The organism is Methylobacterium isbiliense (genome assembly GCF_022179325.1).
GTDB lineage: Bacteria > Pseudomonadota > Alphaproteobacteria > Rhizobiales > Beijerinckiaceae > Methylobacterium > Methylobacterium isbiliense.
Map to the genome: position 1 here is coordinate 1 of NZ_BPQQ01000016.1, position 55,525 is coordinate 55,525.

Below are 55,525 nucleotides of genomic sequence, written 5' to 3' on the forward strand. Positions count from 1 at the left end.
CGATCATCGCGAAGGCGATGATCGACCTGACGAACCTGTACGGCGACCTGAACTTCGGCTTCTTCGTCTGGTCGCGCATCTACATCGGCATCGGCCTTCCGATGATCTTCCTGTCGATCACCGCCGCCTCCTACGAGGGCATCCCCAAGGAGCAGACCGACCAAGCCTCGGCCTTGATCAACGTGGCGCGCAATGTCGGCGGCTCGATGGGGGTCTCCCTCGCACAGAACGTACTGGCCTACCGCCAGCAGTTCCACCAGAGCCGGCTCGTCGAGCACGTGGTGCCCTCCGGGCCCGCCTACCAGCAGACCCTTCGGGCCGCCACCGAGTACTTCGCCACCCACGGCGCCAGCACCGCGGACGCCCGGAAGCAAGCCATCGCCTGGATCGGGCAGCAGGTGCTGACCCAGGCGTCCTTCCTCGCCTACGTCGACGTGTTCTGGACGCTCGCCCTGGTCTCGGCCTCGGCCGTGCCGCTGGCGATGATCCTCAAGCCCGTCCGCCGCGGGGGCGACCGGCCCCCGGAGTATTGACGCCAACGGCCCGGGATGCCGACGCATCGATCTCGATCCCGGGCAAGCCCGGGATCGACGGGGCCGTTGGCATGAGGCGGGCCGCCCCGCTCAGAGCTTGGCGCAGATGCCGACCATGCCGGCGCTCTCGGACGGGCACGCCACCGTGTCGCCGCCCTCGCCGCTGCGGTAGCTCGGGGCGCCGCCGCGCAGGCAATAGGCCGAGACGATCGTCTCCCCGGTCTCGCAGGCAAGTTCGCAGGATGCGCCCGAACAGGCGTCGCGGCGCAGAACGCGCAGGGCCGGGGCTGCGGCGGGCGCCGCGACGGGACCCGGTGCGCCCTGGGGGCCGCGCGGCCCGGCGGGACCGGCCGGCCCCGCCTCGCCCTTCGGGCCGGCCTCTCCCCTCGCCCCCGGATCTCCTTTGGGACCCGGCTCACCCTTGAGCCCGGCCTCCCCTCTCGGGCCAGGCTCTCCCTTGGGTCCCGGTTCTCCCTTGGCTCCCGGTTCTCCTTTGGCACCCGGATCGCCCTTGGGCCCGGCCGGTCCGGCCATTCCCTGCGGGCCGGTCGGGCCGGGCTCGCCCTTGGGGCCGGGCGCGCCGGTGGCACCGCAATTCGCCACCACGATCTCGCGGGATTGCTCGCCCGCCTTGAGGGTCGCCACGCAGTTCGGCGGCAGGTAGGGCACGCGCAGCGTGAAGCGGCCGCGGCGGTCGGTCTGGACCGGGATGTCGTCGTCCAGGGTGACGACCACGCCGGCCCGGCCGACGCTGCCGGAGACGCGCAGATCGCCCGCCTCGATCCGGGCGTCCCAGACCTGAATGCCCGGCGCCGACGCGGGCGCCGCGGCACCGCGGCCCGGGCCGGCCGGCCGCTCGGAACCGGGCGGCGGCTGGGCCGGCTCCCGCTGCGGCTGAGCAAGCGCCGCACCGGTGGACAGGAGGCAAGCGGACAGAACCAGCGCGGCGCGGTGTAGGCGCATCGGATACCCCGGATCCTCGAAAGAAGCCCGCACGGGACCGCCGGGCCGCCGCCACCTAAGCAGGTTCGCGCGACCGAGGCCATGCCCCCGGCCGGTCGGTACGGCTCAGGCGTCGTACTCGATCACGTCCTCCAGCGCGTAGTGCTTCACCGTCCGGCGGTTGGCGATCAGGTCGTCGATGGTCGGCTCGCCCCTGATCGCGCGGGAGATGGCGAGCTTCGTCGCCTCGTAGTTGGTGCGGTAGAGGTCCCGGCGGTCGAGGTTCGGATCCTCGGCGCAGCGCGGATCGAGCCAGATCATGATGATCATGCACAGGTCGTCGAGGCCCTCGCGCGGCAGGATGCCCTCGATCACGCAATCCACGATCGCGTCGCCGGTGGCGGCCTGAACCACCCCGCCGAGCAGCTCGACGTATTCCGCGGTGTGGATCGTCGCCTTGGTGGTCATCATGGTGGCCGGGCGCACGAGCTGGTTGAGGTCGCGCACCACGAACATCCGGGTGTGGCCCTGGACCTGCCCCATCATCGACGCGAAGGCCGCGCCGACCGGGCCGCGGACGGAGCCGATCAGCACCTCGGGCATGGCGTCGGTGTACTGGCCCTCGGCCGCCAGCACCGTGGCCTCGCCGGTGCGGAAGACAATCTCGCTCATCGCTCGTTCCCGTTGCGGCCGAGGCAGCCGGCGGCCTCGCGCCTTGTCCGCGGCGCACCCATCACGCAGGACCCGGCGGGTCAACCGCGGCTGCGCAGCACGAGCGGATCGCCCGCCACGGAAAATGGTCTATAGGGCAGGGTTCCGGCGCTCAGGCGCCCACGAGACCCCGATGCCGCCATGAGCGATCGCGACTGGACCCTGCGGGTCGCCCCGACCGAGGCGGGCGTTGAGATCCAACTGGCGCTCGCCGATCTCGGCGGGCAGCCGGTGACGGCGGTCATCGCCCTCGACCGGGCGGAGGCGCGCCACCTCGCCCGGGCGCTCCTCGCCGCGGCCGGAGACGCGGCCGAGCGCACCTTCCCGCATCCCGCCCCGCCGGCCGGCGGTCAGTAGCGGCCCGGCAGGCGCTGCACCCTGGTGCCCGGCCGCTCCACCGGCTCGGCGCAGGCATAGGCGAACTCGGTGCGCAGATCGGTGAAAACGGTCTCGCCGGTGATCCGGCAGGTCTCGCGGCCGGTCTCGGCCAGGTAGGTCACCGCCGCCTCCGTGAAGCGGCTGCGCCGCGTGAGCGCCGGATCGGCCCCGTTCAGGCCGCAGCCCGCCACCTCGCGCAGGCCGTTCGAGACGATCAGCATCCGGCGCTGCTGGCGCTCGTCGAACACCTCGTAGGGATCGTTGCAGCCGATCGTGACCACCTGCGCCCGCAGGCTCGCATAGGTCTTCGAGGTGTACGCGAAGTCCGTGCAGCCCGCCGCCGCGAGCCCGACGAGGGGCATGATCCCCCACAGACCTGTCCGCATGGCGCTCGTCCTGGCTCCTTGCCGGTGATTCCCGGCCGGTGTCTCTCGGCCCGGCCGCCGGCCGCACGGCCCTGCCGCCAAGCTTTGGGCGCCCGGAGGCCGCGGGTCAACCCCGCCGGCGGACGCCGATCCTGCCGGTCACGGGGCGAGCGAGCGGCCGAGCCGGCCGCCCTCCAGATCGAGCGCGGCCGCGAGGGCCGCCCGGGCGCGGTTCACCCGGCTCTTCACGGTGCCGACCTGACAGCCCATCAGGCGCGCGGCGGCCTCGTAGGTGAGGCCCTGGGTGGCGATGAGGAGAAGCGCCTCGCGCTGCAGGGGCGGCAGGCGGCCGAGCCGGTCCCAGACGTCCCGGAGTTCGATGCCGTCCTCCTGATCCGGCAGGGCGACGAGGCGCTGCGCGGCGGCCCCATCGACGTCCTCCACCTCGCGCCGGCGCTTGCGGCAGGTCGTGTAGAACTGGTTGCGCAGGATGGTGAACAGCCACGCGTTCAGGTTGGTGCCCGGCTCGAAGCGGTCCTGCTTCTGCCACGCGCGCAGCAGCGTCTCCTGCACGAGATCGTCGGCCTGGGCGACGTTGCCGGTGAGCGACACCGCGAAGGCCCGCAAGGCCGGCAGCGCCGCCAGCAGGTCGTCGCGGAAGCGCGGATCGGCGGCCGGCCGCTCGGCCAGCACCCTCTCCAGCTTGGCGGTCAGGTCGAGCAGCGCGGCGGGCTGCGATTCGGCCACGAGCGCAGCGTAGAACGCACGCAGCTGCTTGCCGAGATGCTCGCGCAGGTAGCCGGGCAGCGGCGGGCGCAGGTCAGCCGGTGGTACTGGTGCCAGCACGGCGCTCTCATCCGGCGTGGTGAGAGATGCTTGGTCGAGAGACATGACACTCTTCGCGGGCTTGTTCATGCGAGCTGAGCAAGATCTGATACGGACGGATGGCCGTCGGTGTGGCAACATAAGTCTGAACGCAGCCTAAACATGTGCTTGAGCGCCCCGCAACCACTTGCGCTCAAGTTGACACCGTCAGATCGATACCGTTGAAGGAGAGATATGGAGAGCAATTTCTTTCGTGGAGCAAACAATATCTTTTTCGTTCAGAAGGACGGAGAGGCAAGTACACGCACAGTGAAATTGATGATGTTCGAAATTTCTGAGGCAATTCCACTCGTCGGAGCCATCAACGCTGTCGTTGCAACGACTATCGGGACGGCGCGCAGCGTCCATCCTGCGCGGCGCGACCGATCCGCTGCCACAGCATCCCGTATTCCGCACTTTGGAAAAATTCTGCACAGCGCGCGCGGCCGATAGCCACTGACCTGAGCTTGCTGCACTCTCAATCCCGTAGCCGCTACGGGCCAGCCGGGAGCATGAACGGTACGATGACGGATGAGCTGACGATTGGCACGCTGGCGGCCACCACCGGGGTGCACCTCGAAACCGTGCGGTATTACGAGCGGATCGGGCTGCTGCCCCCGCCCACGCGCTCGCCGTCCGGGCACCGGCGCTACGACGCCGAGGCCGTGCGCCGCCTGACCTTTGTGCGCCGCTGCCGCGACCTCGGCTTCCCGATCGACAGCATCCGCGCCATGCTGACCCTGGTCGACCGCCGTCAGGTCACCTGCCGCGAGATGCAGGGCATCGCCGCCCGCCACCTCGCCGAGGTGCGCGAGAAGCTCGCCGACCTGCGCCAGCTCGAACAGGACCTCGACCGGCTGATCGGCACGTGCTCGGGCACCGACACGCCCGATTGCCCGATCATCGATGCGCTGATGGCCGAGCCCGGATGAGCGGAGGACGGCCGGCGCAGCGCAACGGCGCGCCGGCCGCCGGGATCACTCCGCCGCCGCGAGGTAGCGCGCCGGGTCGTAGTTGAGGATAGGCCCGAGCCAGCGCTCGACCTCCGCCACGTCCATGCCTTTGCGGGCGGCGTAATCCTCGACTTGGTCGCGCTCGACCTTGGCGACGCCGAAATAGTGCGCCTGCGGATGGGCGATGTAGAGGCCCGACACCGACGAGCCCGGCCACATGGCGTAGGACTCGGTGAGCTTCACGCCGATGCGCCGCTCCGCCTTGAGCAGATCGAACAGCGTGACCTTTTCGGTGTGGTCGGGCTGGGCCGGGTAGCCGGGAGCCGGGCGGATGCCGTCGTACTCCTCCTTCATCAGGTCCTCGGTCGCGATGGACTCGTGGGCGGCATAGCCCCAGAACTCCCTGCGGACGCGCTCGTGCATGCGCTCGGCGAAGGCTTCGGCGATGCGGTCGGCGAGGGCCTTGACCAAGATCGAGCGGTAATCGTCGTTCATGCGCTCGAACCGCTCGGCGATGCGCACTTCCTCCAGCCCCGCGGTGACCACGAAGCCACCCACGTAATCCGCAAGGCCGCTGCCCTCGGGTGCCACGAAGTCGGACAGGCAGGTATTCGCGCGCCCGTCGCGCTTCGACAATTGCTGGCGCAGGCCGTGGAAGGTGGCGAGCGTCTCCTGCCGGCTCTCGCCGGTGTAGAGCCGGATGTCGTCGCCGACGCTGTTGGCCGGCCAGAAGCCGATCACCGCCTTCGGGTTGAACCAGCGCTCCTCGACGATCTGCCTGAGCATCGTCTGCGCGTCGTCGAACAGGGCTTTGGCGGCCGGACCCTGGACCGGATCCTCCAGGATGGCGGGGAAGCGGCCCTTGAACTCGTAGGTCTGCAGGAACGGCGTCCAGTCGATGTAGGGGACGAGGTCGGCGACCTCGTAGGAGCCGTACACGCGGGTGCCGGTGAAGCTCGGCTTCGTCGGCGTGTAGGCCGACCAGTCGATCCTGAACGGATTGGCCCGGGCCTTCGCGAGCGGCAGCCGCTGCTTGTCGGCCTCGGAGCGGGCATGCGCGTCGGCGACCTTCGCGTACTCGGCCCGGACGGTGTCGATGACCTCGGTGCGCGTCTCCTTCGAGAGCAGGCTCGACACCACGCCGACCGCGCGGCTCGCGTCGGTGACGTAGACCGCTTGGCCCTTGGCGTAGGCCGGGTGGATCTTCACGGCGGTGTGGACGCGGCTCGTCGTGGCGCCGCCGATCAGCAGCGGCATGTCCATGCCCTCGCGCTCCATCTCGGCGGCGACATGGACCATCTCGTCGAGGGAGGGGGTGATGAGGCCGGACAGACCGATGATGTCGACCTGCTCCTTCTTGGCGGTCTCGAGGATCTTGGTGGCCGGCACCATCACGCCGAGATCGATGATCTCGTAGTTGTTGCAGGCGAGCACGACGCCGACGATGTTCTTGCCGATGTCGTGGACGTCGCCCTTGACGGTGGCCATCAGCACCTTGCCGGCGGCCTGCCGCTTGCCTCCGCCGTTCGCCGCCTTCTCGGCCTCCATGAAGGGTTCGAGATAGGCGACCGCCTGCTTCATGACGCGGGCCGATTTCACCACCTGGGGCAGGAACATCTTGCCCGACCCGAACAGGTCGCCGACCACGTTCATGCCGGCCATGAGCGGGCCTTCGATGACGTGGAGCGGACGCTCGGCCCCCTGCCTCGCCTCCTCGGTGTCGGCGACGATGTACTCGGTGATGCCGTTGACCAGCGCGTGCTCGATGCGCTTCTCGACCGGCCCCTCGCGCCAGGACAGGTCGGCGGTCTTGGCCTTGGCCTCGCCGCCGCTCTTGAAGCGCTCGGCAGCCTCCAGCAGCCGCTCGGTCGCATCGGGGCGGCGATTGAGCACGACGTCCTCGCAGAGGTCGCGCAGCTCCGGCGGCAGCTCGTCGTAGACAGCGAGCTGGGCCGCGTTGACGATGCCCATGTCCATGCCCGCCTTGATGCAGTGGAACAGGAACACCGCGTGCATCGCCTCGCGCACCGGCTCGTTGCCGCGGAACGAGAACGACAGGTTCGAGACGCCGCCGGAGATGTGGGCGTGGGGCAACGTCTCGTGGATCGTGCGCGCCGCCTCGATGAAGGCGACGCCGTAATCGTTGTGCTCCTCGATGCCGGTGGCGACCGCGAAGATGTTGGGATCGAAGATGATGTCCTCGGGCGGGAAGCCGACCTCCTCGGTGAGGACCTTGTAGGCCCGCGTGCAGATCTCGACCTTCCGCTCGTAGGTATCGGCCTGACCCGCCTCGTCGAAGGCCATCACGACGACCGCCGCGCCGTAGGAGCGGCAGATCCTGGCTTCCTTGACGAACTTCTCGACCCCCTCCTTCATGGAGATGGAGTTCACGATCGGCTTGCCCTGCACGCATTTGAGGCCGGCCTCGATCACCTCGAACTTCGAGGAATCGACCATCACCGGCACCCGGGCGATGTCGGGCTCGGCGGCCACGAGGTTGAGGAACTCGACCATCGCCTTCTCGGAATCGAGCAGGCCCTCGTCCATGTTGATGTCGATGATCTGGGCACCGGCGGCGACCTGGTCGCGGGCCACGTCGAGGGCCGCCGCGTAGTCGCCGTTCTTGATGAGCTTGCGGAATTTGGCCGAGCCGGTGACGTTGGTGCGCTCGCCGATGTTCACGAAGGGGATGTCCTTCGTCAGCACGAACGGCTCCAGACCGGAGAGGCGCATCAGGCGCGGGATCTCGGGGATCGCGCGCGGCGTCTTGTCGGCCACGGCCTGGGCGATGGCGCGGATGTGGTCGGGCGTGGTGCCGCAGCAGCCGCCGACCATGTTGACGAGGCCCGACTCGGCGAACTCGCCGACGAGCTTGGCCATGGCTTCCGGGCTCTCGTCGTAGAGGCCGAACTCGTTGGGCAATCCGGCATTCGGATAGGCGCAGACCAGCGTGTCGCTGATCCGGGAGAGATCGGCGATGTGCTCGCGCATCTCGCGCGCGCCGAGCGCGCAGTTGAGGCCGATGGTGAGCGGGTCGGCGTGGCGCAGGGAGTTCCAGAAGGCGCCGGTGGTCTGGCCCGAGAGCGTGCGGCCGGACAGGTCGGTGATGGTGCCCGAGATCATGATGGGCAGCTTGACGCCGGTCTCCTCGAACACCTGCCACGCGGCGGCGACCGCCGCCTTGGCGTTCAGCGTGTCGAAGATCGTCTCGATCAGGATGAGTTCGGCGCCGCCGTCGATGAGGCCGCGCACCTGCTCGACATAGGCCTGCTTCACTTGGTCGAAGCTGACCGCGCGGTAGCCGGGATTGTTCACGTCCGGCGAGATCGAGAGCGTGCGGTTGGTCGGGCCGATGGCCCCGGCAACGAACCGGCGCCTGCCGTCCCGTTCCTCCGCGAGCTTGGCGGCCTCCCGGGCGAGCCGGGCGCCCTGCGCGTTCAGCTCGTGGATGATCGATTCCATGCCGTAATCGGCCTGGGCGATCGTGGTGCCGGAAAAGGTGTTCGTCTCGCAGACGTCGGCGCCCGCGAGGAAGTAGTCGAGGTGGATCTGCCGGATCGCGTCGGGCTGGGTCAGGATCAGCAGGTCGTTGTTGCCCTTCTGGTCGTGGGCGTGGTCCATGAAGCGGGCGCCGCGGAAATCCGCCTCGCCGAATCCGAGCCGCTGGATCACCGTGCCCATCGCCCCATCGAGGACGAGAATCCTTTCGGACGCGCGCTGGCGCAACGCGCGCTCGATCTCGGTGCCGTCGACGGGGCGGAAGTCGGTCATGTGGGCAAGTTCCGGGATTCGGGCCGGGCGAAGGCCGGCCCTGGGATAGGATGGGGACCAGTCGGAGAAGCGTCAGGACTGCGTCTCAAGTGACGCGAGGCGCTTCACCGGCCGTTCGAAGCGAACGTCATGCGCTTCGAGCGCGGTCGATCGTGTCGAGGCGCTCATCCAACGAGCGCCTCATTTCCGGCGGCAAGGGGCGGATCGTGTCCTGCGGTTCGGCCTCGACCGGGCTCCCGACACTGCCGGCCGTTACGCCGCGGCCTTCTCCGGCAGCGGCGCGGCCGGAACGGCGCGCAGGCCGAGCAGATGGCAGATCGCATAGACGAGGTCGGCGCGGTTCATGGTGTAGAAGTGAAAGTCGGTCACGCCGCGGTCGAGGAGGTCGAGCACCTGCTCGGCCGCCACCGCCGCCGCGACCAGCTTGCGGGTGGCGACGTCGTCCTCCAGGCCGTCGAAGCGGGCGGCCAGCCAGTCCGGCACCGAGGCGCCGGTGCGGCGCGCGAAGTTCGCCGCCTGCTTGAAGTTCTGCACCGGCAGGATGCCCGGGATGATCGGGATGTTGATGCCGCGCGACTGCACCCGGTCGAGGTAGCGGAAGAACAGGTCGTTGTCGAAGAAGAACTGGGTGATGGCGCGGTCGGCGCCGCAATCGACCTTGGCCTTGAGCGCGTCGAGATCCTGGTCGAGGGAAGGCGCCTCCGGGTGGCGCTCCGGATAGGCCGAGACCGAGACCTGGAAGTCGCCGATGCGCTTGATGCCGGCCACGAGGTCGCAGGAGCGGGCGTAGCCGCCCGGATGCGGCTGGTAGGCGGTGCCGACGCCCTCGGCCGGGTCGCCCCGCAGGGCCACGATGTGGCGCACGCCCGCATCCCAGTAGGAGCGCACCACGTCGTCCACCTCGCCCTGCGTGGCCGCCACGCAGGTCAGGTGGGCGGCCGGCTTCAGGCTCGTCTCGCGCACGAGGCGCGCGACGGTGTTGTGGGTGCGCTCGCGGGTCGAGCCGCCCGCCCCGTAGGTCACCGAGACGAAGCTCGGCTGCAACGGCGCCAGCCGCTCGATCGAGGACCAGAGCGTCTCCTCCATCTCCGCGGTCTTGGGCGGGAAGAACTCGAAGGAGACCCGGATCGGGCGGCGGCTCTCGCGGCTCGGGCGGAAGGCGGTGGAGACCATCGGGGACCTCGGTTCTCTTCTTCAGATACGTTGGGGGACGCACACCGTGTCACGCACGGGCAGCGTATGGGCGGGATTTGCGGCGGCCATCAGGCAACCTCGCGGGCGGGTACGGCGGCGGCGCTGCGCTCATGGGCGAGCCAGAGCGTGACCGTCAGGCGGTGCCCGGCCTCGCCGCTCGGAGCCAGTTCGCGCACGCGCACGTCGCTCAGGGCCGCGTCGCCGAGCCAGCCGGCGACCTGCTCCGGGGCGAAGCCGAGCCGGCGATGGGCCTGCGCCTCGCGCAGGAACTCGAGATCGTGGGGTGCGAAATCGACCACCAGCAGGCGCCCGCCCGGCGCGACCAGACGGGCCGCCTCGCGCAGCGCCCGGGCCGGGTCGTCGAGGTAGTGCAGCACTTGGTGCACCAGCACGAGGTCGAAGCTGCCGCGGCCGAAGGGCGGGGCATGGATGTCGCCCTGCCGCAGATCGACCCGGGAGAGCCCCAGCCGTTCGAGGTTGGCGCGCGCCACCGACAGCATGGCGTGGCTGGCATCGAGCCCCGTGGCGCGCGTGGCCCGCGGGGCGAGCAGGCCGAGCATCCGGCCCGTGCCGGTGCCGAGATCAATCAGGCTGCCGATCGGGCCGGGGCCGAGCACGTCGAGGATCGCCGCCTCGACGGTCGCCTCCGGCACGTGCAGGGAGCGCACCCGGTCCCATTGCGGGGCGATGCGGGCGAAGAAGCTCTGGGCGGCCTCGGCGCGCTGCGCCCGCACCGCCTGGAGCCGGGCGCGGTCCTCGGAGAGCGGCGGCGCGGCGCGGTCCATTGCGGCGACCAGCGGCTCGAGCAGCCCCGACACGCCCTCGACGAGGCGGAAGAACGCCCAGGCGCCCTCGCGATGCCGCTCCACAAGGCCCGCCTCCACCAGCAGCTTGAGGTGGCGCGAGATGCGCGGCTGCGACTGGCCGAGGATGTCGGTGAGGTCGGAGACCGAGAGCTCGCCCTCGCGCAGCAGCGCGAGGATGCGCAGGCGCGTCTCCTCCGCCGCCGCGCGCAGCACGCTCAGGGCATCGGCGAAGGGAAGCGGGCGGGTCATTGACGGCGACTCGGGGTCGGTGCGAAACATAAAGATATATTTATGTGCGTTTCGGACCCGGTGCAAGCGGAATTCTTGCCTGCTCGCGGACCTCGCATGGCGGGACGCGCCGAAGGAGTAGCCACCGCGGCGGCGATCGACGGTCTTCGCGACGATGGCTTCCGGCACGAGGGACCCGCCCCGGCCCACCTGATCATCGAGATTCTCGAACGGCACGGCGAACGGTTAGGCGCACATCATGGCGGCGATGCCGTCAATATCGGGCGGCGGGACCGTCGTCAGGCCGATCCGCCGCAGGTCATGCGTCAAGGAGATGTTGCAGGCTTCAAGAACATCTCCGCTCCTCCGACGTGGCCGGCGAGCCGCCCGCATCGACATCGGCCGCGAGGCGGAGATCGTTCGTCGGACACACCCTGTTGTCCAGGCCGGCGGAGGGCGGAAGTGGCGGTTCGCAGGACCGCCGCATCCGCGGGCCGCGTCCGGAACTCTGGGTCAGAGGCGGCCGAGATCGGACGGAATGCGCGCGTCGAGGAGCGCGACGCTCTTCACCGCGGCGAAGACCCGGAGCCCCGGCGCCAGACCCATCTCGGTGAGCGAGCGGCGCGTCAGCCGCACGATCAGCGAGGCCCCGCCGCAATCGAGCCGCACCGCGACCGCCGGATCCGAGAGGTCCACCGGACCGATCTCCGCCACAAGGCCGTCCAGCACGTTGAGCGCGCTCGTGCCATCCGGCCGGCGCAGGCTCAGCGTCACGTCGCGCGCCGCGACCAGCACCCGCACGCCCGCCCCGACCGGCCGGGGCAGCAGCGGCACGTAGAGGGGGCCGGCTTCCGTGGCGAGCCGCGTCAGCGCGAAGGCCGGATCATGCGCCTCCACGCGCGCCGCCAGCACGGCGCCGGCCTCGCGCTCGCTGCGCAGCGGCACGACGTCGAGGCGCGCCGTCACCTCGGCGACCGGGCCGGCGGCCACGACCTGTCCGGCCTCCAGCACCACGATCCGGTCGGCGAGCCGCCCCACCTCGGCGAGCGCGTGCGACACGTAGACGATCGGCACCCGCGCCGCGTCGCGCAGGCGCTCCAGGAAGGGCAGGATCTCGGCCTTGCGGGCCTCGTCGAGGGCGGCCAGGGGCTCGTCCATCAGGAGGAGCCGCGGGCGCGCGAGCAGCGCCCGGCCGATCGCCACCCGCTGCCGCTCGCCGCCCGACAGCCCGTTCGGGCGCCGGCCGAGCAGAGGCTCGATCCCGAGAAGCCCCACCACGTCGTCGAAGCCGATCCCGTCCTTGGCCCGCACCAGACGGCGGCCGAACAGGAGGTTGCTGCGCACGCTGAGATGCGGAAACAGCCGGCTCTCCTGGAAGACGTAGCCGACCCGCCTGCGGTGCGGGGGCACGAAGCGGCCGGTCGCCGTATCCACCAGCACCTCGCCCGCGAGTTCGACGCGGCCGGCTTGCGGACGCACGAGGCCGCCGATGATGTTGACGAGCGTGGTCTTGCCCGAGCCCGACGGCCCGAACAGGGCGGTCACGCCCCCCGGCGCCTCGAAGGCGGCCACGAGCCGGAACGTGCCCTGCCGGTGCTCCACCGCGACCGTGAGCGCGCTCATGCGGCGAGCCGGCGGGCCACCCCGCGGGCCAGGACCTCGGACAGGACGAGCGCCGCCATCGAGACCGCGATCGAGATCAGCGTCAGCCGCAGCGCCCCGGCCTCGCCGCCCGGCACCTGGGTCAGGGTGTAGATGGCGGAGGGCAGGGTCTGGGTCTCGCCGGGGATGTTCGACACGAAGGTGATGGTCGCGCCGAACTCCCCCATCGCCTTGGCGAAGCACAGCACCGTGCCGGCGAGGATGCCGGGCAGGATCAGCGGCAGCGTCACGAGGCCGAACACCTGCAGGCGGTTGGCCCCGAGCGTCGCCGCCGCCTGTTCCAGCCTCCCGTCCACGGCCTCGATCGACAGCCGCATCGCCCGCACCAGCAGGGGAAACCCCATCACCGCGCAGGCGAGCGCCGCGCCGGTCCAGCGGAAGGCGAAGACGATGCCGAACTCGGCCAGCAGCGCGCCCACCGGCCCCCGCCGGCCGAAGGCGAGCAGCAGCAGGTAGCCGGTGACCACCGGCGGGAGCACCAGCGGCAGGTGGACCAGCATGTCGAGGACGGTCTTGCCCCAGAACCGGCCGCGCGCCAGCAGATAGGCGATCCCGAGGCCCGGCAGCAGGCTCGCCAGCGTGCCGGTGGTGGCGACGAGCAGGCTGAGGCGCAGCGCCGTCCATTCCTGCGGGGTCAGCCAGTCACTCACGGCCCGCGGTGGTCGCGCGGTTGAGCACCGTGAAGCCCTGCCGCTCGAAGGCGGCCTTCGCCACGGGGCCGCGCAGATAGGCCAGGAAGGCCGCCGCGTCGGGGTTGGTCGATTCCCGGGTGATCGCCACCGGGTAGACGATCGGCGGGTGGCTGTCCGGCGGGAAGGCGGCGACGATGGTCACGTTCGGGTCGGCGGCCGCATCGGTGGCGTAGACGATGCCGAGCGGCGCCTCGCCGCGCGAGACCAGCAGCAGCGCCGCCCGCACGCTCTCGGCCTGGGCGATCCGGTCCTTCACCCCGGCCCAGGCCCCGAGTTTTTCCAGCGCGGCCTTGCCGTACTTGCCGGCCGGCACCGCCTCGACGTTGCCCATCGCGAGCCGGCCGGAGCCGAGCGCCGTGCCGAGGTCGGGCCCCAGGGTGACGCGGGTGGCCGATCCCTTGGGGGCGATCAGCACGATGCTGTTGGCCAGCAGGCTCACCCGCGTGTCCGGGCGGATGAGATCCTTCCGGGCGAGGTACTCCATCCAGTCGAGATCGGCCGAGAAGAACAGGTCGGCCGGCGCGCCCTGCTCGATCTGCTTGGCCAGCGTGTTCGAGGCCGCGTAGGAGATCCGCGGCGCGGGCTTGCCGGCTTCCTGACCCTCTTGGGCGTAGCGGCCGGCGATGTCGTCCAGCGCGTTCTTCAGGCTCGCGGCCGCGAACACCGTCGGCGGCGCGGCGGCGCGGACCGGGTCGGCCCCGATGAAGGCCGCGAGCGCGATCAGGAAGCCGGTGCGCGTGAGCGTGGTCATGTCACCTCGATCCTCAGCTGCCTCGGACGGCGGGACGGGCAGGAGGGGCCGTGCGTTGCGGAACGGCGGGGATCCCGCGCCCGGAGACGGCCCGTCCGCCGGGTTTGGCAGCGGCCGGGCCGAGGGGCAAGCCTGCAGGCGACCCTGAGCCGGGGGAGCTGCGTCCGGGCTCAGTCGCCGAGGATGAGGAAGGGACCGCCCCGCCCGGCGGTCGCGCTACCGCGTGATCTGGTGGGGGGAGATGGGATCGCTGCTCGGGAAGGTCTCTTCGAGAGCCTCGTCGAGAAGCCGGTCCTGGCGGCGCCGGAGGTCCTCTCCGGGCACCCGGTTGCCGGGCGCCGAGGCCGCCGCGAGGTCGGCCCGCGGCTTGCCCCTGCCGATGCCCTCCGGCCTGTCGCTGCGCCCGCGCGGCGAGCCCCCGCCCGCCCCGCCGCGCAGCAGCCCGGAGCGCCAGACGATCGCCGCCACGGCCGCCGCCGCGAGCCCCACCGCCACGGCCCCGAACACGCCGCCCGACGCGGCCGGCCAGGACGGTGCGTGCGAGCCCGCCTGCAGGGCACGCATCTTCGTCCGCACGAACGTCCGGGTGGCCGCCTGCACCTCGTCCGGCGACAGGACTTGGCGCGCCAGCGGAAACAGCTCGTTGCCGTGCCGATGGAGGTGCTGGTCGAGCAGATAGGTCACGTCCTCGAAGGTGTTGAGCCAGCCTTCGCTGCTTCTGCCGCGCCACGCCGCCAGTTCATCGAGCTGCTGCGCGATCTGTCGATGCTCGCGGTGCAGCGTATCCAGCAGGGCCTGCCCCTGAGCGTGGGCGCCGAGCGGCTCCGACAGGCTCGCCTCGACGGCCGCCGCATGCGCGTGCAGCTCGTCGATGAGGTCGGCCAGCAGGCGTTCGCGGCTTCGGATCACGCCCGGCCCGTTCAGCGCGTAGGGGATTTCGCGAACGAGGGCGGTGATGTTGGCGTGGTCGCGCGTCGTGAGCTGCCAGATGTCCATACGCATGCTCCTCAGGTGGCGCCTTCCAAACTCACGCCGAATTGAAGGTGTTCCGCGCAGGACGGCTTGGCGGTCCCCGGCGAGTCATCGGGATCGGGCGGCTCGCCCGCCGCGAAACGGTCCGGCCTCCGCGACGCTCACCCGGCTTCCCCCGGTCTCATTGCGCTTCGGCCCGGCTGCCATGCTTGGAAGGCCGGGGGGCGGAGAAGGGGGCCTCCGCACGCAGCCAGTCGGCGGCCGTCTCCTATCCCGCCGACCCCATCGCGGAAGTCGGAGCGCTCTACGATCCCGGGGCCATGATCGCGATCGAAGCCGCCGCGGCCGTCGGCGCCCGAGGCGCCTGAGGGCATCCGGGCGGCTCACGACAGAGGACCGCCCTCCAGCACGGACTGGAGCGACCGGACCATGACGTCGCCCCCGAAGGGCTTTTCGAGGACGGCGCAGGCGCCGCTCGCGAGGGCGCGCTGGCGCATGGCCTCACTGGGAAAGGCGGTGACGACGATGACCGGGAGCGTGCTGCCTTCGGCCCGCAGGCGCTCCTGCAGCTCGACGCCCGTCATGCCGGGCATCTGCACGTCGGTGATGAGGCAATCCGGGCAGGCGCCCTGGCCATCCTGCAGGAAATCCAGCGCGGAGGCGTAGGTCCGCGCCGCATAGCCCAGCGAGCGCACCAGGCTCGCGGTGGCGGTGCGGACGGCCTCGTCGTCGTCCACGATAGCGATGGTCGGGGTGTCGGACATCGTGTGCCTTGCGCCGCTCGCGGCCAGCTGACCGAGCGTGAGGAAGCCGGACTCCGATATGCACCCCATGACGATCCGGCGGAATCATACTCAGGTTTGCTTGATCGACAGCGCTTCCGCCATCCGGACGAGATCAGCCAGCGATCGTGCGCCCATCTTCCGCATGACATGGCCGCGGTGGATCTTGACCGTGATCTCGCTCAGATCGAGGAGGCCGGCGATCTGCTTGTTCATCAATCCCGCCGTGACGTGCGCAAGGACTTGCCGTTCGCGGGCCGTGAGGGTGTCGTAGGCCGTCCGCAGCGCCTGCAGGCCCGAGTCGCGGCTGCGGCGCTCGGCGTCGCGGGCGAGCGCGGCCGTGACGGCGTCGAGCATGTCCTGGTCCCGGAAGGGCTTGGCCAGGAAATCGATGGCACCGGCCTTCATCGCCCGCACCGACATCGGGATGTCCCCGTGGCCGGTCATCAGGATGATGGGGAGGTGGATGCCCAGATCGGCGAGCTGCGCCTGGAAGTCGAGCCCGCTGAGGCCCGGCATCCGCACGTCCACGACGAGGCAGCCGGGTCCGTCCGGCCGCCTCGCGTTCAGGAACTCCGCCGCGGAGGCGTAGGTGGCGGTGGCGAGGTCGACGGAGCGAAACAGCCCGGCCAGCGCCTCGCGCAGATCCGCGTCGTCGTCCACGACGAAGACCGTGGCGGCGGGGGCGGCAGCGGCGGCGCGGGTCACGGGGCACCCTCCTAGTCCACCGGCAGGAGGACGTGGAACACGGCGCCCGGCCCCGCATCGGAGACCCAGAGCCGCCCGCCATGAGCCTCGACGGTCGAGCGGCAGATCGCCAGCCCCATGCCCATGCCGTTGCTCTTCGTGGTGTAGAAGGGCTGGAACACCCGCTCCAGCGCCTCCGGCCGGATGCCCTCGCCCGTATCGGCCACGTCCACCCGCACCGGCCCGTCCTCCTGCCGCGATGTCCGCACGGTGAGCACCCGCGGCCGGTCGCGGATCGCCGCCATCGCCTGGATGCCGTTGACCATCAGGTTGACCACCACCTGCTGCAGTTGCAATCGGTCGCCGCGCACGCGCGGCAGGCCGGGCTCGTTCTCCTGCCGCAGGATCACGGCATGGCGCGCCAGCTCCCGTTCGAGGAGCTGAGCCGCCTCGCCGATCATCTCGGCGAGGTCGAGCGACTCGTGGCGCGGGGGCGACTTGGCGAGGAAGCCGCGGATGCGCGCCACGATCTCGCCGGCCCGGCGGCCGTTGGTCACCACACGGCCGAGCGCGTCGGTGGCCTCGCCGAGGTCCGGCGCCGGCCGCCGCAGCCAGCGCAGGGCGGCCTCGCCGTTGGTGACCACGGCCGCGAGGGGCTGGTTGATCTCGTGCGCCATGGTGGCGGTGAGTTCGCCCATGGTCGAGACCCGGGCGGCGTGGGCGAGATCCGCCTGCACCGTCAGCAGCGCCTCCGCGGCCTCCTTGCGCTCCGTGATGTCGAGGGCATGGACGAGCACGCAGCCGAGATCGGCCGGATCGGCCGGGAAGCTCACCCCGAACAGGACCGGCACGCTGCCGCCGTCATGGGTACGCACCTGCGTCTCGCCCTCGAAGAACCGCTCCCCGTTCGCCAGCGCCGCGAGCGACAGCGGGAAGGTCGGGTCCGCCTCGGGCAGGAGATCGTCCAGGGGGCCGAGCAGGGATTCGCGGTCGGGTGCCCGCAGCATCCGCACCGTGACGCTGTTCACGTCGACGATCACGACGTTGCGGCGCGCCCGCGCCAGGAAATCCGGATGGGCCGCGGCGTAGGCCGCCACGTCCCGCACGCCCTCGGCCCGGAGCCGATCGAGGTCGGCCTTCACCGCCGACCAGTCCTGCTGGAGGATCGACACCCGCGTGTTGTCGAAGATCGTGCGGTAGCGCCGCTCGCTCGCGACAAGCTGCGCGTAGGTGCGCTTGCGCTCGGTGACGTCGGTATTGGTCTCCAGCACCGCGAGCGGTGCGCCGGCGGCGTCGCGCTGCAGCGCCCAGCGGCTCTCGACCACGACGGCGCGGCCCGAGCGCACCCGCTGCACGAGTTCACCCTCCCAGCGGCCGGTGCGGTGGAGTTCGGTGAGGATCACCGCGCGGTCGGTCGGAAACACCGTCTGCAGCACCTCGTGCGCGACGCGGCCGATCACCTCGGCGGCGCTCAGGCCATAGAATTCCTCGGCGGCGCGGTTCCAGAAGGTGATCACGTCGTGCCGGTCGCGCACGAACACGGCGTCGTGGGTGAGATCGAGCAGACGGGCCTGCTCGGCCAGCACCGCGGCATCGGCCTTGTGGCGCAGGGCCAGCGCGGTGGTGATGCCGATGGCCGCGAGGCTCACGAGGCAGCGCAGCAGCGGCGAGCCGAACGCCTCCGGATCGTGCGAGATCAGATAGGCGGCGATCGTCAAGCCAAGGCAGGCGCCCGAGGCGAGGATCACGCCGCCGCGGCTGAAGGCCCGGGCCGCGATCAGCACCACGACGACGTAGAGGACGGCCACCGCGCCTTCGAGGGGCGTGGCCACGTCGATCAGGAACACCGCGAGCGCGATCGCGACGGCCGCGATCCGCGACGGGGCGGCATCCGGCGTCTCAGCCATACGTCTCAGCCCTGCGTCTCGGGCCGTGCAGGCCGCGCCGTGTCGCCGGCTGCCGGGCGGCCGGCGGCGCGCGGCACCGTCACGCTGAAGGTCGAGCCGCGGCACGGCCGGGACTGGACGCCGACCGGATGGCCGAGCGCCTGGGCGGTCTGGCGCACGATGTGGAGCCCCAGCCCCAGCCCCGTGCCGTCGCGCCGCCCGCCCCGGTCGAAGGCCTCGAAGAGGCTCGCGAGCTTGTCGGGCGCAATGCCCGGCCCGTCGTCGAGGACCACGACCTCGATCTGGTTGCCGCGATACCGGCATCCCACCACGACGCGGCCGCCCGGCCGCGCGTACTTGACGCCGTTGCCGACGAGATTGCGCAGGATCGTGGCGAGCATCGTCGCATCCGTGCGCGCGACGAGGCGCGTCGCCTGGACCCGTAGCTGCACGCCGCATGCCTCGGCGTAGGCCTGCCACTCGGCCTTGACTGCGCCAAGCAGCGGGCCGAGCGGCACGGGTGCGAGGCGGGGGCGCATGTCGCCGGTCTGCGAGGAGCGGGCGAGATCGTCGAGTTCGCGCCCGAGGCGCTGGAGCGCGTCGCTGGCGAGGCCGAGGCGGGCGGCCGCGCGGGGAGCGACGCCATCGGACACGGCCCGCTCGATCGCCATCAGGGCCACCTGCAGGGGCTGCTTGAGATCGTGGCCGGCGACCGCCAGCAGGCGGGCCATGGCCGTGCGGGCGGCCTCGGCGCGCACCAGGGCCTCGCCGACCGCAGGACCTCCCGGAATCGCCACCGTGCTTGGCATCCGCCCCTCCTCGTCCGGTCCTCGCCCGTCGGACACCGTGCGGCTCCCTCGGTTCCGGCCCGGCAAGCTGGACAATGCCGTGCCGCTCTTGGGGAGGGAACTATACGGAGGTTTTACAGGCTCTGTGCTGATCGAACGGGACTTCCGCGCCGCAAATCCATCTGGCACCGCGGTTCTGGTCGATCATGCCTGAGGTCGATCGCCCGGTCGTCGGATCGGCGGGGTGCGCTGCGTCCCCGGAATGCCGCGGGACTCAGGCCGGCGCCATCGAGCGGCGCCAGGCATGCGGGCTCATGCCGGTGAAGCGCCGGAAGGTGCGGCCGAAATGGCTCTGGTCGGCCATGCCGCATTCCAGCGCGATGGCGGCGAGCGGCGCGGAGGTCTCCCGCATCAGCCGGCGCGCGCGGTCCATCCGCTTGCGCAGGATGTAGGTGTGCGGCGTCTCGCCGAAACTCGCCTTGAAGGCGCGCCCGAAATAGCCCGCGCTGAGCTTCGCGCAGGCCGCGAGCGCCTCGACCGGGATGGTGCTCCCGATGTTCTCCTCGATGTGGGCGTCGATCCGCCTGATCTGCCACGGGGCGAGGCGGCCCGGGGCGGCTTCCGGAGCCGCGTCCAGCATCGCGGCGGCGCGCAGCACCAGGAGGCGGGCCGCGGCGCGGTCGACGTCGAGCGTCTCGCGCGCTTCGCGCAGGAGGGCGGCGATCAGGCCGGCCGGTGCACCGGCCGGCGACAGGTCTTGGCGGGTCTGCCCGATGGTCATCCTCGTCTCCGGTGCGCCGGCCCACGCGGGCCGCAAGCTCTGCGGCCAGAGTCGCGCGGACGGGACGCCGGTACCATCGTGCTTAAAGCGGGCCGGACCACACGATCGTCTGTCCGCCCTATACGCACGTATCGGCCGGGACCGGCCCGTCACGGCCCGGATGCGTCGCCGCGGCGGGTCGCTGCCAGCGTCATGCTCGCCAGCACGCCGTCCCGCCGCACCAGCCCGTGGAAGAGCGCCGCCGCGAGATGGAGCAGGATCAGCGCGAAGAACGCCAGGGCGAGGTAGACGTGGGCGTGCCAGAGGAGGGTGCGCAGCGTATCGCTCTGCGGCAGGATCGCCGGCAGCCGCACCGGCCCGAACAGGACGATCGGGTAGGCGCTCGCCGACAGCATGCCCCAGCCGATCAGCGGCAGAGCGATCATCAGCGCGTAGAGCAGGTAGTGCGAGGCCGTCGCCGCCAGCTGCAGCGGCCGGGGCAGGTCGGCCGGCAGCGGCGGCGCGCCGGACCGCGCCCGCACGCCGAGGCGCACGAGCGCGAGGACGAGCAGCGCGATCCCGAGCGTCTTGTGGGTCGTGAACAGCGACAGGTATTGGGGTCCGACGGTCGAGACCATGCCGACGCCGATGAACAGCATGGCGAGGATTGAGGCCGCCATCACCCAGTGAAGGGCGCGCTGCAGCCGCGTGAAGGTCTGTACGGGTCCGGTCATGGCTTTCGGCTCCGCGGGATCGTCAACGGGAGGGGTAGTGCTTCGCTTCGGCGGTGCGCAGATCGAAGGATCGCGCGTAGGCCGCCGAGCGCGCCGCCGGGAAGGGATCGTCCGAGACGCGGATGCCGTCCGGAAGCACCGTCGGGTCGAAGTTGATGTCGCGGCAGGGGCCGTCGGGCTCGGCTTCGATCCGCTGCACGACCAGGGTCCCGACCGCGACCGTGGCCCGGGTCTCCGGCCACGCTTTGCTCGGATCCGCCGTGGGGTCACCCGGATCGGCCAGCGTCAGCTGCGCGGTCCAGCGCTGCGGCGCCTTGGCGACCCGTTCGGCGATCTCCTTCTCCAGATGATCGGGGCCGCGTGCCGCCAAATCGGCGGCGCTGATCGGCACGACGGGGCCTTGCGGCACGAAGGACCACCGGGCCGGCCGCTCGGCCCCGGAGGCCGCGACGAGCAGGAAGGTGTTGAGGCCGTTGTAGCGCTCCTCCGCGTAGCTGCCCGTGTAGGGGGCGCTCTTGGCCCAGGCGCCGAAGGCCGCGAATTCGGGATGCGCTCCCGCGAAGGTCTTGAGGGCGTCCGGATCCTTGCTCCGCGAGGCGAGGAGAAGGTCGTAGAAGGCCTGCGGGGTCGAGACGGGGAAGACCGGCGCGTCGATCATTGCGCTGCGCCAGACCTCGCCGTTCGCCGCCGTGATCTGCAGCCCGAGCCCGCGCACGCGGACTGTGGCGTCCGGCGCGCCCGGATCGGCCGTGCCGAGGTTGAAGCGGCCCAGCGCCGGGAAGGTGCCGGGGGCGAAGACGGCGGCGCGCGAGGCGACGCTCCCCTGCCCGTTCGACTCGAACACGCCCGTGAAGCAGATGCCCTTGGCGTGGTTGCGGCGATGGCCGAGCGCCGGGCCGCCGGGCGGCGCGAAGGCGTCGACGAGCTTCGTCGGCGTGAGCCGACCGGGCGACAGCCAGCCGGCCGTGTAGGCGAAGCCGCCGGCCAGGGCCGTCACGACGGCACCGATGGTGGCGTAGGCTCCCAGATGGGTGCGCAGGGAAGAGGCGAGGGTCTCGCGCATCTCGGATCATCCTCGGCAGAGGCCGCCGTCCCGGCGACGGGCCGGGGAGCGGGGTGATGGAGTAGCCGGTACCGGTGACCGGCGACCGCGGCTGTCACGATTCCGGCCTTTTGGGAGCATTCCGCCGTCCCGTGCCGGCCGAAGGCAGATTCCGCACAGACCAGCGACGTCTCCGCAGCCCTGATCACGACCCGGACGTTGCGTCAAACAGACGACAGTCGATCATACCCGCGTATGACGCGGCCATATGCTTCGATACCTCCCGAGTCCTTCGATATGAATGCCTTTCTGCTGCCCGGGACGTATCTCGTCGTGAGAGGCCGCGAAGGCGGTTCTTGCTACGAGATGAGGCTGATCATGTACGCTCGTTCCATCCTGCCCGTCGTGCTCCTGACCCTCACGACGAACCTGGCCATGGCGCAGGGCGCCGGCCGTGCCTACGAGTATGCCGGCAGCCACGCGGGCGGACCGGCCGACGCGCTGATCCCCAACGGGACGCCGCGTCCCGTCACCCCGCCGCCGGCGCGCGGCGCCTACGAGTATGCCGGCAGCCATGCGGGCGGACCGGCCGACGCGCTGATCCCGAACGGCACCCCGGCTCCGGTCGTCCGCCCGATGAAGGATCCCGCCTATGGCAATTCCGGCAGCCATGCCGGCGGACCGGCGGACGCGCTGATCCCCGAATAGCGGCATCGGCCTTCCGCTCTCGGCCCGGGTCATCCGGGCCGATCGCTCTGACAGACCGAAGGCGGCGAGCCCCGCCGACCGGTCCGGCGATCATGCGCCGGTCGCGCGGGCCGGGGCCGTCCGCAGAGACGCATGTTCCAGAAGGACCTCCGTCATGCCCGTTTCCACAGCACCCCATTCCGTGATTCTCGCGACGATCGCCGGCCTGCTGCTCGCCAGCGGGGCGACGGCTCTGGCGGACCACCAGCGCCACGGCGTCCGGGCCGCGCGCGCGGTGCCGGCCCTGACGTCGCCCCAGTCGCGTCAGCCCTCGGCCGACCTGCTCGCGGCGGACGACGACAGCGACAATTCCAAGCGGCCGGAGCTGCCGCCCTTCGAGCAGGACAAGGCCGACGAGACCGGCGGGCCGGACCGCGCCCTCCTCCGGTAGCGGCCTCGACCGGACGGCACCCCTCGAAGGGCGCGACGCCAGCATCGATCGCATGACCTGCATCGGCTGCGGAGCGGACCTTCGCCGGCCGCTCCCGATGGGACGCGTGCTACCGCATCATGTCCGCCGCCGACCCGGTGACCACGTCGGTGAGTCTGCTGGGGCATGCCGACGCGGCCAAAGGCGAGCCAGGGCGGCTCAACTCCTGTTGATTTGCTGCGATGCGGGAAAGTGCTCTATCGCCTCTCCCGTCATGCCGTTGGGTCAGACCTGCGCGCTTCAGGAGGGCGATCGCCGATGAGACGCTGGCTGACCACCGCCCTGGCTCTCGCAGCGCTCGGCGCGGTCGGCTTCGGCCTGCACGGCCGCACCGGCCCGGTGCCGACCCGGGAGGCCGCCTCCCCTGCGCCCGTCCCGGTCGTCACGGGGAGCGTCGCGCAGCACGACGTCCCGCTCGTCCTCACCGGGATCGGAACGGTCCAGGCCCTCAACACCGCCGCCATCCGCAGCCAGGTCACGGGCATTCTGGAGAGCGTCGACTTCACCGAGGGACAGGCGGTCAGGCGCGGCGACGTGCTGGCGCGGATCGACCCGCGCGTCTTCCAGGCGCAGCTCGATCAGGCCCAGGCCCAGCTGGCGCGCGACCAAGCGCTTCTGGCCAACCAGCAGACGAATCTCGGGCGCGACGAACCGCTCCTGCAGCGCGGCTTCGCCACCGACGAGCGGGTCACCGGCGAGCGCGCCCAGGTCGCGCAGACGCAGAGCAGCCTGAAGGCCGACCAAGCCGCAATCGACCTCGCCCGGACGCAGCTCGACTTCGCGACCCTGCGCGCGCCCTTCGACGGCGTCACGGGCCTGCGCCTGATCGATCCGGGCAACATCATCCGCCCGACCGACGCCACCGGGATCGTGGTGCTGACACAGGTCCAGCCGATCAGCGTCGTCTTCACCCTGCCCGCCGCCGAGATCGCGGCCGTGCAGGCGGCCCTGGCGCGCGGGCCGGTGCAGGCGGTCGCCTACGACCCGTCCGGGACGCGGCCGCTCGACACCGGTACGCTGCTCCTCATCAACAACCAAGCGGACGCCAATACCGGCACGGTGCAGCTCAAGGCGACCTTCCCGAACGCGGACAGGCAGCTCTGGCCGGGCACCTTCGTCAACGTGGCGGTGACGACCCAGACCGTGCGCGACGCGCTGACCGTCCCGGCCGATGCCGTGCAGCAGAACGACCACGGTCCGTACGTGTTCGTGGTCGGTGCGGATCGGACGGTCTCGCTCCAGCCCGTCCAGGTCGCGCAACGCCAGCGCGGCACGGTCCTGATCGCGTCCGGCCTGAAGGCCGGCGAGATCGTGGTAGTGCAGGGCCAGTACCGGCTCACGCCAGGCACGGCGGTGGTTGACGCGCCGGCCTCGGCCGTTCCGAACACCACCACGGCGAGCGCGGGGATGCTGCCATGAGCCTCTCGGCTCCCTTCATCACGCGTCCGATCGCCACCGCGCTCCTGATGCTGGCGATCGTGGTGCTGGGGGCGATCAGCTACACGCAGCTTCCCGTCGCGGCGCTGCCGAACATCGACTCGCCGACCATCCAGGTGACCGCCCAGCTTCCGGGCGCCGATCCGAACACGGTCGCCTCCTCGGTCGCCACCCAGCTCGAGCGCCAGCTCGGCCAGATCCCCGGCCTCACCCAGATGACGTCGAGCAGCGGCACCGGCTTCACCCAGATCACCCTGCAGTTCGACCGCAGCCGCACCATCGATTCCGCGGCGGGCGACGTGCAGGCGGCGATCAACGCCACTCAGGGCCAGCTCCCGGCCGCCCTCCTCAGCCCGCCGACCTACCGCAAGACCAACCCGGCCGACACGCCGATCCTTCTCATCGCGCTCACCTCGGACGTGCTGCCGATCATGACGGTGAGCGACTACGCGAACTCGATCCTGGCCCAGAAGATCTCGCAGGTCCCGGGCGTCGGCCTCGTCGGGGTCGGCGGCCTGCAGAGCCCGGCCCTGCGCATCCAGGTCAACCCCGCGCAGCTCGCCGCCCAGAACCTCGATTTCGAGACCGTCCGCACGGCGCTCGCCAACCTGACGGTGCTCCAGCCCAAGGGCCAGCTCTACGGCCGCCAGCAGGCGATCGCCCTCCAGACCAACGACCAGCTGACCACCGCCGAGGGCTTCGCGGAGGGGATCATCGCCTACCGCAACGGCGCGCCGATCCGCGTCCGCGACATCGGCCGGGTGGTCAAGGCCCCGCAGGACACCACGCTCGCCGGCTGGCTGAACGACAAGCCCGCCGTGCTGCTCAGCGTCCAGCGCCAGCCGGGCGCCAACGTCGTCGCCACGGTGGCGGCGATCAGGGCGGCCCTGCCGCAGCTGCAGGCCGCCCTGCCGCCCGGCATCCGGGTCGAGGTCGTCTCCGACCGCACGCAGACGATCCAGGCGAGCCTGGAGGACGTGAAGTTCACGCTCCTCCTCACCATCGCCCTCGTGGTCGGGGTGATCGCCCTGTTCCTGCGCCGGCTGTGGGCGACCGCCATCCCGGCCATCGCGGTGCCGATCTCGCTCGTGGGCACCTTCGCGGTGATGCAGGCCCTCGGCTACTCGCTCGACAACCTGTCGCTCATGGCCCTGACCATCGCGATCGGCTTCGTGGTCGACGACGCTATCGTGATGGTCGAGACCATCGTGCGCCACATCGAGGAGGGCGCGACGCCGATGCAGGCCGCCCTCGACGGGTCCCGCGAGATCGGCTTCACCATCCTGTCGATCTCGATCTCGCTCGTCGCGGTGTTCATCCCGCTCTTTCTGATGGGCGGCGTCGTCGGCCTCCTGTTTCGCGAGTTCGCCGTCACCGTGGCGGTGTCGATCCTCGTCTCGGTGGTGGTGTCGCTGACGCTGACCCCGATGCTCGGCGCGCGGCTGCTCCCGGCCCACGAGGCCGCCCCGGGGCGGGTCTCCCGGCTGCTCGAACGCGGCCTCACCGCCCTGACCGAGGCCTACGGGCGGGCCCTGAACGTCGTGCTGCGCCACCGCCTCGTGACGCTCCTGACCTTCTTCGCCACGCTGGCGCTCACCGGGCTCCTGTTCGTGATGATTCCGAAGGGCTTCGTCCCGCAGCAGGATACCGGCCTGATCGTCGGCATCAGCGAGGCCGCGCAGGACGTCTCGCCCGCGGGCATGCGCCAGCGTCAGCAGGCGATCCTGGCCCTCGCCGCCCGCGACCCGGCCGTCGCCACGGCGGTCGGCTTCATCGGCCCGGGCGGAGCGACCGTCACGGAGAACAACGGGCGCGTCTTCCTCACGCTGAAGCCGAAGGGCGAGCGGGACGTCACCGCCGACGAGGTCATCGCCCGGCTCTCGAAGGTCCTCCAGCAGGTCCAGGGCATCACGCTCTTCATGCAGGCCGCACAGGACATCACGATCGGCGGCCGCCTGTCGAAGACGCAGTACCAGTACACGCTGACCGGCGTGAACCGCGACGAGCTGAACCTCACCGCGCCGAAGGTTCTGGCGGCGCTGAAGACGTTGCCGGAACTGACCGGCGTCGCGAGCGACCAGCAATCGGCGGCGCGCACGCTCACGATCGAGATCGACCGCGCCGCCGCCGCGCGCCTCGGGATCGACCCGGCCCTCGTCGACGACACCCTCTACGATGCGTTCGGCCAGCGCCACGTGGCGCGGATCTACACGGCGCTCAACCAGTACTACGCGATCCTGGAGGTCGACCCCGCCTATCAGCTCGGCCCCGGCGCGCTGGATCGGATCTACGTCTGGTCGCAGAGCAACACGGCGGTGCCGATCAGCCAGATCGCGCGGCTCGTGCCGGGCGTCGCCCCGGCGGCGGTCAACCACCAGGGCCAGTTCCCCTCGGTGACCCTGAGCTTCAACCTAGCGCCGGGCGCCACGATCGGCGCGGCGGTGGCCGCGGTGCAGCGGGCGACCGCGGCGCTGCACCTGCCGGGCTCCATCGCGACGGGCTTCCAGGGCAACGCGCAGGCCTTCCAGGCGTCGCTGTCGAGCACGCCGCCGCTGATCCTGGCGGCCCTGTTCGCCGTCTACGTCATCCTCGGCATGCTCTACGAGAGCACCATCCACCCGATCACCATCCTGTCGACGCTGCGCTCGGCGGGGCTGGGCGCGCTGGCGACGCTGATGCTGGTCGGCCGGCCCCTCGACCTGATCGGGATCATCGGCCTCATCCTGCTCATCGGCATCGTCAAGAAGAACGGCATCATGCTCGTCGACGTGGCGATCGCGGCGCAGCGCCAGGGCCACGCCCCGCCCGAGCAGGCGATCCACGACGCCTGCCTGCTGCGCTTCCGGCCGATCCTGATGACGACGCTCTGCGCGCTCCTCGGCGGCGTGCCGCTGATGCTCGGGACCGGCACGGGCGCGGAGATCCGCCAGCCGCTGGGCTACGCCATCGTCGGCGGCCTGCTCGTGTCGCAGGTGCTCACGCTGTTCACGACGCCGGTCGTCTACCTGTACATGGAGCGCCTGAGCCAGTGGCTCGCGTCGCGCGCGCGGCCAATGCGGGACCTGCCGACGGCCTGATCGTCCAGCCCCGAGCGGCTCTTCGGGCCGCTGCACCTGTTCGGCAACGCGCATCGATCCCCTGCCGCCGATCTCCGCCCGGCATCGGCAGCATGATCCGGATCACGGAAGACGATCCCGCGTGCGCGCAGGATTCAGCCTGCCTCGACCGATACCATCGGCCCGGGATGCCGACGCATCGATCTCGATCCCGGGCTTGCCCGGGATCGAAGGGGCCGTCGAGCCATCTCGCCGTGTCGAATTCAAGCCGAGGGCTTGAAGCCAAGGACTTGAAGCTAAGGGCTTGAAGCCGAGGGCTTGGCGCCACGTCGAGAGCGGCACAACGGTCATGGGTCATGACCGTTGGTATGATCCAGGTCTTCGGGCAGGGCGGCAACGACACCGTCCTGGGCGGGACCGGTCGCGCAGGGCTCATCTCCGACGGCGAGCCGGCGGGTATCCCCTCACGTCGAGCGGACCTGGCGGCGACCGGACGCGACCACGGTGCGGCGCGTCCGCTACGGGAGATCCAGGCGGCGCCGGTAGGCGGAAGGCGCGGCGCCGACGATCGACCGGAAGCTGCGGGCGAACGCCGTGGGGCTGGCGAAGCCCACCTCGAGCGCGATCACGGCGATCGGCAGGTCGCCCGCGCGCAGCAGATCGACCGCACGGGCCACGCGGCGCCGCGTGACGTAGGCGAGCGGCGTCTCCCCGGTCGTCGCCCGGAAGGCACGGTGGAAATAGCCCTCGGACAGCCCCGCCAGGGCCGCGAGCGCGCCGATCCGGATCGGCCCGCCCAGGTGCTCCTCCACGTGTTCGGCGATGCGGCGCATCTGCCGGGCGGTGAGCCGCAGCGGGCGCTCGGGCGGCACGCCCGCTGCGCCGAACCGGCGGGCCAGATAGGCTCCCAGCAGCGCCGAGACCGTGTCGCAATAGGTGCCGTCGAGGGCGCCGTCGCGGCGGTGCAGCCGGTCGAGTTCTGCCAGCAGGCCGTGCAGGACCGGGTCCTCGACGCAGCAGAAGGACGGCACCGACGCGGCGGCTCCCGGCGCCAGCGTCAGCGAGGCCCAGTGCCAGGCCACCCCGCGCAGGCGCAGGCTGCGCGCGCAGCCCGCCGGCAGGAACGAGACCGCGCCCGGCCGGTCGGGGCCGTCGTAGCGCCGCCCGTCCGCGTTCGCCATCTCGTGCCGCTCGGCCCCGCCGCGCAGCGTCGTCATCAGGATCGGCGCGGCGGACAGGATCGTGCCCTCCACCGCCGCCGTGTAGGGCCGCGCCGCCGCCTGGAACAGGCCGCCGTCCCAGGCGAAGCTGCGCCAGTCGTCGGGGGGCGGCGTGACGCGGCCCGGATAGAGGCGGTCGCGGTCGGCGGAGTTCATGGATGGGGACATCCTGTCGAGGCAGAGTGTCAGCGGGTGCCGATCCGGTCAAATACCGGGCACGAAAGGGTCAGGATCGGCACGTCCACGTCAGGAACGGGCGCGCTCTTCTGCGCCACAGGCCCTATGTGGCGGTGAACCGACGCGACCGCGACAGCCGGAGACGCCCCCATGAGTCGAGACGTGACGAACCAGGACGTGACGAGCCGGACCGTGAAGCCCAATCCCGAATCCGCCCTGCCGGCGAGCCGGCGCGACGTCATGGCCGCCGCCGTCGGCCTGTCCGCCGCGGCGCTGGCGGGCACGGGCGCCGCGGTGGCGCAGACCGCCGCCGCGCCGGCCGCCGGCCCGGTCAACACCCGCACGGTGGGCAAGACCGGCGAGACGCTGCCGCTGCTCGGTCTCGGCACCTACCTCACCTTCGACCTCCTGCCGGGCAAGAACCGCGACCACCTGCGCGCGGTCGCCGACACCTATCTCGACGCGGGCGTGCGCGTGGTCGACACTTCGCCGCTCTATGGCACCGGGGAGGTCAGCATCGGCGACTTCCTCAGCGTCCGGCGCCAGACCGACGAGGTCTTCCTCGCCAACAAGATCTGGTCCACCGGCGAGTACCTCGCCGACGAGAGCCACGCGCTGCGCAGCTTCGAGCAGTCGCAGACGCGGCTGTGGCGCGAGCGCTTCGACCTGCTGCAATGCCACAGCCTCGTGAACGTCGAGGTGGTGGTGCCGATCCTGCAGGCCTGGAAGAAGGAGGGGCGCACCCGCCTCGTCGGCGTGACACATCATCAGAACGAGTACCACGACGTGCTGGCCACCTGGATCGAGCGCGGCGGCGTCGACTTCGTGCAGGTCAACTACTCGATGCTCAACCGCAGCGCCGAGAACCGCATCCTGAAGGCGGCGGCCGAGCGGGGCATGGGCGTGCTCATCAACATGCCGCTCGACAAGGGCCGCCTGCACAAGGCCGTGGGTGACGCGCCGCTGCCGGACTTCGCCCGGGAGATCGGCGCGCAGAATTGGGCGCAGTTCTTCCTCAAGTGGGTGATGGGGCACCCGGCGGTGACGACGGTGCTGTGCGCCACGGCGAATCCCGATCACGCGGCCGAGAATGTCGGCGCCCTGCGGGGACCGCTTCCCGACGCGGCGATGCGCGCCCGGATGCTGCGGCACGTCGAGACCCTGCCGGGCTTCGCGACGGCGGCGCGCCTGCCCTATTACCCCGACAAGCAGGCGATGTATCAGGGCGTGATCCGCCGCTCGCAGGCGGCCGTGCGCCAGCGGCAGAGCTGATGCGCGGGAGCCCCCTGGGGCGCGCCGTCGCGCTGGCGTGGCTGAGCGCCGCCGGACCCGCTTGGGCCGGCGAACCGCCGGCCGGCCCGGTCGCCCTGGACCGCACGGAGGTCACGGTGGCCGCCTTCGCGGCCTTCGCGGACCGCACTGGCCTGCGCACCGCGGCGGAGCGCGACGGCTACGGGCACGACTATGCCGGGGGCTGGCAGCGCCGCCCGGGCTGGCACGTGCGCGCCCCCTACGGCGTGCCGGCGGCTCCCGACGAGCCGGCCGTCCACGTCACCTGGGCGGAGGCGCGCGCGTACTGCGAGGCCGCGGGCGGGCGCCTGCCGACCGCCGAGGAATGGCGCGCGGCCGCCTACACGGAGGCGCGGCCCACCCCGACCGACGGCTTCGCGCGCGGCCGCACCTACCCCTACCCCGTCGGCGACACCCCCGAGGGCCTGCACATCGCCGAGGCCGGCGCGCGCCGACACGCCCCCGTGGGGAGCGGGCGCCCCGGGGTGAACGGCCTGCACCACATGGGCGGCAATGTCTGGGAATGGCTCGCCGACCGCCGCGGCGGCGAGGCCCTCACGGCCGGCGGCTCGTGGTGGTATGGCGCGGCGCAGACCCGCCGCGACGGTCTGCAATGGAAGGAGGCCGCCTTTCACGCGGTCTATATCGGCTTCCGCTGCGCGCATCCGTGACGTCATCCGCGCGCCCCTGATCGCCGGGCCGGCCGGGATCCTTCCCGGGCGCGGTTCGTTGCGAGCCCAAGGGCAGCGGGATCGTCCGCCGCCGGCCGGGGCCGGCCGGCAGCCGGGGCCGTCGCGACGGTCCAGGCACCACCCTCGGGCAGGAGAGACAGGCATGGAACGGTCAGCGCTCGTGGCCGGCGTCAGCGGCATCGTGGGCAACACGCTCGCCCGCCACCTCGTGGCGGAGGGCTGGACGGTCCACGGCCTCGCGCGCCGGCCGACCGCCCTGCCGGGCGTGCACCCGGTGGCGGCCGATCTCACCGAGGCGGGCACCCTGCGGGATGCGCTGGCCGCGCTGCGGCCGAGCCACGTCTTCATCACCACGTGGCTGCGCCAGCCCACCGAGGCGGAGAACATCCGGGTCAACGGCGCGATGGTGCGCAACCTGCTCGACGCGCTGTCTCCGGGCGGCAGCCTGCGCCATGTCGCGCTGGTCACCGGGCTCAAGCATTATCTCGGCCCCTTCGAGGCCTACGGGAAGGGCAGCCTGCCGCCCACGCCGTTCCGTGAGGAACAGCCGCGCCTCGACGTCGAGAACTTCTACTACGCGCAGGAGGATGAGGTCTTCGCCGCGGCCGACCGCGACGGCTTCGGCTGGAGCGTGCATCGGCCCCACACCATCATCGGCTACGCGCTCGGCAATGCCATGAACATGGGCGTGACGCTCGCCGTCTACGCCACGCTCTGCCGCGAGACCGGGCGCCCGTTCGTGTTCCCGGGCTCGCGCGCGCAATGGGAGGGGCTCACCGACATGACCGACGCCCGCCTGCTGGCGCGCCATCTCGCCTGGGCCGCCACGACGCCGGCGGCGCGCAACCAAGCCTTCAACGTCGTCGACGGCGACGTCTTCCGGTGGAACTGGATGTGGGGGCGGCTCGCGGGCTGGTTCGGCCTGGAGCCGGCGCCCTTCCCGGAGGCGCCGGCGCCCCTGGAACGGCAGCTCGCCGACGCGGCCCCCGCCTGGGCGGAGATCGCCCGCCGACACGGTCTCGTCGAGGCGGATCTCGGGCGCCTCGCCTCGGCCTGGCACACGGACGCGGATCTCGGCCGCCCGATCGAGGTGGTCACCGACATGAGCAAGAGCCGCCGGCTCGGCTTCCTCGATTACCAGCCCACCGACGACGCCTTCTTCGATCTCTTCGCCCGGCTGCGGGACGAGCGGGTCATCCCCGATCCGGCCCAGTGAGCGGTATCGTCAGGTCTCCTCGGCCTCCAGCACCAGGTCGATGGTCCGCAGGACGAGTTCGACCTCATCGGTGGTCGGGTCGGCCTCGACGTCGCCGTGAACGATCCGATTCCGCAGATCGATCAAGTCGCGCAATCGGCGCTCCCGGTCGGCCTCGATGAGGCCGTTCATGGCGAGGCTCTGGATGACGGAGCCCGGAGAGAGTGCTCGGCCCACCTCCGCACGACCGCGCGCGCGCAGCGCCGCTTCAAGGAACGACCAAGCCAGAATGAACGCGGCACGGCGATGGCCCTGCGCCAGGAGCGCGTCAGCCTCCTTGACGGCGGCGCGGATCGCCGCGGGCTCGACACCGGCAATCGCAACCGATGCCAATGGATCGGTCCCCATGACGGCGACGTGCAGGCGCCAGTCGGGCCGCCCGTCGAACAACCGGCGGATCTCTTGAAGGCGCGGGTCCGCCAAGCCTGACCGCCCCTTGACCTCGATCACGATGTTCTGGCCCGACTTGCGCGCCAGCGCGTCGGGCCGGTAACCACCCAGAAAATCGGGCAGATCTCCGCGGTCGGGATGTGCCGTGAAGGTGAAGCCATCCGCCTCGTAGCGCGCCCGCAGGCTGTCGATGAACCGGGTCTCGGCCTCCTGAAGGATGGATGTCATCACAGCCTCCGCCAGCTGAGATCATCATCTACGCGGACATAGACGACCGGCTTCACCACCGCCAGGACCGCGAGAAGCTGCGCACTCGGCTCCACGATCGCCGAGTCCGACTCGGGCTCGAATTTCTGCACGAGGACGCGTTCGACGGCCTGATCGCTCATATATGCGATATGGATCAGCGCATCCATGATGGGTTTCACGATATTATCGATATCGCCCTGCATGACCGCCTCAGGGAAATAGTAAATTGTCAAGGAGACCGGACGATGATCGAGAAAGCCGAGGCCATCCGTCTCGTGGATTCGATCGCGGGCTGCATCCCTGACCATGGTCTTCCAGCGCTCCCGCGACCGGCCGCTCGCCTGAAGCGATATCGGCGTCGCGGCAATGAAGAATTCCAGAGGGTAGAGGGTGTCCTGGACTGACACGATCCGATGCATCCCCTGCTGAGCGAAACGCTCGGCCTCACGGCAGGGTGCCATCGCGACTTACCTTAGGCAATCGAGCCGTTCAGGGCGGCCTGAACTGCCCTCCATCGATCCGCTCGTGTGCAGGCATCTCGTCAAACCGGAGCGCGACCGGGCTCGTGGTGCTTGACCAGCCACAGGCTGGTCTCCCAGGCCCCGTCCGGGAGCGGCAGCCGAGCCAACGCAGAACCGTCCAGCCCGTCGGTCGCGGTCGCGACGTAGCGGCTCGCGAACAGGAGCGCGTAGGCGCCGCCCTGCAGCAGCGCGCCGACCGCGACCTGCTCGTTGTAGCCGCGCCAGGTCCAGGCGGCCGGATAGGCGTCGGGCAGGAAGATGTCGTGCAGGTGCACGAGGACGCCCGGGGCGAGCCGCGGCAGCACGTCGAGGAGCAGGCGGTCGACGTCGCTGCCGGGCATCGCCACGTGGCTCGAATCGACGAACAGCACGTCGCCGGGTTCGAGCGCGGCGGCGGCCTCGGCGTCCTCCGGACCGAACAGGCGGGGGTGATGGCGCACGCACGGCAAGCCGTCGAGGCGCGCGCGGGGGTTCGGGTCGATGCAGGTGATGCGGGTCGGCAGGCCGCCATCCGCGACCGCCTGGGCCAGGAAGCGGGTCGAGTGGCCGGAGCCGACCTCCAGGATGCGCCGCGGGCGGTGGCGGCGCACCAGCGCGTAGGCGGCGGCCGCGTCGAGGCGGGGGAACCAGTCCTGTCCGAAGCGCGGCGGGACCGCGCCGACGAGGCCGGGCCCACCTGCCGCGATGCGGGCAAGGTCGGGGGCGTGGGCCTGGATCGCGTCGAGGACCGCACGGAACTCGGCTTCCGCCGCGGCGAAGAGCGGGCGGAGAGCCGGATAGGGAAGCGGCCGCGCGGCGGCCGCGTGCCGATAGGGAATGAAGAACCCCCCGGCCGGCAGGCCCAGGAGCGTGCGCAGGTGGAGGTGCGCCCGGCGCAGCCGCGCCCGGCCGGACAAGGCTCAGCCCGCCTTGCTCACCGGCTCAAGGTCGGGCTTGAGGCCGGGGCCGTCGACGGGGGGCGCCGGCACGACCGGGGGCACGGTCGGTGGCACTTCGGCGCGGCCGCGGATCGCCGCCGCGAGGCGTCCGCGCTCGAACAGCAGCACCACCACGATCGCCACCGCGAAGGGGATGAGCAGGTAGAACAGGCGGAAGATCAGCAGGGCGGCGAGCACGTCGACCTTCGGCAGGTCCGGCATCGCCGTGATGAAGATGACCTCGAACACGCCCAGCCCGCCCGGCGCGTGCGAGACCAGCGCAGCGGAGAAGGAGGCCAGGAACACCGCCAGCACCACGACGAAGCCCGGATTCCCGACCTCCGGCAGCGCGAAGTAGATGATGCCGGCCGCGCCCAGCAGTTCGAGCGGCGCGGCGACGAGCTGGCGCAGCATCACCTGCGGGCGCGGGTATTCGAGCTTGAACGAGCGGATGGTCATCGGCTTGAGGTGCAGGATCGAGCCGATGACGTAGAGGGCCACGAAGGCGAGCAGCGCCCCGCCGAGGATGCGGGCGGTCGCCGGGTTGGTGAGGAGCGCCGGCAGCTTGCCTTCGAGGCGCGAGAGCAGGTCGGGCTGGAGCGTCAGCACGATGCCGCCGAGCAGCATGGTGCCGAGACCGAAGGTGAAGGAGCACAGCGCGACCAGCACCGCGACCTGCGCCGCCGAGAGGCCCTTCGACGTGTAGGCGCGGTAGCGCACCATCGCGCCCGAGAACACCGAGGCGCCGATGTTGTGCGAGAGCGCGTAGGTGGTGAAGGAGCAGACCGACACGAAGAGCCAGGAGATGCCCTTCACGCCGAGATGGATCAGCGCGATGCGGTCGTACCAGGCGAGCGCCGCGTAGGCGACCAGGGTCGAGAGGGCGGCCAGCGCGTAGCGGTGGGCCGGGATCGCCGCGAGGCTCGCTTCGAGATCGGCGAAGGAGAGGCCTTCGAGCTGGTGCCAGAGCAGGTAGACCGAGACCACGACGGCCGCGAGGCCGATGATCGGCCAGATGAACTCGCGAAGTTTCTTCATGACGATCCCTGCCGCACCTTCGTGGTCGGCGCGCTTCTGCCCGAGCGCGCTTCCGGCCGCAAGAACGTCGCGCGGACGTCCCGCCGGATGGCGCCTCTCCTTTCACGCGATCATGACGCTTTCGTGCCGCCGATTCACAGGCCGCGCTCGTCGAGCCAGTCGAGCATGAGGCGGGCCACACCCTCGGCCCCGAAGTCGAGCTGCAGGAAATGGGCGATGTCCGGCACGGTGCGGTGCTCGGCGCCGTGATAGAGGGCGGTGCGCCACGTCGTCGCCGGCCAGATCATGCGGTCGAGCGCGCCGCCGATGACGAAGGCCGGCAGGCCCGCGAAGGCCGCCGAGAGCGGCAGCACCGGCCAATGCGCCTCGGCCAGCGCGACCGGGCTCTCGGCCGACATCCGGGCGGCGTAGCGCTGCGCCCGGTCGAGCGGCAGCCCCTCCGAGAACAGCCAGTGCCGCGACAGCGCCACCGCCGGTTCGCGACCGGGCAGGAGCGATCCGGCCAGGGCCTCGAACCAGAAGCCCGGATCGGTGAGCGCGATGCGGGTGCCCACGAGCGTGAGCCCGTCCGGCGGCAGCGGCGCGAGCAGGACGAGCGCGCGCATCGGCACCTGCCCGATCAGCCGCTGGGCGAGAAGGGCGCCCAGCGAGTGTCCGATGACGACCGGCGGCTCGGCCCACTGGCCGGCCGCGAGGCGCAGGTCGTCGAGGTAGTCGGTGAGCGACGCCGACCGGAGCGCCCGGCCGCCCTGGCTGCGCCCGTGGCCGCGCAGCGAGAAGGCCGCGGCCCGCCGGCCGCGCCGGGCGAGGTGGGGCAGGAAGACCTCCTGCCAGATCCACGCCGCCCCGAAGGCCCCGTGCACGAAGAGGAGCGGCGCGCCGCGCGGCTGCCCGGCGGGCTGCGCCTCGATCCATTCGAGCGCGGGACCGCCGGGCCGGCCGAGCATCGCCGCGGTGACCCGCGCCTCCGCGCCGGTCGCCACGGGAAACCGGCCGCCGCCCTGTTCAACCTGCCGCGTCATCGCTCCGCTCCGAGGCTTCCGCACGCTCGCACCCGTACCCGGTCGGCGGCCAAGCTCGTGCCCGCTGACTTTCCGTCACATGCCGGATGAACACAATGCACCCGTCCGGCTTGAGCAGAGCTTGCGGTCGACGCGACACCACGCCACCACGAGGCGCCATGACCCAGACCTCCGCCTCCCCCGCCCTCGCTCCCGACGGGCTGACGCTGATCCCCGCGACGCACGTGGCGGCCGTCGTCACCTCCCTGGAGATGCACGCGCCGCCGGACCGGCCGGTCGCGCCGCTCCCGCTCGTGCGCATCGACGCCGACCTGCCCCGCTACCGGGCGCTCTACGCGCGGGTCGGCGCGCCGTGGCTGTGGTTCAGCCGGGCAAGGCTCGGCGACGCGGCGCTCGGGTCGATCCTGAACCATCCCGACGTCGAGGCCTACGCGCTCGACCAGGACGGGACGGATGTCGGACTGCTCGAACTCGACTGGCGCGTGCCCGGCGAGGCCGAGATCGCCTTCTTCGGGCTGGTGCCGGAGGCGGTCGGCCGGGGCACCGGGCGGCGGCTGATGGCCGAGGCGCAGGCGCGCGCATGGCGCCGCCCGATCGCGCGGCTGTGGGTGCACACCTGCACCTTCGACCATCCCGGCGCGGTCGCCTTCTACGAGCGATCCGGCTTCCGCGCCTTCGCGCGCGCCGTCGAGGTGGTGCCCGATCCCCGCCTCGACGGAACCCTGCCCCGCTCGGCGGCGCCGCACGTCCCGCTCCTCGCGGACCGCGCCGCCCTCACTCCACGGTGACGGATTTGGCGAGGTTGCGCGGCTGGTCGACGTCTTTGCCCAGCACGACGGCGGCGTGGTAGGCCAGGAGCTGGATCGGCACCGCGTAGACGATCGGCGCCACCACCGGGTCGAGGTCCGGCATCATCAGCGTCGCCAGCGTGTCGAGCCCCGCGGCCTCCGCCCCGCGCGCATCGCCGATCAGCACGATCCTGCCCCCGCGCGCCGCCACCTCCTGCATGTTCGACACCGTCTTCTCGAAGATCGCGTCGTGCGGCGCGATCACGATCACCGGCACCGCGTCGTCGATCAGCGCGATCGGGCCGTGCTTGAGTTCGCCCGCCGCGTAGCCCTCGGCGTGGATGTAGGAGATCTCCTTGAGCTTGAGCGCGCCTTCCAGCGCCATCGGGTAGGCGGTGCCGCGCCCGAGATAGAGCACGTCGCGCGCCTTGGCGATCTCGCGCGCCAGCCCCTCGATCGCGCCCTCCTGCTTGACCGCCTCGGCCATCAGCCCCGGCACCGTGATCAGCGCATCGACGAGGCGGCGCTCCTGGCTCGCGTCCAGCGTCCCGCGCGCGCGTCCCGCCGCGATGGCGAGGCACAGGAGCACGGTGAGCTGGCAGGAGAACGCCTTGGTGGAGGCCACCCCGATCTCCGGCCCCGCCAGCGTCGGGGCGACGGCCGAGGCCTCGCGCGCGATCGTGGAGGTCGGCACGTTGACCACCGCCAGCGTGTGCTGGCCCTGGGCCTTGGCATAGCGCAGCGAGGCCAGGGTGTCGGCGGTCTCGCCCGATTGCGAGATGACGAGCGTCAGGCCGTTGGCCTCCAGCGGCGGCTCGCGGTAGCGGGTCTCGGAGGCGACGTCGATCTCCACCGGCAGCCGCGCCAGGCTCTCGAACCAGTACTTGGCCACGAGCCCGGCGTAGTAGGCGGTGCCGCAGGCGGTGATCGAGAGGCGCGAGAGGGTGGCGAAGTCGAAGGGCAGCGCCTCGGGCAGCGCGACGCGCCCGTTCGCCAGATCGACGTAATGGGCGAGGGTGCGCCCCACCACCTCGGGCTGTTCGTGGATCTCCTTGGCCATGAAGTGGCGGTAATTGCCCTTGTCGACCAGGAAGGATTGGGTGGCGATCCGCTGGCGCGGCCGCGCGACGAGCGTTCCCGCCTGGTCGCGGATCTCGGCGCCCGCGCGGGTGAGGACGGTCCAGTCGCCCTCTTCCAGGTAGGTGATCTCGTCGGTGAACGGAGCGAGCGCCAGCGCGTCCGAGCCGAGATAGGTCTCGCCCTCGCCGAAGCCGATGGCGAGGGGGGCGCCGTGGCGGGCGCCGATCAGGAAGTCCTCCTCGCCCGCGAACAGGAAGGCGAGCGCGAAGGCGCCGCGAAGGCGCGGCAGGGCGGCCGCCACGGCCTCGCGGGGGCTCAACTGCTGGTCCATGCCGCGGCTGACGAGCTGGGCGACGACCTCGGTGTCGGTCTCGGTCTCGAAGACGCAGCCCTGCGCCTGCAGCTCGGCCTTCAGCTCGCGGAAATTCTCGATGATGCCGTTGTGGACCACGGCGAGGCGCGGAGTGGCATGCGGGTGGGCGTTGGTCTCGTTGGGCCGGCCGTGGGTGGCCCAGCGGGTGTGGCCGATGCCGATGGCGCCCGAGAGCGGGCTCTGGACCAGCTTGAGCTGGAGGTTCGACAGCTTGCCCTCGGCGCGGCGGCGCTCCAGGCGGCCGTCCTCCAGGGTCGCGATCCCCGCCGAGTCGTAGCCGCGGTATTCGAGCCGCCGCAGGGCGTCGATCACCTGTCCCGCCACGGCGTTCCGACCCACGATCCCAACGATGCCGCACATGCTGACCGCCTCGCCTTTGGACGGCGGCGTCCCATTCCGGCACGCTCCCCGCCTTCATTCCCCGGCCGGCGCAAGCGCCGGGCCGGCCATCTGGTTCCCGAGCACGACAGTCTAGCCGGCCGCCCTGCGGCTCCGCCAGCCCGCCATCGCGAGGGCGCCACGCGGCCGAGGCGCTGCGGCATTCGCGCGCGCTACGGGCCGGTCCGGGCGCTCCGCCCGGCTCAGGCCTTCCCTTTGCCGCGCGCCCAGCCGGGCTTCACCGCCTGCCGCGCCCGGCCGAGCGCGAGCGCCTCCGGCGGCACGTCGTCGGTGATCACCGAGCCCGACCCCACATAGGCCCCCGCCCCCACCGCGACGGGCGCCACGAGCGCCGAATTCGAGCCGATGAAGGCCCCCTCCCCGATCACCGTGCGGTGCTTGTTCACGCCGTCGTAGTTGCAGGTGATGGTGCCGGCCCCGAGGTTGGCGCGGGCGCCGACCTCGGCATCGCCGACATAGGAGAGGTGGTTCACCTTGGCGCCCGCGCCGATCGCGGCGTTCTTCACCTCGACGAAGTTGCCGATCCGCGCGCCCTCCGCCAGCCGGGCGCCGGGCCGCAGCCGCGCGTAGGGGCCGACCTGCACGCCCGGCGCGAGCTCGGCCTTCTCCAGATGCGAGAAGGCGTGGATGACGCAGGCATCACCCACCACGACGCCGGGGCCGAACACCACGTGCGGCTCCACCACCACGTCGCGGCCGAGCCGCGTGTCGTGGCTGAGGAAGACGGTCTCGGGCGCGATCAGGGTCGCGCCGGCCAGCATGGCCTCGCGGCGCAGCCGGGCCTGGATCGCGGCCTCGGCGGCGGCGAGCTGCACCCGGTCGTTGACGCCCTGCGCCTCCGCCTCCTCCACCGGCACCACCGCGACCCGGCGGCCATCCGCCACCGCGAGCGCCACCGCGTCGGGCAGGTAGTACTCGCCGGCGGCATTGTCGTTGCCGATCCGGCCCAGGAGGTCGAGGGCCAGCGCCCCCGAGAGCGCCATCAGCCCGGCATTGCTCAGGCGCACGCGGCGCTCGTCGGGACTCGCATCCTTCTCCTCGCGGATCGCCACCACGCGCTCGCCCTCGGCGAGCACCCGGCCGTAGCCGGTCGGATCCGCCGCCTCGAAGGCCAGCACCGCCACCGCCGCGCCCTCGGCCAGCGGCGCGCGCAGCCGCGCCAGGGTCTCGGGGCGGATCAGGGGCGTGTCGCCGAAGGCGATCACCACGTCGTCGGCACCGGCCTCCAGGGCGGGCCGGGCCGCCAGGACCGCATGCGCGGTGCCGAGCCGCTCGGCCTGCGGGAAGACGCGCGCGCCCGGCGCCGCAGCCTCGATCGCGGCGGCCACGTCGGCGCGGCCGGGCTCCACCACCACGGCGATGTCGGTCGCGCCGGCCTCCCGCACGCTGGCGAGCACGTGGGCGAGCATCGGCCGGCCCGCGAGCGGATGCAGCACCTTCGGCAGGTCCGAGCGCATCCGCGTGCCCTTGCCGGCTGCGAGCACGACGGCGAGGAGCGAGCGGGGGGGTGTGGCGGTCACGGGCATCGGGCTCCTCGTCCGGCTGGGCGCTCACGGTCTAGCCGAATCGGCGCGCGCGGCAAACGCGGAGCGCGGCAGCGCCGCAACGCCCGGGCGCCTTCTCGCTTCTTTAACCCCCGGTTCAGGCCGCGACGTGGTACACGGCCCGCGAGCCCCTTCGATTCCGAGCCAGACCCGAGCGCATGACGCGACGCCGCCCCGCCCCGCCCCGGCCGACCACCCCAGGAGGCGAGTTCGACCGTCGCGCGGTGCTGACGCTCGCCGGCACGGGCCTGATCCTGGCGGGCGCCGCCCGCGCGCAGGATCCGCCGGTGCCGACGCTGGCGGACGGCGAGCGGTTCGATCCGGCCCAGGTGGTGGAGATCGCCCGGGCGCTCGCGCGCAAGCCCTTCGCGGCCCCGCCTACCGACCTCCCGGCCCCCTTCGGCGACCTCACCTACGAGCAATACGTCGCGATCCGGCCCAAGCCCGAGCTTCTGGTGTGGCGCGACCAGGGCCGCGGCTTCGTGGTCGAGCCGCTGCACCGGGGCTTCCTGTTCCGCAACCCGGTGGCGCTCCACACGGTGGAGGACGGGGTGGTGCGCCGCATCGCCTACGACCGCGCCCAGTTCACGTTCGGCAAGACGACGCCCCCCGAGGAGGGGCGCGACCTCGGCTTCTCCGGCTTCCGGCTCTACGCGAGCTTCGGCGGCGGGGCGCCGGCCGATTGCGCGATCTTCCAGGGCGCCTCGTTCTTCCGGGCCCTCGCGGCCGGCCAGAGCTACGGGGTCACCGCGCGGGCGCTGACGCTGCGCCCGGCCGAGGCCAAGGGCGAGGAGTTTCCGCTCTTCCGCGCCTTCTGGCTGGAGCGGCCCGCGCCGGGCAGCGGGCAGATCGTCATGCACGCGCTCGTCGATTCCGACTCGGCGACGGCGGCGCTGCACATGACGCTGCGGCCCGGCGACGCCACGCTGGTCGATATCGAGGCGACGCTGTGCCCGCGCACGCCCCTGGAGCATGTCGGGATCGGCGGCATGACGGGCGCCTACCTGTTCGGCTCGGCCGACCGGCGCGGCGTCGACGATGCCCGGGCCGCCGCCCACGAGATCGACGGGCTGCAGATCCGCAACGGCTGGGGCGAGGCGATCTGGCGGCCGGTGCAGAACCCCGAGACGCTGCAGATCTCCGCCTTCCTCGACCAGGATCCGAAGGGGTTCGGCCTCGTGCAGCGCGAGCGCGGCTACGCGGGGTTCCAGGACGACGTGCAGCGCTGGGAGAAGCGCCCGAGCCTGTGGATCGAGCCGTTCAGCACCTGGGGGCCGGGCCGCGAGCAGCGGCCGTGGGGGGCGGGGGCGGTGCAGCTCATCGAGATCCCGAGCGAATCCGAGGTCAACGAGAACATCCTGGCCTATTGGCGGCCGAAGGAGCCGATCACCCAGGAGACGGCCTTCAGCTACCGGCAGTTCTGGTGCTGGACCGTGCCCGGCGCGCCGCCGCTCGCCCTCTGCTCCAGCACGCGGATCGGCAAGGGCAGCGCGGGCAAGCGGCGGCTCTTCCTGGTGGACTTCACCGGCGAGGCGCCCTTCCAGCCCGGCATCGCCCCCGAGGCGCTGCGGATCGCGGTCTCGGCCTCGCCCGGCGCGATCGTGCAGCCCAAGCCGGATGCCAAACCCGATGCGCCCCAGCCCCGGCGCGATCCGCAATTCAAGCCCGTCCTCTACCTCTATCCGGAGCGCAAGACGGTGCGGGCCGTCTTCGAGCTCGATCCCGGCGGCGAGACCGCGTGCGAACTGCGCCTGACCATCAAGAACGGCGACCAACCGGTCAGTGAGACATGGCTCTATCGTTGGACCCTGTGACGCCCGCGCCGACCATCGTGCCGGCGGTGCCGCCCGAGGCGCCGCTCGCCATGCCGGTGCAGGATCTCTCCCGCTGGTCGGAGGCCGACGGGCACCGGCCGGCCGCGCACCCGACGCCGACGCTCGCGCGGCTGTTCGTGTTCGGTGGCGCAGGCCTGCTCACCGCCTACGGCGCCGTGCAGATGTACGAGGTCGTGTCGGTGGCCGGCAGCACCACGGCGCTGCAATGGCTGCTGCTGCTGCTCTTCACCCTCAACTTCTCGTGGATCGCGCTCGCCTTCACCTCGGCGCTGCTCGGCTTCGCGGCGCTGCTGCGCCGCCGCGGCCCCGATCCGGCGCCGGGGCCGCTGACCACCCGCACCGCCGTGGTGATGCCGGTCTACAACGAGGCCACGGCGCGCACCTTCGCGGCCGTGGAGGCGATCCGCGAGTCGATCGAGGTGACCGGCCAGGGGGCGCAGTTCGACTACTGGGTCCTGTCGGATTCGACCCAGGCCGATGCCTGGATCGCCGAGGAGCGCGCCTTCCTGGCCCTGCGCCATAAGCTCGGGGACGGGGCGCGGCTCTACTACCGCCACCGGCCCAAGAACCACCACCGCAAGGCCGGCAACATCGCCGACTTCGTCAGCCGCTGGGGCGGGCACTACGACCGTATGCTGGTGCTCGACGCCGACAGCCTGATGAGCGGGGATTGCGTCGTGCGCCTCGCCGCCGCCATGCAGGCCGACCCGGATGCCGGGATCATCCAGTCGCTGCCCCTGATCATCAACCGCAACACGCTGTTCGCGCGCGTCCAGCAATTCGCCGCGCGCATCTACGGGCCGGTGATCGCCACCGGCCTGTCGCTGTGGTCGGGGCGGGACGGCAATTACTGGGGCCACAACGCGATCATCCGCACCCGAGCCTTCGCGGCGCATTGCGGGCTGCCGGACCTGCCCGGCAAGCCGCCCTTCGGGGGGCACGTGCTGAGCCACGATTTCGTCGAGGCGGCCCTGATCCGGCGAGCGGGCTGGAGCGTCACCATGCTCCCAGACCTGCCCGGTTCCTACGAGGAGAGCCCGCCCTCGCTCATCGACATCGCGGTGCGCGACCGGCGCTGGGCGCAGGGCAACCTGCAGCACGCCCGCCTCATCGGCACGGCGGGCCTCAAGCTGCCCTCGCGCCAGCACTTCGCCACCGGCATCGCCGGCTACGTCGCCTCGCCGCTCTGGGCCGCGCAGTTGGTGGTCGGCGTCGCGCTCGCCCTCCAGACCGCCTACATCCGGCCCGAATACTTCCCGAGCGAGTTCCGCCTCTACCCGGTCTGGCCGCGCTTCGACCCCGAGCGCGCGCTGCAGCTGTTCGGGCTCACCATGGGCATCCTGCTCGCCCCGAAGCTGTTCGGCCTCGTGCTGGCGCTCCTCGACCGCGCGGTGCGCCGGGCGAGCGGCGGCGCGATCCGGCTCGTGCTCTCGGCGCTGATCGAGACCCTGCTCTCGGCCCTGATCGCCCCGATCGCCATGCTGATCCAGTCCGGCTCGGTGGTGCAGATCCTGCTCGGACGCGACACGGGCTGGAACCCGCAGCGGCGCGACGACGGCTCGATCCCGTTCCGCGACATCGTGCGCCGCCACCGCTGGCACACGATCCTCGGGCTCGTCTCCGGCATCGCCGCCTTCGCGATCGCGACCTCGCTGTTCCTGTGGATGTCGCCGACGATCCTGGGCCTCGTGCTGGCCATCCCGATCTCCTGGGCGAGCGGACAGCTCACCTACGGGCTCGCCCTCAAGCGGCTCGGCCTGCTGATGACGCCCGAGGAGCGCGAGCCGCCCGCGGTGGCGCTGCGCGCCGCCGCACTCCAGGCCGAGAACGCCGCCCGGGGCTTCGACGACGCCGACGCCCTCGGCGCCATCCAGGCCGACGCGGCCCTGCGGCGCGCGCACGTGGCGATGCTGCCCGCCTCCCCCCCGCGCCGTCGCGGCAGCGTCGACGCGGAGCGGGTGCTGGCGCAGGCGAAGCTCGCGGAGGCCGAGACCGCCGCGGAGGCGGCCGCGTGGCTCAGCCCCAAGGAGCGCATGGCCCTCCTGCACGATGCCGCGCTGGTCGACCGGGCGGCGCGCCTGCCGGCCTGACGCCCGGCCCGTTAAGCCACCGCTAACCCTAACGGTTTACTCCGAGGCCCGAGGCGGGACACGGGACCGGCGCCGTCCGGCCGCATTCCGCCCTCGTGGACACCGGTGCCCTGCGGCGGCAGGTCCGGCGCAGGCGGAGGCCCGTGGTGGACAAGCGGCCGAGGGGCAGGGTGCAGGACCAATCGGCGGCCCGGCGCCCGGCCGCGCTCGGCCTCGCGCTCGCCGCCTGCCTCGCCCTGGCCGAGCCGGCCCCGGCTCAGCCCGTCCCCGGCCGTGCGCCGGATCCCGTTCCCCTCCCCGCACCGTCCGCCGGGTTGCCGAACCCTCTCGGCGAGGCGGGCCTGCGCGGCTCCGCCAACCCGGCCGTCACCGCCAGGGCCGCGAGCGCGGGCGAGCGCCGCCGAGAGCCGCCCCGGCGACCCTCGCGCCCGCCCGCCAGGGCGGTGGTGCGGGCGGTGACGCAGGTGCCCTCCGAGGACCTGCGGGTGCGCCCGATCGTGCAGGTGCCGGTGACGGGGGTGCCGGATCCGGTGGCGGCCGTCCCGCTCCTGCGCCGGCGGATCGATCCGACCGACCCCTACGCGCCGCTCGGGGTCGAGGTCGGCAGCATCACGTTCTTCCCGGCCTTCCAGCAGAGCGTCGGCTACGACACCAACCCGGACCGGGCGTTCGTCCCCAAGGCCTCGGCGGTCCTGCGCAGCGAGGGCGAGCTGCGGCTCCAGAGCGACTGGTCGGCGCACGCGCTCTCGGGCGAGTTGCGCGGCGCCTACAACACCTATCCGGACAACCGCACCGCCAACCGGCCGGACGGCGACGGCGCGCTGCGCCTGCGCCTCGATGCCGCCCGCGACACGCGGATCGAGATCGAGGGACGCTACCTCGTCACCACCCAGCGCGTCGGCAGCCCGGACCTCAACGCCCTGTCGCTGCGCGAGCGCCCGATCGTGGCCGCCTACGGCGGCACCGTCGGCGTGGTGCAGGATTTCAACCGCCTCCAGGTCTCGTTGCGCGGCCTCGTGGACCGGCAGAGCTTCGACGACGCGGTGCGCACCGACGGGACGGTAATCCCGCAGGGGGACCGCAACGCCAACACCTACGGGCTGCGCCTGCGCACCGGCTACGAGATCAGGCCCGGCCTGACGCCCTTCGTGGATGCGCTCGTGGATACCCGCGTCCACGACTTCGCGGTGGACTTCAACGGCTACCGCCGCGATTCGGACGGGCTGACGCTCCGGGCGGGCAGCACCTTCGAGCTGAGCCGGATCCTCACCGGCGAGGTCTCGGGCGGCTGGCTGCGCCGCACCTACGCCGACCGGCGGCTGCGGGACGTGACCGGCCCGGTTCTCGACGGGGCGCTGATCTGGGCGGCCACGCCCCTCACCACGGTCCGGCTCGGCGCGAGCACCGGCGTGGTCGAGACGGTGGTGGTGGGCGCGAGCGGGATCCTGACCCAAGCCGCGCTCCTCGAAGTGACGCACGACCTGCGGCGCAACCTGCGGCTGACGCTGCTCGGCTCGGTGTTCACCAACGACTACCAGGGCGTGCGCATCCAGGAGGACGGCTACGCGGCCGGGATCAAGATCGACTACCGGCTGAACCGCTGGCTCGGGCTGCGGGCGAGCTACACGCACGAGAACCTGCGCAGCACCGCCACCCGCTCGTCCTACGATTCGGACACCTTCCTGTTCGGCGTGCGGGTCAATCCCTGATCCCTCAGCGCCGCCCGCGGGCGGCGACCGGGATCTCGCCGACGATCCGCCCGCCGCGCGTCGCCACCAGCCGGTCGGCCATGTTCACGACGACGCAGACGTGGTTGGGCACCACCCGCACCACCGTGCCGACCTCCGGCCCGGCCGCCACGCCCGAGAGATCGAGGAAGCCGTGCTCCTCGGCGAGCTTGTGGATGCGGGCCTGCGGGTATTCCCGGATCAGCCCGTAGCCGTCGAGCCCGCCGCCGGGATCGGCCGTGAGGGTCTTGGAGCCCGCATCCAGCACGCCGCGCGTCGGCGTGGCGCGGCTCACCACGGTCGTCACCACCTCGAGGGCGCAATCGTCCAGGGTGGCGGCCCCGCAGGCCACCATCATGCGGTCGTTGAAGATCGAGGTGCCGGAGCGGTGCTCGGTGGCGCCCCGGACCTCGCCGAGATGGCGCAGGTTCGGGGTTCCGCCGGTGGAGACGATGCCGGCGGCGAGCCCTTCCCCGCGCAGGCCCTCCTGCGCGGCGTCGAGGAAGGCCTGGGTCGCCGCCGTGCCGTCCTCCGGCGGATAGAGCAGGACGCCGGCGAAGCGCAGCGAGGGGGCGTCGGCGATGAGGCGCGCCAGCGCCACCGCCTCGCCGGGGGTCGCGACCCCGGCACGGCCGCGGCCCGTGTCGCACTCAACCACCACGTCGAGCACCCGCCCGGCCGCCTGCGCCGCCTCCGCGAGGCCCACCACCACGGCGGGATGGTCCGAGCTCACGGTCAGTGCCGTGCGGCGCAGGAGGCCGGTGAGGCGCCCGAGCTTGTCCGCGCCCAGCAGGTTGTAGCTGATCAGGATGTCGGTGAGGCCGGCCTGCGCCATCACCTCGGCCTCGCCGAGGGTCTGGCAGGTGAGGCCGCGCGCGCCGGCCTCGCGCTGGCGCCGCGCGAGGTCGGGGCTCTTGTGGGTCTTGATGTGCGGGCGGTTGGCGAGGCCCGCCGCCTCGCAGGCGGCCTGGAGCCGGGCGATGTTGCGGTCCACCCGGTCGAGGTCGATCATCAGGGAGGGCGACCCGAAGGTGCGGACGACCTCTTCGGCAAGCGTGGTCATGGGGCCTCCTCGGCATCGTCGTCTCGGCAGACCGGGTGCGGTTCGCCGAGAAGAGGAGGCCGAGTCAAGCCGGCTCAGCGGGCGAGCGTGAGCGGGGCGCCGGATTTCGACAGCGCGCCGTCGAGGCCGCCGCCGCCGGGGCGCAGGCGCGCCGCGACGGTGCCGCCCGGCTGGTAGAGGTAGACCTCTCCGTCGCGGTAATCCCAGGCCGTGACCTTCGCCAGATCCTTGTTGCTGCAGCCGGCCGAGCTGGCCTTGTAGAGATCGAGCGCCGGCGTACTGGCGAGCGTCACCCGGCAGGTGGCGCCGGTGGCGTCCCGCGCGGTCCAGCCGCCGACCACCCCGGAGCGGCCGCCGCTCGTCACCGGCGGCGGGGGCGGCGGCGCGATGGCGGCCTGCTGCTGCACCGGCGGGGCGGCGGGTTCGGCGACAATCGGCCCGCCGGGATTGGCCGCGACCTCCGCCGGGGAGGCGCTGGCCCCCGGGGGCGGCGCCAGCGGCGCCGAGGTCACGGGACCGGCCGAGAGGCCCGGCGCGCCGAGCATCGGCTCCTCGGGCGGCAGCGCGCGCGCGGAGGGACGGGCGGCGGCGCGGGTCGTGCCGGCGTCGAAGCGGGACGAGGCGCAGGCGCTCACGGCGGTGGCGAGCGCCAGGACGGCAACGGTGCTGAGGTACGAACGCGGCATCGCAGGGTCCCGATCATCTGGTTTCCCCGGCGCCATACGATCCCGCGAAGGCGGCGGCAGGGCCGCCGGACACGGTAAAGGCGCCCGCAGGCGCCTTTTCGTTCCGGTGTGGCCGGAAGGCCGCAGAGGTTCGGGCCGCGCCGCGCTCAGATCTCGCGGGCCACCATCATCTTCTTGATCTCGGCGATGGCCTTCGCCGGATTCAGGCCCTTCGGGCAGGTGTTGGCGCAGTTCATGATGGTGTGGCAGCGATAGAGCCGGAACGGGTCGTGCAGCGTGTCGAGCCGCTCGCCCGTGTGCTCGTCGCGCGAGTCGATCAGCCAGCGATAGGCCTGGAGCAGGGCCGCCGGGCCGAGGAAGCGGTCGCCGTTCCACCAGTAGCTCGGGCAGGAGGTGGTGCAGCAGGCGCACAGGATGCACTCGTAGAGCCCGTCGAGACGCGCGCGGTCCTCCGGGGTCTGGCGCCACTCCTTCTCCGGGGCGGGGGTCTCGGTCTGCAGCCAGGGCTCGATCGCCGCGTGCTGGGCGAAGAAGCTCGACAAGTCCGGCACCAGATCCTTCAGCACCGGCATGTGCGGCAGCGGATAAATCTTGATCTGGCTCGACTTGCAATCCTCGATCCCGAGCGTGCAGGCCAGCGTGTTCTGCCCCATGATGTTCATGGCGCAGGAGCCGCAGATGCCCTCGCGGCAGGAGCGCCGGAAGGTCAGCGTCGGGTCGATCTTGTTCTTGATCCACAGGAGCGCGTCGAGGACCATCGGCCCGCAATCGTCGCGGTCGACGTAGTAGGTGTCGATCCGCGGATTGGCGCCGTCGTCCTGGTTCCAGCGGTAGATCCGGAACTCCTGCAGGCTCTTGGCCCCGACCGGCTTCGGCCAGGTCTTGCCTTCGGTGTACTGCGAGTTCTTGGGGAGCGTGAACTGGGCCATCCGTCAATACCTAATGGGTTCGATCGAATCCGAGTAACCGAAGCCGAATGCCGCGGGCGTGAGCGGCAATTCGCGGTCCTGGGCGATCCAGGCCGCATGATTGCCGAGCACCATGCTCACCGTGACGCGCATGCCGCGGATGCAGGCGCGCCCTTCCATGATCGCGGGGTCGCGGGTGATCCGGCTGAACTCGGCCATCGACCCTACCCCCGCCTTCGCGACGGCCCGCACCCCAACGCGGCTCAGTACACCCGCGCCTTCGGCTCGATATACGCGATGTCGTTCGACATCGTGTAGGTGTGCACCGGCCGGTAATCGATCGTGACCTTGCGGCCGTCCGGGTCGAGCCACGCCAGGGTGTGCTTCATCCACTCCTTGTCGTCGCGGTCGGGGAAGTCCTCGCGGGCATGCGCGCCGCGGGACTCGGTGCGGTTGACCGCCGATTCCATCGTCACGACCGCCTGGCCGATCAGGTTGTCGAACTCCAGCGTTTCGAGAAGGTCGGTGTTCCACACCAGCGAGCGGTCAGTGACGCGGATGTCGTCGATGCCGGACCAGACCTTGTGGATGAGGTGCTTGCCCTCCTCCAGCACCTCTCCGGTGCGGAAGACCGCGCAGTTGTTCTGCATGGTCTTCTGCATGTCGAGCCGCAGGTCCGCGGTGGCGACGCCGCCATCCGCGTAGCGGAAGCGGTCGAGGCGCGCGAGCGCCTTGTCGGCGGAATCCTTCGGCAGGTCGGGCAGGCGGCCGTTGGCCTCCACGATCTCGGCGCAGCGCAGGCCCGCCGCGCGGCCGAACACCACGAGGTCGATGAGCGAGTTCGAGCCGAGACGGTTGGCGCCGTGCACCGACACGCAGGCCGCCTCGCCGATCGCCATCAGGCCCGGCACGACGTAGTCGGGGTTGCCGTCCTTTAGGGTCAGCACCTCGCCGTGATAGTTCGTCGGGATGCCGCCCATGTTGTAGTGCACGGTGGGCAGCACCGGGATCGGCTCCTTGGTCACGTCGACGCCCGCGAAGATCTTGGCGGATTCCGAGATGCCGGGCAGGCGCTCGTGCAGGATCTTGGGGTCGAGGTGGTCGAGGTGCAGGAAGATGTGGTCCTTGTTCTTGCCGACGCCGCGTCCGGCGCGGATCTCCATGGTCATGGAGCGCGAGACCACGTCGCGCGAGGCGAGGTCCTTGGCCGACGGCGCGTAGCGCTCCATGAAGCGCTCGCCCTCGGCGTTCGTCAGGTAGCCGCCCTCGCCGCGGGCGCCCTCCGTGATGAGGCAGCCCGCGCCGTAGATGCCGGTCGGGTGGAACTGGACGAACTCCATGTCCTCCAGCGCGAGGCCGGCGCGCAGCACCATGGCGTTGCCGTCGCCCGTGCAGGTATGGGCGGAGGTGGCCGAGAAGTAGGCCCGCCCGTAGCCGCCGGTCGCCAGGATGGTCATGGCGGCGCGGAAGCGGTGGATCTCGCCGGTCGCCTGATCGAGGGCGATCACGCCGCGGCAGCGCCCGTCCTCGTCCATGATCAGGTCGAGGGCGAAGTACTCGATGAAGAAGTTGGTCTTGGCCTTGGCCGCCTGCCCGTAGAGGGTGTGCAGCATGGCGTGGCCGGTGCGGTCGGCGGCCGCGCAGGTGCGCTGGGCCGTGCCCTTGCCGTAGTCGGTGGTCATGCCGCCGAAGGGACGCTGGTAGATCTTGCCCTCGGCCGTGCGCGAGAACGGCACGCCCCAATGCTCCAGCTCGTAGACGGCGGCCGGGGCATTGCGCACGAGGTACTCGATCGCGTCCTGGTCGCCGAGCCAGTCCGACCCCTTCACGGTGTCGTACATGTGCCAGCGCCAGTCGTCCGGCCCCATGTTGCCGAGCGAGGCCGAGATGCCGCCCTGCGCGGCGACGGTGTGAGAGCGGGTCGGGAAGACCTTGGTGATGCAGGCGGTGCGAAGCCCGGCCTGCGAGCAGCCGACCGTGGCGCGCAGGCCCGCGCCGCCCGCGCCGACGACGACGACGTCGAAGCTGTGATCGACGATGGGGTACGCCTTGCCGTTCTGGGCCGGCGCCGCGGTTCCGTTCGTGGCCATGGAGCGTGTTCCCTGAAGTCTAGACGAGGGTCCGGAGACTGACCCGCACGATGGCGTAGAGGCAGGCGACCGCCACGACGACGCAGTAGAAGGTGTTGGCGATCACCGCCGCGATCTTCAAGCCCTTGTCGTGGACGTAGTCCTCGATGACGATCTGCAGCCCCATGCGCATGTGGTTGGTGACCGAGAGGACGCCAAGGATCAGCAGGATCGCCACCAGCGGATGCGAGACGAGCCGGACCGCATCCTCGTAGGACCGGCCGGCGCAGAGCGCGACGATCACCACGAAGGAGAGGATCAGCGGTACGTTCGAGACCGCAGTGACGCGGTGCAGCCACCACTCGCTCGTCCCGTGATGGGCGGGCCCCAGGCCCTTGGCGCGGGCATAGGCGGTGCGGATGGTGCGGGTGGCTTCGGGACGGTTGTCGACCATGACGGATCCCCTTCAGCGCGCCAGGAGGGCCGCGGCCCAGATCACCACGGTGAGCACCGCCGAGCCGACGAGGGTGTACTTGGCCATGGCGATGCGGGTGCCGGGCTCCATGCCGTGGCCGAAATCCCAGACGAGGTGCCGGATGCCGCCCAGCATGTGATGCATCAGGATCCAGGTGTAGACGAAGATCACCAGCCGCCCGAGGATCGAGCCGTAGAGCCACGCCACCGGATCGTAGGCCGCCTTGCCGGAGGCGAGCGCCACGAGCCAGATCGCCACCAGCGCCGTGCCGCCGTAGAGCGCAACGCCGGTGATGCGGTGGAACACCGACATCGCCATGGTCCAGGTCCAGCGGTAGATCTGGAGGTGCGGCGAGAGCGGTCGGGCCACGGCGGGCCTGACGATTTCGGCCATGATGCGATCCTTGTTGGACGAGGCTGCTGAACTCTGGTCCGGCTCTAAACTAAGGCACCCGGCCGCTCCGTCACGGGGCGGCGGTACGCCCCGCGGGCAGCCGGGCACCCGGCATCCAGCGTATCTCTCCTTGGAAATGGTCCGGTTCGCAATTCGGTTCTCGTTGACGCAGGCTTCGCGTCCGGCGAAGGATCGGCGCCCTCCACCACCCCCGCGCGTGCCGGCACCGGAGTTCAACCTTCGTACGCTGCGCAGGATCATCGCCCGGGAGATCGCCGCCCGCCATGCATTTCGACCTCGTCGACCTCAGCCTCTTTCGCCACGTCGTCGAGGCTGGCTCGATCACGCAGGGCGCGAGCCGCGCCAACCTCGCGCTCGCCGCGGCGAGCCACCGCATCCGGGCGATGGAGGCCTCGCTCGGCGCCTCCCTGCTCACCCGCGCCCGCCAGGGCGTGACGCCGACGCCGGCGGGGCGCACCCTCCTGTCGCATGCCCGCGCGATCCTGGCGGGCGTCGAGCGGCTGCAGACCGACCTTGCGGCCTTCGCGGGCGGCGCCGCGGGCCAGATCCGTGTCCTGTCGAACACGAACGCGTTGACCGAGTTCCTGCCCGAGGCCCTCTCCGCCTATCTCACCCTGCACCCGGGCGTGAGCGTCGAGATCGAGGAGCGGCTCTCCGACGAGATCGTCGGGCTGGTGGCCGAGGGCGTGGCCGATCTCGGCCTCGTCGCCGCCACCGTCGAGACCGGGACGCTCCAGACCTATCCGTTCCGGCGCGACCGCTTCGTCCTCGCGGTCGCGCAGGGCCATCCGCTGGCCGCGCGGGGTTCCGTGAGCTTCGCGGAGGTGCTGGGTCACGACATGGTCGGGCTCGACCGGGCGAGCGCGCTCACGCGCTTCCTGCTCACCAAGGCCGCGCGCATCGGCCTGCCCCTGCGCCTGCGGGTGCAGCTGCGCGGCTTCGACGCGGTCTGCCGCCTCGTCGAGTGCCGGGTCGGGGTCGGCATCGTGCCGGAGACCACGGCCCGCCGCGCCGCCCGCACCATGGGCATCGCCATCGTCGCGCTCGACGACCCCTGGGCGCTGCGGGACCTGACGATCTGCGTGCGCGACCTTGCGGCCCTCCCCCCGTTCGCGCAGGATTTCGTCGCCCACCTGCGGGCGCAGGACGCCTGAGGCGCCCCCTCACCAGGAGAAGCCGTGCAGAAGCCGCTCGCGGGCATCAAGGTGCTCGAACTCGCCCGCATCCTGGCCGGACCCTGGATCGGCCAGCTGCTCGCCGATCTGGGGGCGGACGTCGTCAAGGTGGAGCGCCCCGTGGTCGGGGACGACACGCGCAGCTGGGGACCGCCCTTCGTCGAGGCGGCCGACGGCGGCACGCTCTCGGCCTCCTACTTCCACTCCACCAATCGCGGGAAGCGCTCGGTCGCGGCCGATTTCGAGACCGAGGAGGGCCGGGCGGTGGTCCGCCGCCTCGCCGCGCACGCAGACGTGGTGATCGAGAACTTCAAGGTCGGAGGCCTGCGGAAGTACGGGCTCGACCACGAGAGCCTGCGGGCGCTGAACCCGCGCCTCGTCACCTGCTCGGTGACGGGCTTCGGCCAGGACGGCCCCTACGCACCGCGCGCCGGCTACGATTTCATGATCCAGGGCCTCGGCGGGATCATGTCGCTCACCGGCGAGCCGTCCGGCGAACCGGTGAAGACAGCGGTGGCCTTCGCGGACGTGTTCACGGGCGTCTACGGCACGGTGGCGATCCTGGCCGCGCTCCAGGGCCGGCACGCCACGGGCACGGGCTGCCACATCGACATGGCGCTCCTCGACACGCAGGTCTCGGTGCTGGGCAACCAGGCCCTGGTCTACCTCGTCTCCGGCCTGCTCCCGCCGCGCATGGGCAACGAGCACACCAGCATCGTGCCCTATCAGGTGTTTCCGACCGCGGACGGGCACATCATCGTGGCCTGCGGCAATGACGGGCAGTTCGAGAAGTTCTGCGGCGTGCTCGGGACGGCGTGGCACCGCGAGGACGCCTACGCCACCAATCCGGGCCGGGTCAGGAACCGCGCGGTGCTGATCCCGCTGATCGCCGCCGAGACCGGCCGCCACCCGAAGGCCGATCTCCTGGCGCGGCTCACCGCCGTGAACGTGCCGGTGGGTCCGATCAACGATCTCGCCGAGGTCTTCGCCGACCCCCAGGTGCTCCACCGCGGCCTGCGGGTCGACCTGCCCGAGCCGCGGGCGGCGGGCGGCCGCGTGCCGAGCGTGCGCTCGCCGATCGTCATCGACGGGACCCCGATGGTGGCCGCCACGGCCTCGCCGCAGGTGGGGGACCACACGGCGGAGGTGCTGGCGGATCCCGGCTGGGGCGGATGAGACCAAAATCCGCTTCATGCGCCCCTGCCGACGCGGCCTCCGGGTTTCGGATGGTCGCCCCGGTCGGCACAGTCCTGTCGGGGCTGTTCAGGCCCTGACGAGAGCCGTAATCGGATGTATCCGGTCGGGAATCGATCGAGGGAGGAGACGAGAACGCGATGCGCGAGAGCGAACACCCCCGCAGCGGCGGCCGCATCCTCGTCGACCAGCTCGCGGTGCACGGCGTCGGCGACATCTTCTGCGTGCCGGGCGAGAGCTATCTCGCGGTGCTCGACGCGCTGCACGACTCGGCGATCCGCCTCACGGTCTGCCGCCAGGAGGGCGCCGCCGCGATGATGGCGGAGGCCGCCGGCAAGCTCACCGGCCGGCCCGGCATCTGCTTCGTCACCCGCGGCCCCGGCGCCATGAACGCGGCGCCCGGCCTCCACGTGGCGCGCCAGGATTCGACGCCCCTGATCCTGTTCGTCGGGCAGATCGAGCGCGGCGCGCGCGAGCGCGAGGCCTTCCAGGAACTCGATTACCGGGCGGTGTTCGGCACCGTGGCGAAGTGGGTGACGGAGGTCGACGATCCGGCCCGGCTGCCCGAACTCGTCTCGCGCGCCTTCCACGTGGCGACCGCCGGGCGGCCCGGCCCGGTGGTGGTGGCCCTGCCGGAGGACATGCTCACCGAGACCGCCGCCGTGCCGGATGCCGAGCCCTTCGTCCCCGTGGAGACCCATCCGGCGCTCAACCAGATGGTGGCGCTGCAGAAGCTTCTGGCGGAGGCGAAGCAGCCGCTGGCGATCCTCGGCGGCAGCCGCTGGAGCCCCGGCGCGGTGCGGCGCTTCGCGCGCTTCGCCGACCTGCTCTCGCTGCCGGTCTCCTGCTCGTTCCGCCGCCAGGGCCTGTTTGCGGCCGATCACCCCTGCTACGCGGGCGATCTCGGGCTCGGCGTGAACCCGAAGCTCCTCGCGCGCATCCGCGAGGCGGACCTCCTGCTCCTCGTCGGCGGGCGCCTGTCCGAGATTCCCTCGCAGGGCTACACGCTCCTCGACATTCCCGGGCCGGCGCAACGGCTGGTGCACGTCCACCCGGATCCGGAGGAACTCGGCCGGGTCTACCGGCCGCATCTCGCCATCAACGCGAGTCCGGCCGCCTTCGCGGCGGCGATCGAAACCGTGCAGCCGCCCGCCCATCTGCCCTGGGCCTCGGGCACGGCCGCAGCCCACGCGGATTACCTCGCCTGGAGCGATCCGTCGCGGATCCGCACGCCGGGCGACCTCCAGATGGGCGGCGTGATGGCCCACCTGCGCGAGGCGCTGCCGGCGGATGCGATCCTCTGCAACGGGGCGGGCAACTTCGCCACCTGGGTGCACCGGTTCTGGCCCTTCCGGGCCTTCGACGGGCAGCTCGCCCCGACCTCCGGCTCGATGGGCTACGGCGTGCCCGCGGCGGTGGCGGCCAAGCGCCTCATGCCCGAGCGCACCGTGGTGGCGGTGGCGGGCGACGGCGACTTCCTGATGAGCGGGCAGGATTTCGCGACCGCCGTGCAGTACAACCTGCCGCTCGTCGTCATCGTGGTCGATAACGGCATGTACGGCACGATCCGGATGCACCAGGAGCGCGAGTATCCCGGCCGCGTCTCCGGCACGGCCCTGCGCAACCCCGACTTCGCCGCCTACGCCACCATCTTCGGCGGCTATGGCGAGCGGGTGACGCGGACCGAGGAGTTTCCGGCCGCCCTCGCCCGCGCCCTGGCCTCCGGCCGGCCGGCCATCCTGCACTGCCCGATCGATCCCGAG

50 protein-coding genes and 2 pseudogenes (1 of these 52 cut by a window edge) are annotated in these 55,525 nt (G+C 71.7%); 18 read left to right on the forward strand and 34 right to left on the reverse strand.

What is annotated here, in order from left to right; genetic code table 11:
• Positions 1 to 533: pseudogene (locus MFF61_RS06585) on the forward strand (DHA2 family efflux MFS transporter permease subunit); the annotation flags it as partial.
• Positions 534 to 623: 90 nt separating this feature from the next.
• On the opposite strand, the gene MFF61_RS06590 reads toward MFF61_RS06585, so the two are convergent.
• Entirely contained in the window at positions 624 to 1,496 is an 873-nt protein-coding gene (locus tag MFF61_RS06590) for a collagen-like protein (RefSeq protein WP_238234282.1), read from the reverse strand.
• 105 nt (positions 1,497 to 1,601) lie between these two features.
• The gene (locus MFF61_RS06595; RefSeq protein WP_238234283.1) at positions 1,602 to 2,147 is read right to left on the reverse strand and encodes a formaldehyde-activating enzyme; all 546 of its coding nucleotides are present in this window, start codon (positions 2,145 to 2,147) and stop codon (positions 1,602 to 1,604) included.
• Between the two features lie 180 nt (positions 2,148 to 2,327).
• Here MFF61_RS06595 and MFF61_RS06600 point away from each other — a divergent pair, with 180 nt between their 5' ends.
• Positions 2,328 to 2,543, forward strand: a complete 216-nt coding sequence (locus tag MFF61_RS06600; protein WP_238234284.1) for a hypothetical protein — start codon at positions 2,328 to 2,330, stop codon at positions 2,541 to 2,543.
• On the opposite strand, the gene MFF61_RS06605 is transcribed toward MFF61_RS06600, so the two are convergent.
• On the reverse strand, positions 2,537 to 2,950 hold the full coding sequence (locus tag MFF61_RS06605) for a hypothetical protein (protein WP_238234285.1): 414 nt from the start codon (positions 2,948 to 2,950) through the stop codon (positions 2,537 to 2,539). The genes MFF61_RS06600 and MFF61_RS06605 overlap by 7 nt on opposite strands.
• Before the next feature lie 138 nt (positions 2,951 to 3,088).
• Positions 3,089 to 3,820: a sigma-70 family RNA polymerase sigma factor gene (locus tag MFF61_RS06610; protein WP_238234286.1), complete on the reverse strand. Its 732-nt coding sequence runs from the start codon at positions 3,818 to 3,820 to the stop codon at positions 3,089 to 3,091.
• 168 nt (positions 3,821 to 3,988) lie between these two features.
• Here MFF61_RS06610 and MFF61_RS06615 point away from each other — a divergent pair, with 168 nt between their 5' ends.
• Together MFF61_RS06615 and MFF61_RS06620 are read left to right on the forward strand one after the other, a co-directional pair.
• The gene (locus MFF61_RS06615) at positions 3,989 to 4,246 is read left to right on the forward strand and encodes a hypothetical protein (protein ID WP_238234287.1); all 258 of its coding nucleotides are present in this window, start codon (positions 3,989 to 3,991) and stop codon (positions 4,244 to 4,246) included.
• Between the two features lie 71 nt (positions 4,247 to 4,317).
• The gene (locus MFF61_RS06620; RefSeq protein ID WP_238234288.1) at positions 4,318 to 4,725 is read left to right on the forward strand and encodes a MerR family transcriptional regulator; all 408 of its coding nucleotides are present in this window, start codon (positions 4,318 to 4,320) and stop codon (positions 4,723 to 4,725) included.
• A gap of 45 nt (positions 4,726 to 4,770) precedes the next feature.
• Here MFF61_RS06620 and metH read toward each other — a convergent pair whose 3' ends face one another.
• The 15 genes and pseudogenes from metH to MFF61_RS06690 form a co-directional block, all read right to left on the reverse strand.
• Positions 4,771 to 8,517, reverse strand: coding sequence for a methionine synthase (gene metH / locus MFF61_RS06625; protein WP_238234289.1), 3,747 nt, complete (start codon positions 8,515 to 8,517; stop codon positions 4,771 to 4,773).
• Between the two features lie 252 nt (positions 8,518 to 8,769).
• Entirely contained in the window at positions 8,770 to 9,690 is a 921-nt protein-coding gene (gene metF / locus MFF61_RS06630) for a methylenetetrahydrofolate reductase [NAD(P)H] (protein ID WP_238234290.1), read from the reverse strand.
• A gap of 89 nt (positions 9,691 to 9,779) precedes the next feature.
• Entirely contained in the window at positions 9,780 to 10,766 is a 987-nt protein-coding gene (locus MFF61_RS06635) for an ArsR/SmtB family transcription factor (protein WP_238234291.1), read from the reverse strand.
• A gap of 123 nt (positions 10,767 to 10,889) precedes the next feature.
• A pseudogene (locus MFF61_RS34025) lies at positions 10,890 to 10,982 on the reverse strand (hypothetical protein); the annotation flags it as partial.
• 276 nt (positions 10,983 to 11,258) lie between these two features.
• Entirely contained in the window at positions 11,259 to 12,368 is a 1,110-nt protein-coding gene (gene modC / locus MFF61_RS06640) for a molybdenum ABC transporter ATP-binding protein (protein ID WP_238234292.1), read from the reverse strand.
• Positions 12,365 to 13,057: a molybdate ABC transporter permease subunit gene (modB, locus tag MFF61_RS06645; RefSeq protein WP_238234293.1), complete on the reverse strand. Its 693-nt coding sequence runs from the start codon at positions 13,055 to 13,057 to the stop codon at positions 12,365 to 12,367. Before modB ends, modC begins: the two co-directional genes overlap by 4 nt.
• Complete coding sequence (gene modA, locus MFF61_RS06650; RefSeq protein ID WP_238234294.1) at positions 13,050 to 13,850, reverse strand: molybdate ABC transporter substrate-binding protein; 801 nt, start codon at positions 13,848 to 13,850, stop codon at positions 13,050 to 13,052. The genes modB and modA overlap by 8 nt, the downstream gene beginning before the upstream one ends.
• Before the next feature lie 216 nt (positions 13,851 to 14,066).
• On the reverse strand, positions 14,067 to 14,846 hold the full coding sequence (locus MFF61_RS06655; protein WP_238234295.1) for a hemerythrin domain-containing protein: 780 nt from the start codon (positions 14,844 to 14,846) through the stop codon (positions 14,067 to 14,069).
• A 359-nt stretch (positions 14,847 to 15,205) separates the two neighbouring features.
• A complete protein-coding gene (locus MFF61_RS06660) occupies positions 15,206 to 15,586 on the reverse strand; it encodes a response regulator transcription factor (protein WP_238234296.1) in 381 nt (126 codons plus the stop codon).
• 90 nt (positions 15,587 to 15,676) lie between these two features.
• The gene (locus MFF61_RS06665) at positions 15,677 to 16,312 is read right to left on the reverse strand and encodes a response regulator transcription factor (protein WP_238234297.1); all 636 of its coding nucleotides are present in this window, start codon (positions 16,310 to 16,312) and stop codon (positions 15,677 to 15,679) included.
• A gap of 11 nt (positions 16,313 to 16,323) precedes the next feature.
• Positions 16,324 to 18,198 carry a PAS domain-containing sensor histidine kinase gene (locus MFF61_RS06670; RefSeq protein WP_238234298.1) on the reverse strand — a complete coding sequence of 625 codons (1,875 nt, stop codon included), beginning with the start codon at positions 18,196 to 18,198 and terminating at the stop codon, positions 16,324 to 16,326.
• Between the two features lie 5 nt (positions 18,199 to 18,203).
• Positions 18,204 to 18,986, reverse strand: coding sequence for a sensor histidine kinase (locus MFF61_RS06675; RefSeq protein WP_238234299.1), 783 nt, complete (start codon positions 18,984 to 18,986; stop codon positions 18,204 to 18,206).
• Positions 18,987 to 19,239: 253 nt separating this feature from the next.
• Complete coding sequence (locus tag MFF61_RS06680) at positions 19,240 to 19,746, reverse strand: helix-turn-helix transcriptional regulator (RefSeq protein WP_238234300.1); 507 nt, start codon at positions 19,744 to 19,746, stop codon at positions 19,240 to 19,242.
• A 149-nt stretch (positions 19,747 to 19,895) separates the two neighbouring features.
• Complete coding sequence (locus tag MFF61_RS06685; RefSeq protein ID WP_238234301.1) at positions 19,896 to 20,459, reverse strand: cytochrome b; 564 nt, start codon at positions 20,457 to 20,459, stop codon at positions 19,896 to 19,898.
• 22 nt (positions 20,460 to 20,481) lie between these two features.
• A complete protein-coding gene (locus MFF61_RS06690) occupies positions 20,482 to 21,522 on the reverse strand; it encodes a catalase family peroxidase (RefSeq protein WP_238234302.1) in 1,041 nt (346 codons plus the stop codon).
• Between the two features lie 357 nt (positions 21,523 to 21,879).
• Here MFF61_RS06690 and MFF61_RS06695 point away from each other — a divergent pair, with 357 nt between their 5' ends.
• The 4 genes from MFF61_RS06695 (at position 21,880) to MFF61_RS06710 (ending at position 27,192) form a co-directional block, all read left to right on the forward strand.
• Positions 21,880 to 22,209, forward strand: a complete 330-nt coding sequence (locus tag MFF61_RS06695; RefSeq protein WP_238234303.1) for a hypothetical protein — start codon at positions 21,880 to 21,882, stop codon at positions 22,207 to 22,209.
• 154 nt (positions 22,210 to 22,363) lie between these two features.
• Positions 22,364 to 22,639, forward strand: coding sequence for a hypothetical protein (locus tag MFF61_RS06700; RefSeq protein WP_238234304.1), 276 nt, complete (start codon positions 22,364 to 22,366; stop codon positions 22,637 to 22,639).
• Between the two features lie 297 nt (positions 22,640 to 22,936).
• On the forward strand, positions 22,937 to 24,097 hold the full coding sequence (locus MFF61_RS06705) for an efflux RND transporter periplasmic adaptor subunit (RefSeq protein WP_238234305.1): 1,161 nt from the start codon (positions 22,937 to 22,939) through the stop codon (positions 24,095 to 24,097).
• Positions 24,094 to 27,192: an efflux RND transporter permease subunit gene (locus MFF61_RS06710; RefSeq protein WP_238234306.1), complete on the forward strand. Its 3,099-nt coding sequence runs from the start codon at positions 24,094 to 24,096 to the stop codon at positions 27,190 to 27,192. Before MFF61_RS06705 ends, MFF61_RS06710 begins: the two co-directional genes overlap by 4 nt.
• 497 nt (positions 27,193 to 27,689) lie before the next feature.
• On the opposite strand, the gene MFF61_RS06715 is transcribed toward MFF61_RS06710, so the two are convergent.
• A complete protein-coding gene (locus MFF61_RS06715; protein WP_238234307.1) occupies positions 27,690 to 28,547 on the reverse strand; it encodes a helix-turn-helix transcriptional regulator in 858 nt (285 codons plus the stop codon).
• 171 nt (positions 28,548 to 28,718) lie between these two features.
• Here MFF61_RS06715 and MFF61_RS06720 point away from each other — a divergent pair, with 171 nt between their 5' ends.
• From MFF61_RS06720 to MFF61_RS06730, 3 genes are all read left to right on the forward strand, one after another.
• The gene (locus MFF61_RS06720) at positions 28,719 to 29,840 is read left to right on the forward strand and encodes an aldo/keto reductase (RefSeq protein WP_238234308.1); all 1,122 of its coding nucleotides are present in this window, start codon (positions 28,719 to 28,721) and stop codon (positions 29,838 to 29,840) included.
• A complete protein-coding gene (locus MFF61_RS06725; RefSeq protein WP_238234309.1) occupies positions 29,840 to 30,529 on the forward strand; it encodes a formylglycine-generating enzyme family protein in 690 nt (229 codons plus the stop codon). Before MFF61_RS06720 ends, MFF61_RS06725 begins: the two co-directional genes overlap by 1 nt.
• Positions 30,530 to 30,692: 163 nt before the next feature.
• The gene (locus tag MFF61_RS06730; RefSeq protein WP_238234310.1) at positions 30,693 to 31,766 is read left to right on the forward strand and encodes an SDR family oxidoreductase; all 1,074 of its coding nucleotides are present in this window, start codon (positions 30,693 to 30,695) and stop codon (positions 31,764 to 31,766) included.
• A gap of 9 nt (positions 31,767 to 31,775) precedes the next feature.
• Here MFF61_RS06730 and MFF61_RS06735 read toward each other — a convergent pair whose 3' ends face one another.
• The 5 genes from MFF61_RS06735 to MFF61_RS06755 form a co-directional block, all read right to left on the reverse strand.
• On the reverse strand, positions 31,776 to 32,423 hold the full coding sequence (locus tag MFF61_RS06735; RefSeq protein WP_238234311.1) for a hypothetical protein: 648 nt from the start codon (positions 32,421 to 32,423) through the stop codon (positions 31,776 to 31,778).
• On the reverse strand, positions 32,423 to 32,851 hold the full coding sequence (locus MFF61_RS06740) for a RusA family crossover junction endodeoxyribonuclease (protein WP_238234312.1): 429 nt from the start codon (positions 32,849 to 32,851) through the stop codon (positions 32,423 to 32,425). Before MFF61_RS06740 ends, MFF61_RS06735 begins: the two co-directional genes overlap by 1 nt.
• A gap of 134 nt (positions 32,852 to 32,985) precedes the next feature.
• Entirely contained in the window at positions 32,986 to 33,861 is an 876-nt protein-coding gene (locus MFF61_RS06745) for a class I SAM-dependent methyltransferase (protein ID WP_238234313.1), read from the reverse strand.
• A gap of 3 nt (positions 33,862 to 33,864) precedes the next feature.
• The gene (locus tag MFF61_RS06750) at positions 33,865 to 34,920 is read right to left on the reverse strand and encodes a lysylphosphatidylglycerol synthase domain-containing protein (RefSeq protein ID WP_238234314.1); all 1,056 of its coding nucleotides are present in this window, start codon (positions 34,918 to 34,920) and stop codon (positions 33,865 to 33,867) included.
• Between the two features lie 134 nt (positions 34,921 to 35,054).
• Positions 35,055 to 35,942: an alpha/beta fold hydrolase gene (locus MFF61_RS06755; RefSeq protein WP_238234315.1), complete on the reverse strand. Its 888-nt coding sequence runs from the start codon at positions 35,940 to 35,942 to the stop codon at positions 35,055 to 35,057.
• A 158-nt stretch (positions 35,943 to 36,100) separates the two neighbouring features.
• Between MFF61_RS06755 and MFF61_RS06760 the strand changes: the two genes are divergently transcribed.
• On the forward strand, positions 36,101 to 36,730 hold the full coding sequence (locus MFF61_RS06760) for a GNAT family N-acetyltransferase (protein WP_238234316.1): 630 nt from the start codon (positions 36,101 to 36,103) through the stop codon (positions 36,728 to 36,730).
• Here MFF61_RS06760 and glmS read toward each other — a convergent pair.
• Positions 36,717 to 38,543 carry a glutamine--fructose-6-phosphate transaminase (isomerizing) gene (gene glmS, locus MFF61_RS06765; protein ID WP_238234317.1) on the reverse strand — a complete coding sequence of 609 codons (1,827 nt, stop codon included), beginning with the start codon at positions 38,541 to 38,543 and terminating at the stop codon, positions 36,717 to 36,719. The two genes, MFF61_RS06760 and glmS, sit on opposite strands and share 14 nt — an antisense overlap.
• A gap of 221 nt (positions 38,544 to 38,764) precedes the next feature.
• On the reverse strand, positions 38,765 to 40,108 hold the full coding sequence (glmU, locus tag MFF61_RS06770) for a bifunctional UDP-N-acetylglucosamine diphosphorylase/glucosamine-1-phosphate N-acetyltransferase GlmU (protein WP_238234318.1): 1,344 nt from the start codon (positions 40,106 to 40,108) through the stop codon (positions 38,765 to 38,767).
• Between the two features lie 176 nt (positions 40,109 to 40,284).
• Between glmU and MFF61_RS06775 the strand changes: the two genes are divergently transcribed.
• From MFF61_RS06775 to MFF61_RS06785, 3 genes are all read left to right on the forward strand, one after another.
• A complete protein-coding gene (locus MFF61_RS06775; protein WP_238234319.1) occupies positions 40,285 to 41,940 on the forward strand; it encodes an OpgD/OpgG family glucan biosynthesis protein in 1,656 nt (551 codons plus the stop codon).
• Positions 41,916 to 44,051 carry a glucans biosynthesis glucosyltransferase MdoH gene (gene mdoH, locus MFF61_RS06780; protein WP_238234320.1) on the forward strand — a complete coding sequence of 712 codons (2,136 nt, stop codon included), beginning with the start codon at positions 41,916 to 41,918 and terminating at the stop codon, positions 44,049 to 44,051. Before MFF61_RS06775 ends, mdoH begins: the two co-directional genes overlap by 25 nt.
• Positions 44,052 to 44,221: 170 nt before the next feature.
• Positions 44,222 to 45,760, forward strand: coding sequence for an outer membrane beta-barrel protein (locus MFF61_RS06785; RefSeq protein ID WP_238234321.1), 1,539 nt, complete (start codon positions 44,222 to 44,224; stop codon positions 45,758 to 45,760).
• A 4-nt stretch (positions 45,761 to 45,764) separates the two neighbouring features.
• Here the strand turns inward: MFF61_RS06785 and MFF61_RS06790 are convergent, their stop codons facing one another.
• From MFF61_RS06790 to sdhC, 7 genes are all read right to left on the reverse strand, one after another.
• The gene (locus MFF61_RS06790; protein ID WP_238234322.1) at positions 45,765 to 46,841 is read right to left on the reverse strand and encodes an alanine racemase; all 1,077 of its coding nucleotides are present in this window, start codon (positions 46,839 to 46,841) and stop codon (positions 45,765 to 45,767) included.
• A 74-nt stretch (positions 46,842 to 46,915) separates the two neighbouring features.
• A complete protein-coding gene (locus MFF61_RS06795; protein ID WP_238234323.1) occupies positions 46,916 to 47,527 on the reverse strand; it encodes an AprI/Inh family metalloprotease inhibitor in 612 nt (203 codons plus the stop codon).
• 146 nt (positions 47,528 to 47,673) lie between these two features.
• Positions 47,674 to 48,456: a succinate dehydrogenase iron-sulfur subunit gene (locus MFF61_RS06800; protein ID WP_238234324.1), complete on the reverse strand. Its 783-nt coding sequence runs from the start codon at positions 48,454 to 48,456 to the stop codon at positions 47,674 to 47,676.
• 3 nt (positions 48,457 to 48,459) lie between these two features.
• Positions 48,460 to 48,654 (reverse strand): DUF433 domain-containing protein, encoded by a 195-nt coding sequence (locus tag MFF61_RS06805; RefSeq protein ID WP_238234325.1) that lies wholly within the window; start codon positions 48,652 to 48,654, stop codon positions 48,460 to 48,462.
• A 44-nt stretch (positions 48,655 to 48,698) separates the two neighbouring features.
• Positions 48,699 to 50,525 carry a succinate dehydrogenase flavoprotein subunit gene (gene sdhA / locus MFF61_RS06810; protein ID WP_238234326.1) on the reverse strand — a complete coding sequence of 609 codons (1,827 nt, stop codon included), beginning with the start codon at positions 50,523 to 50,525 and terminating at the stop codon, positions 48,699 to 48,701.
• A gap of 19 nt (positions 50,526 to 50,544) precedes the next feature.
• The gene (sdhD, locus tag MFF61_RS06815) at positions 50,545 to 50,958 is read right to left on the reverse strand and encodes a succinate dehydrogenase, hydrophobic membrane anchor protein (RefSeq protein WP_238234327.1); all 414 of its coding nucleotides are present in this window, start codon (positions 50,956 to 50,958) and stop codon (positions 50,545 to 50,547) included.
• 12 nt (positions 50,959 to 50,970) lie between these two features.
• The gene (gene sdhC / locus MFF61_RS06820; RefSeq protein ID WP_238234328.1) at positions 50,971 to 51,372 is read right to left on the reverse strand and encodes a succinate dehydrogenase, cytochrome b556 subunit; all 402 of its coding nucleotides are present in this window, start codon (positions 51,370 to 51,372) and stop codon (positions 50,971 to 50,973) included.
• Between the two features lie 284 nt (positions 51,373 to 51,656).
• On the opposite strand from sdhC, the gene MFF61_RS06825 reads away from it, so the two are divergent.
• The 3 genes from MFF61_RS06825 to MFF61_RS06835 form a co-directional block, all read left to right on the forward strand.
• Positions 51,657 to 52,547 (forward strand): LysR family transcriptional regulator, encoded by an 891-nt coding sequence (locus MFF61_RS06825; protein WP_238234329.1) that lies wholly within the window; start codon positions 51,657 to 51,659, stop codon positions 52,545 to 52,547.
• A gap of 24 nt (positions 52,548 to 52,571) precedes the next feature.
• Positions 52,572 to 53,744 carry a CaiB/BaiF CoA transferase family protein gene (locus MFF61_RS06830; protein ID WP_238234330.1) on the forward strand — a complete coding sequence of 391 codons (1,173 nt, stop codon included), beginning with the start codon at positions 52,572 to 52,574 and terminating at the stop codon, positions 53,742 to 53,744.
• Between the two features lie 158 nt (positions 53,745 to 53,902).
• Positions 53,903 to 55,525 carry the 5' portion of a thiamine pyrophosphate-binding protein gene (locus MFF61_RS06835; protein ID WP_238234331.1) on the forward strand. Its footprint extends 57 nt past the window's final position, so the window shows 1,623 of its 1,680 coding nt (coding positions 1–1,623); it begins with the start codon at positions 53,903 to 53,905; the stop codon falls past the right edge of the window.

Excerpts from the sequence above, each read along its gene's own strand:
- sdhD (WP_238234327.1), bottom strand. The coding sequence starts at position 50,958 with ATGGTCGACAACCGTCCCGAAGCCACCCGCACCATCCGCACCGCCTAT.
- MFF61_RS06750 (WP_238234314.1), bottom strand. The coding sequence starts at position 34,920 with ATGAAGAAACTTCGCGAGTTCATCTGGCCGATCATCGGCCTCGCGGCC.
- MFF61_RS06775 (WP_238234319.1), top strand. The coding sequence starts at position 40,285 with ATGACGCGACGCCGCCCCGCCCCGCCCCGGCCGACCACCCCAGGAGGC.
- MFF61_RS06590 (WP_238234282.1), bottom strand. The coding sequence starts at position 1,496 with ATGCGCCTACACCGCGCCGCGCTGGTTCTGTCCGCTTGCCTCCTGTCC.
- MFF61_RS06635 (WP_238234291.1), bottom strand. The coding sequence starts at position 10,766 with ATGACCCGCCCGCTTCCCTTCGCCGATGCCCTGAGCGTGCTGCGCGCG.
- modC (WP_238234292.1), bottom strand. The coding sequence starts at position 12,368 with ATGAGCGCGCTCACGGTCGCGGTGGAGCACCGGCAGGGCACGTTCCGG.
- MFF61_RS06680 (WP_238234300.1), bottom strand. The coding sequence starts at position 19,746 with ATGACCATCGGGCAGACCCGCCAAGACCTGTCGCCGGCCGGTGCACCG.
- MFF61_RS06685 (WP_238234301.1), bottom strand. The coding sequence starts at position 20,459 with ATGACCGGACCCGTACAGACCTTCACGCGGCTGCAGCGCGCCCTTCAC.
- MFF61_RS06620 (WP_238234288.1), top strand. The coding sequence starts at position 4,318 with ATGACGGATGAGCTGACGATTGGCACGCTGGCGGCCACCACCGGGGTG.
- MFF61_RS06710 (WP_238234306.1), top strand. The coding sequence starts at position 24,094 with ATGAGCCTCTCGGCTCCCTTCATCACGCGTCCGATCGCCACCGCGCTC.
- MFF61_RS06690 (WP_238234302.1), bottom strand. The coding sequence starts at position 21,522 with ATGCGCGAGACCCTCGCCTCTTCCCTGCGCACCCATCTGGGAGCCTAC.
- MFF61_RS06730 (WP_238234310.1), top strand. The coding sequence starts at position 30,693 with ATGGAACGGTCAGCGCTCGTGGCCGGCGTCAGCGGCATCGTGGGCAAC.
- MFF61_RS06715 (WP_238234307.1), bottom strand. The coding sequence starts at position 28,547 with ATGAACTCCGCCGACCGCGACCGCCTCTATCCGGGCCGCGTCACGCCG.
- sdhA (WP_238234326.1), bottom strand. The coding sequence starts at position 50,525 with ATGGCCACGAACGGAACCGCGGCGCCGGCCCAGAACGGCAAGGCGTAC.
- MFF61_RS06600 (WP_238234284.1), top strand. The coding sequence starts at position 2,328 with ATGAGCGATCGCGACTGGACCCTGCGGGTCGCCCCGACCGAGGCGGGC.
- MFF61_RS06705 (WP_238234305.1), top strand. The coding sequence starts at position 22,937 with ATGAGACGCTGGCTGACCACCGCCCTGGCTCTCGCAGCGCTCGGCGCG.
- MFF61_RS06720 (WP_238234308.1), top strand. The coding sequence starts at position 28,719 with ATGAGTCGAGACGTGACGAACCAGGACGTGACGAGCCGGACCGTGAAG.
- glmS (WP_238234317.1), bottom strand. The coding sequence starts at position 38,543 with ATGTGCGGCATCGTTGGGATCGTGGGTCGGAACGCCGTGGCGGGACAG.
- sdhC (WP_238234328.1), bottom strand. The coding sequence starts at position 51,372 with ATGGCCGAAATCGTCAGGCCCGCCGTGGCCCGACCGCTCTCGCCGCAC.
- MFF61_RS06795 (WP_238234323.1), bottom strand. The coding sequence starts at position 47,527 with ATGCCGCGTTCGTACCTCAGCACCGTTGCCGTCCTGGCGCTCGCCACC.
- MFF61_RS06735 (WP_238234311.1), bottom strand. The coding sequence starts at position 32,423 with ATGACATCCATCCTTCAGGAGGCCGAGACCCGGTTCATCGACAGCCTG.
- MFF61_RS06655 (WP_238234295.1), bottom strand. The coding sequence starts at position 14,846 with ATGGACATCTGGCAGCTCACGACGCGCGACCACGCCAACATCACCGCC.
- MFF61_RS06825 (WP_238234329.1), top strand. The coding sequence starts at position 51,657 with ATGCATTTCGACCTCGTCGACCTCAGCCTCTTTCGCCACGTCGTCGAG.
- MFF61_RS06760 (WP_238234316.1), top strand. The coding sequence starts at position 36,101 with ATGACCCAGACCTCCGCCTCCCCCGCCCTCGCTCCCGACGGGCTGACG.
- MFF61_RS06615 (WP_238234287.1), top strand. The coding sequence starts at position 3,989 with ATGGAGAGCAATTTCTTTCGTGGAGCAAACAATATCTTTTTCGTTCAG.
- MFF61_RS06610 (WP_238234286.1), bottom strand. The coding sequence starts at position 3,820 with ATGTCTCTCGACCAAGCATCTCTCACCACGCCGGATGAGAGCGCCGTG.
- metF (WP_238234290.1), bottom strand. The coding sequence starts at position 9,690 with ATGGTCTCCACCGCCTTCCGCCCGAGCCGCGAGAGCCGCCGCCCGATC.
- MFF61_RS06790 (WP_238234322.1), bottom strand. The coding sequence starts at position 46,841 with ATGACCACGCTTGCCGAAGAGGTCGTCCGCACCTTCGGGTCGCCCTCC.
- MFF61_RS06805 (WP_238234325.1), bottom strand. The coding sequence starts at position 48,654 with ATGGCCGAGTTCAGCCGGATCACCCGCGACCCCGCGATCATGGAAGGG.
- MFF61_RS06595 (WP_238234283.1), bottom strand. The coding sequence starts at position 2,147 with ATGAGCGAGATTGTCTTCCGCACCGGCGAGGCCACGGTGCTGGCGGCC.
- MFF61_RS06700 (WP_238234304.1), top strand. The coding sequence starts at position 22,364 with ATGCCCGTTTCCACAGCACCCCATTCCGTGATTCTCGCGACGATCGCC.
- MFF61_RS06755 (WP_238234315.1), bottom strand. The coding sequence starts at position 35,942 with ATGACGCGGCAGGTTGAACAGGGCGGCGGCCGGTTTCCCGTGGCGACC.
- modA (WP_238234294.1), bottom strand. The coding sequence starts at position 13,850 with ATGACCACGCTCACGCGCACCGGCTTCCTGATCGCGCTCGCGGCCTTC.
- metH (WP_238234289.1), bottom strand. The coding sequence starts at position 8,517 with ATGACCGACTTCCGCCCCGTCGACGGCACCGAGATCGAGCGCGCGTTG.
- MFF61_RS06675 (WP_238234299.1), bottom strand. The coding sequence starts at position 18,986 with ATGCCAAGCACGGTGGCGATTCCGGGAGGTCCTGCGGTCGGCGAGGCC.
- MFF61_RS06660 (WP_238234296.1), bottom strand. The coding sequence starts at position 15,586 with ATGTCCGACACCCCGACCATCGCTATCGTGGACGACGACGAGGCCGTC.
- MFF61_RS06605 (WP_238234285.1), bottom strand. The coding sequence starts at position 2,950 with ATGCGGACAGGTCTGTGGGGGATCATGCCCCTCGTCGGGCTCGCGGCG.
- MFF61_RS06800 (WP_238234324.1), bottom strand. The coding sequence starts at position 48,456 with ATGGCCCAGTTCACGCTCCCCAAGAACTCGCAGTACACCGAAGGCAAG.
- mdoH (WP_238234320.1), top strand. The coding sequence starts at position 41,916 with ATGGCTCTATCGTTGGACCCTGTGACGCCCGCGCCGACCATCGTGCCG.
- MFF61_RS06695 (WP_238234303.1), top strand. The coding sequence starts at position 21,880 with ATGTACGCTCGTTCCATCCTGCCCGTCGTGCTCCTGACCCTCACGACG.
- glmU (WP_238234318.1), bottom strand. The coding sequence starts at position 40,108 with ATGCCCGTGACCGCCACACCCCCCCGCTCGCTCCTCGCCGTCGTGCTC.
- MFF61_RS06670 (WP_238234298.1), bottom strand. The coding sequence starts at position 18,198 with ATGGCTGAGACGCCGGATGCCGCCCCGTCGCGGATCGCGGCCGTCGCG.
- MFF61_RS06725 (WP_238234309.1), top strand. The coding sequence starts at position 29,840 with ATGCGCGGGAGCCCCCTGGGGCGCGCCGTCGCGCTGGCGTGGCTGAGC.